Below are 55903 nucleotides of genomic sequence, written 5' to 3'. Positions count from 1 at the left end.
TCAAGGTAACAGACCGAACGGTCAGTAATGGCTTGATGCGAGGAGGCATCATGCGCACGACGGACGCCGAGATCGACCCGGATGCCGAGCGCGAGCTGCTCGAGCGGTTCGAGGCGACCGTCGGCCGCAGCGACCGGATCGAGCCGCGGGACTGGATGCCGGAGGGCTACCGGAAGACCCTGGTGCGCCAGGTCGCGCAGCATGCGCACTCCGAGATCATCGGGATGCAGCCCGAGGGCAACTGGATCGGCCGGGCCCCGTCGTTGCGCCGCAAGGCGATCCTGCTGGCCAAGGTCCAGGACGAGGCGGGCCACGGGCTCTACCTCTACTCGGCCACCGAGACCCTTGGCGTGTCGCGCCAGGAGCTGACCGAGATGCTCCTGGCCGGCAGGCAGAAGTACTCCTCGATCTTCAACTACCCGACGCTGTCCTACGCCGACGTCGGCACGATCGGCTGGCTGGTCGACGGCGCCGCGATCTGCAACCAGGTGCCGCTGTGCCGGACGTCGTACGGACCCTATGGCCGGGCGATGATCCGGATCTGCAAGGAGGAGTCGTTCCACCAGCGGCAGGGGTACGAGCTGCTGATGACGATGATGCGCGGCACCGACGAGCAGCGCGCGATGGTGCAGGAGTCGGTGAACCGGTTCTGGTGGCCGGCGCTGATGATGTTCGGCCCGCCCGACGCGGACTCGCCCAACACCGCCCGGTCCATGGCGTGGGGGATCAAGCGCAACACCAACGACGACCTGCGGCAGCGCTTCGTGGACATGACGGTGCCCCAGGCCGAGGCGCTGGGCGTGACGTTGCCCGACCCCGACCTGAGGTGGAACGAGGCGCGCGGTCACCACGACTTCGGCCAGCCCGACTGGGAGGAGTTCACGCAGGTGGTCAAGGGCAACGGCCCCTGCAACGCTGAGCGCCTGGCTCACCGCCGCCGGGCGCACGAGGACGGTGCCTGGGTCCGGGAGGCGGCCCTGGCGTTCGCGGAGAGGTCCGCCGTCCAGCAGGAGAAGGCGTCGTGAGCGGGCCCGAGGTCACCGGCGAGGGCGGCCACGGGGCCGCGCCGCCGCAAGAGGGGCCGACCCCCATGGACCGTGCGAGCAAGCGCGAGTGGCCGCTGTACGAGGTCTTCGTGCGCGGCAAGCGCGGCCTCAACCATGTCCACGTCGGGTCGCTGCACGCCGCCGACGACGACATGGCCGTCCGGCACGCCCGCGACGTCTACACCCGCCGCAACGAGGGCGTCAGCATCTGGGTGGTCAGGTCCACCGACATCACCGCCTCGAGCCCGGACGAGAAGGACCCGCTCTTCGCGCCGTCGGGCGACAAGGTCTACCGCCACCCGACGTTCTACGCCATCCCCGACGACGTCCCCCACATGTGAGCCGCTGATGTCGCCCCCCACCCCCGACCCGAGCACCGCCGCCGGCAACGTCTACGACGCCCTCCTCGAGCACCACGACGTCGTCGGCGACGACTCCCAGTGGGCCTTCGGCACCGACTTCGAGGACCCGCTGGCCGGCGTCGACACCACCGTGCCCGACGCCGTCGACGCCACGGACCTGGCGACCTACTGCCTGATGCTCGGCGACGACGCGCTCGTCATGTCCCAGCGCTTGTCGGAGTGGTGCAGCAACGCGCCCGACCTCGAGGAGGACATCGCGCTGGCCAACGTCGCCCTCGACCTCCTCGGCCAGGCGCGGCTCCTGCTGGCCCGTGCCGCGGCCGCCGACCCGACGGTCGTGCCGGCCCTGCCGGAGGGCTCACCGGTTCCCGCGGAGGACGCCCTGGCCTTCTTCCGCGACGCGGAGCAGTTCCGCAACGTGCGGCTCGCGGAGGTCCCGAACGGCGACTTCGCACACACCGTCGTGCGACTGCTGCTGTTCTCCACGATCCGGCTGGCCGTGTTCGCCCGCCTGGTCGAGAGCCGCGACCCGGTGCTGGCCGCGATCGCGGCCAAGGGGGTCAAGGAGCTGACCTACCACCGCGACTTCGCCGGGCGCTGGTTCCTCATCCTCGCCCGGGGTACCGAGGAGTCGCGGCACCGGCTGCTCGGCGGTCTGGATTGGCTGTGGCCTCTCTACGCCGAGCCGTTGTCGACGCACCCGACCGAGGCGAGAGCCGCGGCCGCCGGCGTCGGGGTGGACCCGGCCGAGGTGGCCGACGAGGTGGACGCGGTCCTCGAGCACCTTCTCGCCGTCAGCGGTGTCGACCGCCCCGGGACGGCGCCGCTGGCCGGGGTCCAGGGCCGCACCGGACGCAGTGGCCTGCACACCGAGGCGTTGTCCCGCATGCTGGCCGAGATGCAGGTGGTCGCGCGTGCTCACCCGATGGGGCGGTGGTGACCGTGACGGTCCAGACGGCCTCCGCGTATGCCATCGCCGCGTCGGTCACCGACCCGGAGATGCCGATGCTCACCCTCGAGGACCTGGGGGTGCTGCGCGGCGTACGGCAGTCCGGCAGTGGCGTCGTCGTCACGATCACGCCGACCTACTCCGGCTGCCCGGCGATGGCAGCCATGCGCGACGACCTGCTGCACAAGCTGCGCGACGCCGGGTACGACGCCCGGGTCGAGATCGCGCTCAGCCCGGCCTGGTCCAGCGAATGGATCACCGAACGCGGCCGCCAGGCGCTGCGCGACCACGGCCTGTCCGCCCCCGGCAAGGCGCCTCGACCCTCGGGCCCGATCGCCCTGACGCTCCTGCCCACCCGGCGCCGGCTCAGCTGCCCCCGCTGCGGCTCGCAGGCCGTCGAGCTGACGTCCGAGTTCGGGGCGACCGCGTGCAAGGCGCTCTACCGCTGCACCTCGTGCCTCGAGCCCTTCGAGCACGTGAAGGAGATCTGAGCCGTGGTCGTCGCCCACTCCCCGGCGCGCTCTGCCCGCTCGGCGCCCTTCCACGCGCTGACCGTCGCCGACGTCGAGCACCTGTGCGACGACGCCGTGGCCGTCACCTTCGACGTGCCGCCGGAGCTGGCCGACGCGTACGCGTTCGCCCCGGGGCAGTCGCTCACCCTGCGCCGCACCGTCGGCGGGCGCGAGGAGCGGCGGTCGTACTCCATCTGTGCGCCCGTGGGGGCACGTCCGCGGATCGGGGTCCGCGAGATCCCCGACGGGATCTTCTCCGGCTGGCTCGCGCGGCAGGTGCGACCGGGCGACCAGATCGAGGTTCAGGGGCCCACCGGCACGTTCACCGCGAATCCGCGGGCCGGCGGGCGGCATCTCTGCATCGCCGTCGGCTCGGGCATCACCCCGCTGCTGTCGATCACCAGCTCGCTGCTCGCCCACGGTGACGCCGAGGTTGCCCTGCTCTACGGCAACCGCACCAGCCGGTCAGTGATGTTCGCCGAGGAGCTCGGCGACCTGAAGAACACCTTCGGCGCCCGGCTGCAGGTCGTGCACGTGCTGTCCCGAGAGCCTCGCGACGTGGAGCTCTTCTCCGGTCGCCTGGACGCCGACCGCCTCCGGCGGATCCTCGACGTGCTGCTGCCGGTCGAGCTGTTCGACGACATCTGGCTGTGCGGCCCGTTCGCCATGATCAACGACGCGCGCGAGGTGCTCACCGAGCTCGGAGTCAGCCCCGGCCGTATCCACGTCGAGCTCTTCTACGCGGACGCCCCGCCGCCCGAGCTCAGGCGCGTGACGCCAGGCCCCGACGGCCCCACCACCGATGTCACGGTGATCCTCGACGGACGCTCGGCCACCGCGGCGATGCCTCAGGACCAGACCATCCTCGACGCCGCCCAGGCGTCGCGGCCCGACCTGCCCTTCGCCTGCAAGGGCGGCGTGTGCGGCACGTGTCGCGCCAGGGTGACCGACGGCGAGGTCGACATGCGACGCAACTACGCGCTCGAGCCGGCGGAAATCGACGCCGGGTTCGTGCTGACCTGCCAGTCCTATCCGGTCGGCGCCAGCGTCACTGTCGACTTCGACGCCTGACCGCCTCACCGGAACGCCGAAAGGACCCAGACCGATGACCGGCATCCTGCCCGCCCGTGTCGGAGTCTACGGCGGCGGCCGCATGGGCGCCGGCATCGCCCATGCCTTTCTCGTCTCGGGGGCGGATGTCACCGTCATCGAGGTCAGCCCGGGTGCGGCTGCGGCCGCTCGCGATCGCGTCGTGAAGAGCCTCACCGTCGCCCAGGATCGCGGCACGCTCGACCACAGCATCGAGGACTACGTCGCCCGGCTCGAGGTGAGCCACGATGCCCACGCTCTCTCCTCGGCAGAGCTGGTGATCGAGGCCGTCCCGGAGGACGCCGACCTCAAGGCCAGGATCCTCGACACGATCGAAGGGGCGGCCCGGGTTGCCGCCCTGGCGACGAACACCAGCTCCTTGTCGATCGACGGACTTGCCGCGCGGCTTCACCGACCGGAACGCTTCCTCGGCCTCCACTTCTTCAACCCGGTTCCGGCCAGCGACCTGGTCGAGATCGTCGTCGGCGCCAAGACCGACGCTGCCCTCGTGGCACGGGCACAGCGCTGGGTCACCGCGCTGGGCAAGACGGCCATCACCGTCACCGACTCGCCCGGATTCGCCTCCAGCCGCCTCGGTGTCGCCATCGCCCTCGAGGCCATGCGCATGCTGGAGGAGGGGGTCGCCTCCGCCGCCGATATCGACACCGCGATGACGCTGGGCTACCGCCACCCGGTCGGGCCCCTGCGCACCACCGACATCGTCGGCCTCGACGTACGACTCGCCGTCGCCTCGCACCTCGCCGAGCACGTCGGCGCGCGCTTCGAGCCGCCGCAGATCCTGCGCGACCTCGTCGCGGCCGGGAAGCTGGGGCGCAAGACGGGGGAGGGGTTCTACCAGTGGTGAGCGAGCGGGCGGCGCACTCCGGCGCCGCCGATTCCGGCGCCGCCCAGGCCATCGCCGTCCGCAGCGCCGAGGTCATGCTCGCCAACGACCGGGCGACCGCCGCCCTCGGCATGCAGCTGTGCGCCGTCGGCCCCGGCCACGCCGTCGTCGCCATGACGGTCCGCGAGGACATGGTCAACGGCTGGGGCAGCTGCCACGGCGCCCTGGTCGCCGCCGTCGCCGACACGGCGTTCGCCGTCGCCTGCAACTCCTTCGGCGAGGTCACCGTCGCCGCCGGCTTCGACATCACCTTCCTGGCACCGGTGCGGGCGGGAGACCAGCTGTTGGCCACCGCCATGCGGCGCAGCGGTGCGGGCCGATCCGGGATCTACGACGTCTCGATCAGCCGCACGGACGCCGACGGAGGCCACACGACCGTGGCCGAGTTCCGGGGACGGAGCCGGTCCCTCGGGCGCCCGGTCGAGACCGGTGCGCAAGCTTGAGCCGCCTGGAGGTGACTGCCCCTCGTCGACCGCCGGGCGGGCGTCACCGCGGCAGTCCTCTTCGGGTCAGGGCGCCGCGAGGCCGTCGAACACCACGGTGGTCACGGTCGCGGCGAGCTGATCGGTCGAGATCTGTCCATCGGGCCGGTACCACTCCGCGATCGAGTTCACCATGCCGAACAGCAGGCGGCTGATCAGCTCCGGGTCGACATCCCCGCGCAGCGCACCCTCGTTCACCGCTTCCTTGACCAGGCCGGCCAACGCGCGATCGATCGCTCGCCGTCGGCGAAGTGCGGCGACCTCTGTCTCGCTGTTCCCATGGACGCGCAGCAGCAGCGTCACCGCCGGCTGATGCGCAACCAGAACCTGCACGCTGCGGCGTACCACCTCGCGCAGCCTCTGCGACGACGACCCGGACGCCGAGCTCACGGAGTCCACCGCGCTGCTCAGCTCGTCGAGCGCCGTGTCCAGCGCCTCCGCAAGAAGCTGCTCCTTGCTGCTGACGTGGTGGTACACAGCCGACTTGGTGAGGCCCAAGGATTTCGCGATGTCATCGATGCTGGTCGCGTCGTAGCCCTTGCGGATGAAGAGGGCGACAGCCGCGTCCAGCACGGCATCGCGGTCATGGCCCGGCCGGCCGGGCCGGGAACGTGGAGTCGTCACGGTCACGGCCCCCAGCCTTTCATGTTCGGCTCCGCCGGCGCCGTTGCCATGGAGCCTAGGTCCGGTGGCCCTAGGCTCACCGCATGCAACGGGTCTTCCCTCTCCCTGCCGCGGCTGTCGACCGCGCCCGGTTGTGGCTCGACGACGTGAAGGTGGCGGCTCCGCGCCCCGCCTCCACCGTCCTGCTCGTGAGGGAGGGCGCCGCGGGCGTAGAGGTGTTCATGCTGCGTCGCCACCTCACCATGGCCTTCGCGCCGGGTGCACTCGTCTTCCCCGGCGGGGGCGTCGACGCGCGGGACGCGGACGCCGACCTGCTGTGGGAGGGCCCAAGCCCGCGGGCCTGGGCGGACGCGTTCGGGACGACGCCGAAGCACGCGCGCCGGCACGTCTGCGCTGCCGTGCGCGAGACCTTCGAGGAGAGCGGGGTGCTTCTCGCCGCCGTGCCGGGCTCCCCCGACGTCGTGCGGGTGGACGGGGAGGACTGGGAGCGTGACCGCCGACGTCTCGTCGCCCGGGAACTGACGTTCTCGGAACTTCTCGAGCGCCGGGGCCTGGCGATCCGGGCGGACCTGCTGCGCCCCTGGGCGCGCTGGGTCACCCCGGAGTACGAGCCCCGGCGTTACGACACCCACTTCTTCCTCGGCGTCGTGCCGGCGGCGCAGATGGCCCGCAACACCGGCGACGAGGCCTCGGAGTCCATCTGGTGCGTGCCCGCCGACGTCCTCGATCGAGCCGAACGCGGCGAAGTCACCCTGTTGCCGCCGACACGCATCTGCCTCGAGGAGCTCGCCGCCGCCAGCAGCCTCGCCGAGCTGCTCGGAGAACCTCGGCGGACGGGCATCGTTCGCCCCCGGCTCGAAGCGCGAGGGGGTGACCTGGTCCTCGTCGTCGACCTGCCGGAACGATCGTGAGGGGCGGGCGTGAGGCGAGGACATCGGTGGCGTGCGACGACATCGCCGTCGGGGGCTCCGCCGGGCGCCGTGGGACGACCGGGAGTGCACTGGTCTCGTGCCTGACGTCGTCAAGAACCCGTTCGTGATCGCACCGGGAACGGTGCAGCAGGGTCTCAAGCGCGTGCGCGCCTTCAGCTCTGGCGAGCTCGTGGTGGACTCCCGGGCACCGCTGCTGGTCTGGGAGCACCCGTACGTCCCCGAGTACTTCTTCCCGGCGGCGGACCTGAAGGTCGAGCTGCGACCGACCGGCACCGGTCCGGCGTCCGCGGCACTCGGTGTCAGCGAGCTCTTCGACGCCCTGCTCGCGGGGCGGGTCGTGCCTGGGGCAGCCCGCCGTCACCCCGAGGCCGGCGTCGTGGCCCTGCGCGACGCGTACGCCCTGACCTGGTCGGCCTTCGACACCTGGATGGAGGAGGACGAGATCGTCTTCACCCACCCCCGCAGCCCGTACGTGCGCGTGGACGCCCTCTCCAGCAGTCGGCACGTCATCGTGACGGTCGCGGGCGCCGTCATCGCCGACTCGCACCGCCCCGTCGTCCTGTACGAGACCGGGCTCGTCCCGCGCTACTACCTCCCGCAGGTCGACGTCCGCATGGATCGGCTGATCCCCACCGCCACCGTCACTCACTGCCCCTACAAGGGGACCGCGACGTACTGGGACCTGGCCGTCGAAGGGGCCACGATCCGTGATGCCGCGTGGTGCTATCGCACTCCCTTGCCCGAGTCGGTCAAGGTCGCGGGGCTGGTCGCGTTCTGGCCCGAGAAGAGCCCCGACCTGCACATCACCGTCGACGGCCAGGAACCGACCGCCTAGAGCGCCGGCTCGTCGACCTTAGCGCCGAGATCGCGTCTGACCGAGGGCCTGGCCGGGCTCACGCACGCCTGAGGTACCTGAGGTAGAACGCCCCGAACACCAGCACGATGCCGACGTTGACCATCAGCCGCGGCCAGAAGTGGTGCCTGAAGAACAGGAGGTCCACGCCGACCACGACGACGACCATCGCGAGCACGTACAGCACGATCACCGCAGACCTGCCCACGGCCTCATTCCTACGTCGCTTCGGTCGTCGCCGCGACACACGACGCCGGACCTCGGGACATCGGCGGCCGCGGGAATCAGAACACGCGGATGGCGATCTCCGCGGGCGCCTCGAGGAGCCTGGTGATCTCGTCGTCGAGCTTGACCAGGGTCAGGGAGGCGCCGGCCATCTCCAGGGAGGTGCAGTACTCCCCGACGTAGCTGCGCCGGACGTTGATGCCCTGGGCCGTGAGCTTCTCGTGGGCGATGCCGTAGAGCAGGTACAGCTCGCTGAGGGGGGTGCCGCCGAGCCCGTTGATCATCAGGGCGACGTCGTCGCCGGAGCTGTAGGGCAGGTCGGGGACCACGGCGCCGAGGAACTCGTCGACGATCGCGTCCGCCGACATGATCTTCGCCCGGCGCCGCCCCGGCTCGCCGTGGATGCCGACGCCGATCTCGATCTCGTCGTCGCCGAGCTCGAACAGCGGCGCCCCCTTCGCCGGCGGCGTGCAGGCGGTCAGGGCGATGCCGAGGGTGCGGGTGACGGAGTTGACCTTCTCCCCGATGCGGACGACCTCGTCGAGGTCCGCCCCCGCCTCGGCGGCGGCGCCCACGGCCTTCATGACGAAGAAGTTCCCCGCGACGCCGCGGCGGCCGACGGTGTAGGTGGAGTCCTGCACGGCGACGTCGTCGTCGATGAAGAGGGTGCGCGCGGTGATCCCGTCGGCCTCGGCGAGCTCCTGGGCCATCTCGAAGGCCATCTTGTCGCCGGTGTAGTTGTTGACCAGCAGCAGCACGCCCTTGTCGGAGGCGAGGAGCTTCGCCGTCTCGTAGACGTAGTCCGACGGCGGGGCGGCGAAGACGTCCCCGGGGCAGGCGCCGTCGAGCATGCCCTTGCCCACGCTCATGACGTGGGCGGGCTCGTGGCCCGACCCCGAGCCCTGGATGATGGAGACCTTGTCGTTGCGCGGGGCGTCGGCCCGCATGATGAGGTTGTACTCGGGCACGTAGCGCAGGGTGTCCGGGTTGGCGAGCTCGATGCCCCTGAGCATCTGGGGGACGTAGTCCTTGGGGTCGTTGACGAACTTCTTCACGGCGTCCTCCACATCGTTGTGAATGATCGGTGATGCTCGGTCCGGCCCGGCGCCGGCGTCGGTGCCAGCGTGGCAGGTTCAGGAGGCGGCGGAGGCAGAACCGTCCTGCCACCGGCTCGCGATCTCCTCCGCGAGCACGGCGATCGCGAGGGCGCCGGGGTCGGGGGAGCCGATGCTCCGCTCACCGGTGTAGGAGGCCCGCCCGCGCCTGGCCTGCATCGTGCTGGTGGCCTCGGCGCTCTCGCGCGCCCGGGCCGCCGCGGCGTCGAGGGCCGCCTGGGTCTGGGTGCCCTGCTCGAAGAGGTCGGCCAGGGTGTCGGTCATCGGCACGAGCGCGTCGAGGAGGGTCTTCTCGCCCAGGTCCGCGCCGCCGCGGGCCTTGATGCCGGCGATCGCGGCCCGGAGCATCTCGACGACGTCGGCCCCGTCCAATTCCTCCTTGCCCTTCGCGGCCGCACCGGCGCGCAGGAACGCCGTGCCCCAGATCGGCCCCGACGTCCCGCCCATGCGGCTGGAGATGGTCGTCGCGACCTTCTGCAGGAACACCCCGGCGTCGGTGCGGTCCAGGGTGTCCCACTGGTCGAGCACCTTCTCGAAGCCGCGGGCGAGGGAGTACCCGAAGTCGCCGTCGCCGACCACGGAGTCGAGATCGCCGAAGTACTTCTCGTTCGCGACGATCGTCTCGGCGATGGTCCGCACGACGAACTCCGTGCGCTGCAGGGCTGCGGTCATCGGGGCGCCTTCCTTGTCCGGTCCAGGATCGTGGTCAGGTCGCCGAGGTGGACCTCGTCGCCCACCCCGAGGCCGAGGGGGTCGGCGAGCACCCGGGCGGGCTCGGCGTCGTCGCCCAGGCTGGTGAGGACCAGCGCGGCGCCGTCGAAGTTCTCCTCGGCGGTGTAGCTGCTCACCGTCACCACGGTGGCCAGCCCCGCGGCGAGCGAGGCGCGCAGGCCGTTCTCGCTGTCCTCGACGACGACGGCGTCGGCGGGGTCGAGGCCGAGCTCGTGCAGGGCGTGCAGGTAGATGTCGGGGGCCGGCTTCTTGCGGGGCACGATGTCACCGGCGAAGACGGCGAAGTCCGCGGCGCGCGCGGCCCCGACGGCGTGCTCGAGCACGGCGCGCACGGAGACCTCCGCGGAGGTGGAGGCGACGGCCAGGCCCCAGCCGGCGTCGGCGGCCTCCTCGGTGATCCGGGCGATCCCCGGCCGTGGCGGCATGACGCCGGCGCCGATCCGGGCGGTGTAGTGCGCCGTCTTGCGCTTGTGCCAGTCGGCGATCATCGCCTGCTGGTCGGCGGGGTCGGTGGGCAGGTTCGCCGCCGCCACCAGCTCGGGGGTGAGCAGGCTCGCCATGCGCTCCTTGCCGCCGCCGATCTTGACGCGCTCGGCGTACTCCTCCTCCGACCACCGCACCGGCAGCCCCACCTCGGCGAAGGTCTCGTTGAAGGCCGGCAGGTGGCCGAAGCGCTCGGTGTCGGCCAGGACGCCGTCGCAGTCGAAGATCAGGGTCGGGGCCATCACGTCGCCTCCGCGCCGTCGGCGTGACCGGTCGAGCCGAACACGTCGAAGTACCGGGCGATCTCGGTCGTCACAGCCGCGGACATGTCCCTGAACATCGACGGCGGGTCCCACTTGTCGCGCTCCTCCGCCCGGCGCAGGTGCTCGAGGGCGGACTGCATGTACGCCCGCTTCAGCCCGGTGGAGATGTTGATCTTGGAGACCCCGGCGTCGATGAACGTGCGGAACTCGGCGTCGCTCAGGCCGGTGCCACCGTGCAGCACGATCGGGCGGTCGGTGAGCCGGCCCAGCTCGCGGACCCGGTCCGGCAGCAGCACCGGGGCCTTCGTGTACTGCCCGTGGGCCGTGCCGAGCTGGGGAGCGAGGAGGTCGGCGCCGGTGCGCTCGGCCACCTCGGCGAGCTGCTCCACCGAGTACGAGTGCACGGCGACGTCGGAGCCGACGTCGTCCTCGACGCCGACGATGTTCTCGATCTCCGACTCCACGTCGACGCCGGCCGCGTGCGCGAGGGTGACGACCTCGCGCGTCTCCTGCTCGGCCTGGGCGAGATCGCGGTCGGAGGCGTCGAAGAGCACCGAGGACCAGCCGGCCGCCACGACGTCCTCGATGACCTTGCGGTCGGGGCAGTGGTCCAGGTGCAGCGCGACCGGGACGGGGGCGGGGGAGGCGGCGGCCGCGAAGGTCTTGGTCATCAGGTCGACGCCGATCGACCGCACGGTCTTGACCGAGACCTGGATGATGACCGGCGAGGACTTCGCGACCGCGGCGTCGATCACCGCCCGCAGGCTCAGGTCGTCGAGGATGTTCACCGCGGGGACGGCGTAGCCGCCCTCCTGCCCCTTGCGGGCGAGCTCCAGCGTGGACGCGATCATGGTGATCCCTCCCTGGTGCCAGGCGCGCCGGGCAGGCAGGTGCGGCTCCGGGCGCCTGAGACGGACAGGTCCACCACGACTGTCCTCTCCATCGACGGACATCGCGAGCACTGCACGGATACGCGGGTAGGGCGACTCTAGGCAGGGACGGCGGGCCCGTCCAGAGCACGTCTCTCAGAGGTCGTGAGGACTGCGAGCCACCTAGCTCGCAGGCCGGTTCCTGCCTGGCGCCTCCGCGACCAGGAGGGACGAGCGGTCAGCGGCGGGGAACGCACGCACCGGTCCGACGACGGTCAGGCCGACCAGGTCGCCCGGCTCGGGTGGCTGCAGGCCGACCACACGGGCCCGCACGCCCTGACTCGACGTGGTGTCGGTCAGGTCCAGCTCCACCACGGCATCGTGCCCGAAGTAGGCGACGCTGCGGACGGTCGCATCGAGGGAGCCGGAGCCGGGGGACGTCAGCGCGATCTGCTCGGGGCGCAGCAGGACGTCCACGGCGCCGCGAGGGACGAACCCGCGGACCGGTAGCGTCCCAAGCTCACAGGTCACGCGGCCCTCGGCCGCCGTGCCCGGGACGATGACGGCGTCGCCGAGGAACCGGGCCACCTCGGTGTCGACGGGCTCGCCGTAGATCACCCGGGGGGCCGCCACCTGCCGGATCGCACCGGTGCCCAGGATCGCGACCTGGTCCGCGAAGGACAGCGCCTCGTCCTGGTCGTGGGTGACCAGAACGGCTGTGGCGCCGGTGGCGCGCAGGGCGCGGGCGGTGGCCTCGCGGGTCGCGGCGCGCAGGCCGGTGTCGAGCGAGGAGAAGGGCTCGTCGAGGAGCACGAGGCCCGGGCGCGGGGCGAGCGCCCGGGCCAGGGCGACGCGTTGCTGCTGGCCGCCGGAGAGCTGGTCCGGCCGGCGGTCGGCCAGCTCGGCCGGGAGGCCGACGAGGTCGAGCAGCTCGAGCACCCGATCGCGATGACGGCGCCGCGGCCAGGGAAGACCGAAGGCGACGTTTCCGGCCACCGACAGGTGGGGGAACAGCCCGCCCTCCTGCCGCACGTAGCCGATGCCCCGGCGTTCGGGCGGCACCCAAACGCCGGCACCGGCCACGGTGCGGCCCCCGATGACGGCCTCCCCCGAACCGGGCCGCAGGAAGCCGGCAATGACGCGCAGCAGCGTCGTCTTGCCGCTTCCCGACCCGCCCAGGACGGCCGTCGTGGTGCCTTCCGGCACCACCAGGTCGACCTCCTTGAGCACCGGCCGGCGACCGTAGCCGGCGGTGACGGCGCGCAGCTGCACGTCGGTCATCGTTCCTCCAGGATCTGGCGCCGCAGCAGCATCGTCAGGGGCGCGGACAGTGCGATCATCACGGCCGCATACGGTGCCGCAGCGGCGTAGTCGAGCTCGCCGGTCGCTCGCCAGAACGCCAGGGCGAGGGTGTCGGTCCCGGTGGGGGCCAGCAGCAACGTGGCGGTGAGCTCGGTGCTCACGGCGAGCGCCACGAGGACGAAGCCGGTCACCACCGACGGCCCCATGAGCGGAAGGACGACGCGAGCGAGGGTCGCCGGGCCGCGCAGCCCGAGCGACCGGGCGGCCTCGGACAGCTCCGGCGGCGCGGCGGCGAGCCCGGCGCGCAGGGACACCATGGCGCGGGGCAGGAACAGGATGGCGTAGGCGAGGACGGCCAACCAGACGGTCTGGTAGACCGGCCGGGCCCAGTCGACGGCGAGGGTGACCAGGGCCAGACCCACCACCACGCCCGGAAGGGCGCTGGCGAGGTAGGTGGCGCGTTCGAGCACCATGGTCAGCGCCGACCGGTGCCGGTTCAGCAGCCACGCCCCGGGCAGGGCCGCGGCGATCGCGGCCGCGCCGCCGAGGAGCGCGAGGCCCGCCGTGCTGACCGTGACCTGGAGCAGGTCGCCGCCAACCGCGTCGGTGTCGCCGATGGCGGCGACCAGCCAGCGTGCCACGGTGGCGACGGGCACGACGAGGGACAGGCCGACGACGGTGGCCAGCACCAGCACGGCTGGCGCCGTCCAGGCGCCCAGCGCGACCCGCGAGGCGGGGCGCTGGGCCCCGGACCCCACCCGCGCCACCCGCCGGCGCCCACGCGCGACCACCTCGAGCGTGAGTGCGAGCAGGCACAGCACCAGCAGCACCGAGGCGAGCAGGCTCCCGGCGCTGTCGCTGAACCCCACGGCGTACCGCTGCATGATGGCGGTGGTGAACGTCTGGAAGCGCATCATCTCCAGCACGCCGTACTCCGCCAGCAGGTGCAGCGCGACCAGCAGCGCCCCGCCGCTCAGCGCGGGGCGCAGGCGGGGGAGCACGGTGCGGGCGACGGCGGCAGCAGGGGAGAGGCCCAGGGAGCGGGCCACCTCCTCGTCCGCCGGGTCGAGCGTGCGCAGCAGGGCCGCCACGGGCAGGAACACGAAGGGGTAGTACGCGCACGTGGTGACCAGGGCCGCGCCGGCGAAGCCGGTGAGCCACGGCGCCACGGACACCCATGCGTAGGCGCTGACGAACGCCGGCACCGCCAGCGGCGCCAGCAGCAGGGCACGCCACAGCCCGGCCCCCGGCAGCGCCGTGCGCTCGACGAGCCAGGCGGCGAGGGTGCCCACGATGACGGTGGCGGGCACCGTGACGGCGACGAGCATGCCGGTATGCCCCAGCAGCTCGCCGATCCGGGGCCGGAGAAGGTAGTCGGCCGCCCCTTCGGCCCCCGCGGACAGTGCGTTGGTGAGGACCACCAGCACCGGCAGGACCGTCAGGGCAGCGACCAGGGCCGCCGCCACCGCGGCCCCGGGCGGCCTAGAGGATGCCCGCATCGGTCATCAGCGCGAGGACCTCGTCGGAGTTGAGGGTGAACGGGTCGACCGGGGGCGCCTCCAGGTCCTCCAGGCGGGGCAGCGCCGGGTCCGACTCGACGCCGGTGCCGACCGCGTACTCCATCGACCCGCTGTCGACGAGGAGCTGCTGGCCCTCGGGGCTGGTGATGAAGGCGAGGAACTGCTGAGCCTCGTCGGGCATGTCGGACGAGGCGAGCACCCCGCCGGCGGACAGGCTGACGAAGGCGCCGGGGTCCTGGCGGCCGAAGTAGTGCAGCGCGGTGTGGGCGCTGCCCTGCTTGTCCCCGGCCTGATCGCGGTACCAGTAGTAGTGGTACATGATCCCGACGGGTACTTCGCCCGCGCTGACGGCCTTCATCGTGGCGATGTTGTTCTGATAGACCTCGGCGTTGTCGGTCAGGGTCTCGAGCCAGGCGCGGGTCTCCGCCTCGCCCCGGTCGGCGAGCATGCCGGCCACGATGGCCTGGAAGTCGGCGCCGCCGGGCGCCGCCCCCCAGCGGCCGGCCCACTCGGGGCGGGCCAGGTCCATGAGGGAGGTGGGCAGCTCGTCCTCGCTGATCTGGTCGGTGTTGTAGACCAGCACGGTGGACCGGGCGGCGATCGCCGTCCACCGACCGGAGGAGGGAGCCATCCCCTCACGAACCTGCGACCGGGTCTCGTCGGCGACCGGTGCGAGCAGGCCGGCGCGCTCCACGACGGTCATCGCCGGGGAGTTCTCCGTCAGGAACACGTCCGCGGGGGAGGCGTCGCCCTCCTCGACGATCATGTGGCCCATCGAGGAGTCCTGGCCCTCGCGGACCTGCGTCTCGATGCCCGTCGCGTCGGTGAACGCCTCCGCCCACGCCTCGGTGACATTGCGGTGCTGGGAGGAGTAGATCTGCAGCGCCCCGGGCTCGGCCTCGAAGGACTCCTTGGCCTCGCCGCCGCCACAAGCGGACAGCGCCAGGGGCAGGGCCAGCAGAGCGGCGAGCAGGGGGCGGCGGTTCAGGGGCACGAGATGCTTCCGTTTCATCGGTCGGAGAGGGGCACGAGGTCCTGCAGGCGCCGGACGGGACGGTCGGCCAGGCGCCAGAACATGCAGCCGGCGGCGATCGCGACGGTGGTGGCGACGAGCGGCGCGGAGATGTGGGCGAGGATCTGGAACTGGATGAGGTAGACGTACAGGGAGGCGGCCGCGAGGACGCCGATTACGGGCACGCACCGGGCGGGCACGCGCACCTCGGGCATCAGCGTCAGGGCCGCGACGCCCGCCAGGACGGTGGCGTTGCGCACCGGGTCGTCGGGGAAGTACGTCGCCCCGCCGACCGCGGCCACGGCGAGGGTGAGCAGTCGGCGCCGGCGGGTGTCGGCGTGCGCCACCGCCGCGCCGACGGCGAAGAGCCAGAACGTGGTCGGCATGATTCCGCGAAGCACGCCTTCGCCGAGGTGGAGGACGACGAAGCGCGGCACGAGCGCCACGGCCGCCACCGCCGCCGCCACCCGCCAGGGGTCGCGCTGCCAGGCCCGGGAGAGGGCCGGCACCGACAGGACGGCGGTCAGCACGAGCGTGCTGGCGACGAGCGCGTCGACGAACCACAGCTCGTTGCGAAACCCGTAGGTGACGTCGCCGAGCATCCAGTTGGCGAGGGCGACGTTCGCCCACCCGTACCGCTCCTGCGTCACCATGCCGATCAGGGCCACCGCCATGGTGGGGACCGCCACCCCGATCAAGGTGCGGGCGGTCGCCCGCCAGCGTCCGCCCGGCGTGGGCGCCGAGAGGCCGAAGCGGGCGGCGTTGAAGCCGGCCACCGCCAGGAGGGTGTGCGCGCCGCCGAGGATGCGGAAGAGGTCGGCGTGCGAGCCACAGATGATCACCACGGCGATCGTGCGCAGCAGGACCGACGTCTCCACGGTGCGCCACCGGCGCCGGACGGGGTGCGCAGGCTCCGTCGTCGGGGAGCCGGCGCGGCGGGACCGTCCCAGCTCAACGAGCTCGCTGAGGGGGCGGTGGTGCCAGGCGCGGGGGAGCGGACCGATGAGACCTTCGAGCCGGACCGAGGCCTGCACGTGGCTGAGGGAGTCCCCGCCCTGCTGGACGAAGGTGCGGTCGAGGCCGACGGCGTCCACGCCGAGCACCTCGCCGACGACGCGGGCCACCTGCACGGCGAGCGTCGGGCTGGCCCCGACCGACTCGGCGGTGCGCAGCCTTGTCTCCTCGCACACCGCCGGGGAGCCGCCGCGCACGAGGGCCATGCACCCAAGGCGGTCAACCTTGCCGTTGTCCAGGCGGGGCAGCTCGACGACGGCGACGGCCACCGCCGCGGGGCCCAGGCCCGAGGCCTCGCCGGCGAGGCGCCGGGCCCGTCCGGCGGCCTCGACGACGCTGTAGCCGGCCTCGGGCTCGACCGCCACGGTCAGGCCGGTGTCGTCACCCCCCACGCAGGCGCGTAGCCCGGCCGACTCGAGGGCGGCCTCGACCGGGGCGAGGTCGACCCGCAGGCCCATGACCTTCACGAAGCCGGACCGGCGCCCGACCAGACGCAGCAGGCCGTCCGGGCCTACCCGGCCCAGATCACCGGTGCGCAGCTCGTTCAGCATCGGGCCGAGCGCCAGGTCGTCCGGGTGCTCGGCGTAGCCCATCATGACGCCGGGGCCGCGCACCACGACCTCCCCGGTGCCCTCGGCGGCCTCCGGCACGCTCGTGTCGAGGGCGAGGGAGGTGTCCGCCACGGGGCGCCCGACCGCGTCAGGGTGGTCGGCGACCAGTGCCGGGTCGAGCACGCAGATGCGCGCCGTGGCCTCCGTCTGGCCGTACATCACGGCGAGGTCCCAGCCCTGCTCGCGGCCCAGGGCCGCCGTGCGCACCACCCGGTCGGGCAGCAGGCGGCCCCCCGCCTGGGCCAGCAGGCGCAGCGAGGGGTGGGCCCGTTCGAGCACGCCGGTGCTCTCCATGAGCTCGACCATGTGCGGCACGACCGCCAGCGTCGTCACCCGCAGGTCGTCCACCGCGCGCCACAGGTCCTCGTCCAGGACGGAGCCGTCGTGCAGCAGCACCGAGGCGCCGACCGTCAGGTGGGAGTGGAGGACGGAGAGCCCGAAGCAGTAGTGCAGAGGCAGGCTCGTGATGGCCCGGTCGGCCGCGGTGAGCCGTAACGCCTCGGCGATCGCGGCGGCGTTGCTGGTGAGGTTCCGGTGCGAGAGTCGGACGAGCTTCGGCGAGCCCGTGCTGCCCGAGGTGCTCAGGAGCAGCGCCAGGTCGGGGTGGAGGAGGTGGCCCGGGTCCGGCGAGACGACCTCGAACGGGCTGCCGGGGCGACCGGTCAGCACGATGTCCGGCCGGTAGCGGTCGACGATGCCGGCCGCGCGGGCGCCGTCGGCCGTGACGAGCGCGACGTGGCCGGCCGCGAGCGTGGCCAGGTACGCCGTCACGACGGCGAGGTCCGGGCGCAGCGGCAGGTGCACGAGCCGGCGGCCCTCGGCAGGGTCCGGCAGCTGGGCGGCGAGGTCCGCGATGCGCTCCCTCAGCTCGCCGTGGCTGAGGACGTCCCCGGACGCGGTGAGCAGCGCGGGGCGTCCCAGCGTCGCCGCACCCGGGAGGCCGGGCAGCGCGCTGCCGGGGCGCGGGAGACCGGTGGTCGTCAGCGTCGGCACGAGCGGTGAGGTTAGCCTTACCTAGTTACGTGACACAAGTGTGAGGTAAATCGGTGGCTGGTGAGGTCTGGTGGTCGTCCCTCGTTGCGGCCGACCGTGACGTGGTCACCCTGCTCGACGGCACGGAACGGGCACGCGTGGAGTCGCTCGAGCGTCCGGCTGATCGCGGCCGGTCCATGGTCGGCGCGGCACTGCTGCGCGTCGCGGTCGCCGCCCACCTCGGGGTCGGGCCGGACGAGGTGGTGGTGGACCGCACCTGCACCGACTGCGGCCAGCCCCATGGGGTGCCGCGCATCATCGGCCCCGGCGGGCCGGGGCCCTGGGTCTCCGTCTCGCACTCGGGAGTTCTGGTCGTCGTCGCTCTGAGCCCGCACGGTCCGGTGGGCGTCGACGTCCAGCGGGAGTCTGACCTGCCCGACCCCCGCGGTGCCCAGGACTGGGTGCGCCGGGAAGCCGAGCTCAAGGCGCAGAATGCGGCCCGGCTCGGCCGGTATCCCGCCACGCTGCCGGCTGCGGTCGAGGCGGGTGCCGCGACGCGCGAGCTGCTGCCTCCGCTGGACGGCTACGCGGCCGCACTGACCACCCTGGGCGAGCCGGTCACGCAGCACGTGGTCCGGCACTGGCCTCGGGCCCGGGGCTCAGTGGTCCGGCACTCGCCTCGGGCCCGAGGCTCGGCGAGCCCCTCAACGTGAGGCGGCAAGCACGACAGGGCGCAGGTGCACCATCAGCGGGAATGCGCCCGTCCCTGGTCCGGTAGCCTCGGGTTCGAGGCGATGGATCCCGCCTGGGTGTGTGCCCGAACCGCCGCTGTGGCTGATGGTTCCTGTCTCGTCGATCCCTGGCGGGCGGGATGCTGCCCGCCCTGAGGAGGTGCGGTCGTGGTCAAGCCCGTCCCGCAACCCGCGGTGTCGCGGATGGTCGACATCGCCGGGCACCCGGCCGTGGTGGGGGTCGTTCCCGGCCAGCCCGATCTGGTGGCGCTGACCGCGCTGTCGTGGGCGCGGGCGGTAGGCGCCCCGGCGCTCTACTTCGGCTACGCCGACACCTCCCGGTACGTGGTCGAGGAGTACCGGGACGGCAGCGTGCGCCACGCGCCGATCGACCCGGACACCGCCGACGACCGGTGGCAGGAGATCCACGCCCGGTTGCACGACCAGCTCCACGCCGTGCTGGGCGGGGTGGGGGTGCCCTGGCACCTGGTGTACCTCGCCGGGCGCCCGGACCGGGCGCTGACCCACCTCGCCCGGGCGGTCGACGCGGCGGTGCTGATCGTCGGGACGCGCGCGCCGGGCGGCGCCGCCCGCATGCGCGAGTTCTTCGAGGGATCGGTCGCGGTGCACCTCGCCCATCACCAGCACCGTCCGGTGCTGACGGTTCCGCTGAGCGTGGTGGACTGGAAGGACATGAGGGCGCCGTGGGAACGGTGAGCCGCGTGACCACGGGTCGGCAGCGGCGCTCGACCTCCGTGGTCCGCCTGGCCGGGCTGGTGGCCCTCGGGGGGATGGTCGGCGTGACGGCCCGTGCCCATATCGAGGCGACGTTCCCCGCCCCGCCCGGTGGCTGGCCGTGGGCGACGTTCGCGATCAACCTGGTCGGGTCGCTGGTCCTCGGCGTCCTGCTCGAGTCGCTGCTGCGCAGCGGGGACGACACCGGCTGGCGGCGCGGCGTCCGGCTCGGCTGCGGCACGGGCATCATCGGCGGGTTCACCACCTACAGCACCTTCATCCTCGAGGTCGAGGAGCTGCTCCGCGGTGGTCACACGGTGGTGGCCGTGGCGTATCCGCTGGTGAGCGTGGTGCTCGGCCTGGTCGCGGCCGGGTGCGGCATCGCCGTCGCGGCGGCGGTGAGCAGGCGCCGGCGCGCCGGGCGGGAGGCCCCATGATCGCGCTGCTGACCGCCCTGACCGGCGGGCTCGGTGCCGCCGCCCGGTTCCTGCTCGACACGGTCATCGCCCGGCACAACCGGCTGTCGGTTCCCATCGGGACGGTGCTGGTCAACGTCACCGCGTGCTTCCTGCTCGGCGTGCTGACCGGGCTGGTCCTCGGCGACTCCGACCTGGGTGAGGTCAAGGCGGTGCTGGGGGTGGGCTTCCTCGGGGGGTACTCCACGTTCAGCACCGCGAGCGTCGAAGGTGCCCGCCTCGTGCTGCAGCGACGCTACGGGCAGGCGATCGCACACTCCGGAGGCATGCTCGTGCTCAGCCTCGCGGCCGCCACCCTCGGCGTCGTCCTGGCCCTGCCCTGAGGGAGTCGACTCCTGCGGATGCCGGGAGCCTGGCACCGGGGGCCGGTGACACCGCCGCGGAGAGGGACGTTCGGCCCTGGCGACGGGTCCGCCGTCGGCGCACGATCGTGAGCAGGACGGCGGGGAGGCTGTCATGGCGCACGTGGTCATCCTGGGCGGCGGCACCGCGGGAACGATGGTGGCGAACAAGCTGCGCCGGAAATTGGGTGACGGCGCGCGCATCACGGTCGTCGACCGCGACGACGCGCACCTGTACCAGCCTGGGCTGCTCCTGCTGCCGTTCGGCGTCTACGACCCCCACGACCTCCTGCGGCCGCGGGACCGGTTCCTGCACCGGGGCGTCGACCTCGTGCTGGCCGAGGTCGCGCAGGTGCTGCCGAAGGAGAAGGAAGTCCTGCTCGGCGACGGTCGCACCCTGCGCTACGACGTGCTGGTCGTGGCCACCGGCGTCGCACCCCGGCCGGACCAGACCCCCGGGATGAGCGACGGCCAGTGGCGCCGGAGCGTCTTCGACTTCTACAGCCTCGAGGGCGCCGTCGCGCTGCGCGACGCGCTCGCGGACTGGCCAGGCGGCCGCCTCGTCGTCCACGTCACCGAGATGCCCGTCAAGTGCCCGGTGGCGCCGCTGGAGTTCGCCTTCCTCGCCGACGCCTTCTTCGAGGAGCGGCGTATGCGCGAGCGGGTCGAGATCGTCTACGTCACCCCGCTGGAGGGCCCCTTCACCAAGCCCGTCGCCTCGGCGCACCTGGGCGCGATGTTCGCCGACCGGCACATCGGGCTCGAGCCGGACTTCTACGTGGAACGGGTCGACCCCGAGACCCGGACCCTCGTCTCGATGGACGAGCGCGAGGTGCCCTTCGACCTCCTCGTGACGGTGCCGGTGAACATGGGCGCGGACTACGTCGCCCGCTCGGGCCTGGGCGACGAGCTGAACTACGTCCCGGTCGACCGGGGCACGCTGCAGTCGACGGCGTCCCCAGACGTCTTCGCGATCGGCGACGCCAACGACATCCCCGCCTCCAAGGCGGGGTCGGTCGCGCACTTCGAGTCGGACGGCGTCGTCGAGAACATCGTCGACCACCTGCACGGACGACCCCTCACGCACCGGTTCGACGGGCACGCCAACTGCTTCATCGAGACCGGCCACGGCAAGGGCCTGCTCATCGACTTCAACTACGACACCGAGCCCCTGCCCGGTGTCTACCCCTACCCGCGGGTGGGCCCGCTGAGCCTGCTCAAGGAGACCCGCGCCAACCACCTCGGCAAGCTCGCGTTCCTGCACCTGTACTGGAACGTGCTCCTCCCGGGCCGGCCGATGCCCGTGCCGTCCCGGATGTCCATGGCCGGCAAGGAGACCGCCGGCACGAAGGAGTAGACCATGCCCGTCATCGAGATCCAGGGCAAGCCCGTCCACGTCGACGACGAGGGCTTCCTCACCGCCTACGACGAGTGGGACGAGGAGCTCGCCCGCGTCCTGGCCCAGCAGATCGGCATCGACCTGACCGACCGGCACTGGGACGTCATCCGCTTCCTCCGCGACGACTACCGCACCCGCGGCGAGACCGCCACCACGCGGCGGGTCAACGCCGTCGGCGGCATCCCCGTCAAGGAGCAGTTCGCGCTCTTCCCCAAGAAGCCCGGCAAGAAGATGTCCTACATCGCCGGGCTGCCCAAGCCGCACGGCTGCGTGTGAGAGGCACCGCCATGGCCACCACCGACCTGCCCGCCCCCGCCCTCGTCCCCGACTTCGACGACGAGGAGGGCGTCGGCCGCAAGCTCGCCATCATCTGCTCCAAGGGCAACCTCGACATGGCCTACCCCGGGCTCATCCTCGCCAACGCCGCGCTGGGGGAGGGCGTGGAGACCCACCTGTTCTTCACGTTCTGGGGCTTCGACATGATCATGACGTCCCGGGCGGACGACCTGACCTTCTCGCCGGTGGCCAACACGGCCATGCACCTGCCACTCAAGGGGGTGCGGATGCCGCAGGCCCTGGCGCCCGCTCCCGGGGTCAGCGCCATGGCGACGAAGATGATGAAGCGGCAGATGGAGGAGCTGGGCATCCCGCCGGTGCCCGAGTTCCTCGACCAGATCGTCGCCGCGGGCGGCCACCTGTGGGCCTGCCGCCTCACGGCGGAGATGCAGAAGCTCGACACCTCCGACTTCCGCGACGACGTCGAGGGCGTCATCAGTGCCGCGGACTTCATCGAGAAGACCGCCGGGGCGCAGCTGCTGTTCATCTGAGCGGCGCCGGCCGCCCGGCGTCGCCGGGTGCGCCGGTCAGGCCAGGGACAGGAAGAGCTTCTGCAGCTTCTCGACGTCGAGGTCGTCCTCGCCGGTGCGGTCCTGGCCGGCGGGGGCGCTGAGGCACTGCTTCATGCCGGTGGCGATGACGGCGAAGCCGGCGCGGTCGATGGCCTTGGAGACGGCGGAGAGCTGGGTGACGACGTCCTCGCAGTCGCGGCCCTCCTCGATCATGCGGACCACCCCGGCCAGCTGGCCCTGGGCGCGCTTGAGCCGGTTGACGACCTTGCTCATCTCGACCGGGTCGAGCTCCATGGCGGTGCCTCCTTCTGTGGGAACTTCCTTCAACGTACCCCGGCGGGTATGTGTCGTGCCGTTACGCCTGGTCGACGGCGGTCAGCGCGGCGCGCAGCCGGCCGGCGGCCTCGTCGGCCACGGTGCGGAGCTGGTCGTTGCCGGTCAGCTCCACCATGGTCCGGGGGTCGAGCACCTGGACCACGGTGCGCTGCGCGCCGTCGGCGCGGACCACGACGTTGCAGGGCAGGAGCAGCCCGATCGACTCCTCGGCCTGCAGGGCGCGATGGGCCAGGGGCGGGTTGCACGCGCCGAGGATGACCTGCGCGGGGAGGTCGACGTCGAGCTTGGCCTTCAGCGTCGCGGCGAGGTCGATCTCGGTCAGGACGCCGAAGCCCTGCTCCGCCAGGGCCTGACGGACGGCCGCCAGCGCCTGGTCGAAGGGACGGTCGAGCGTGGTGGTGATGCCGTAGTGCATCAGTGCTCCTGCTGGGTCGGCCGGGGCCTCGCAAGGCCCTGGGGGATCGGTGGTGGTGGGTGCCGAGGTCAGGCGCTGTGCTGCTGCGCGGCGAGCTGGGCGCGGACGTCGTCCATGTCGAGCTCGCGCACGGCGGCGATGACCTGCTCGACCGCGGCCGCGGGCAGCGCGCCGGGCTGGGAGAAGACGCCGATGCCGTCGCGGAAGACCATCAGGGTCGGGATGGAGGTGATGCCCGCCTGGGCGGAGAGCAGCTGCTCGGCCTCGGTGTCGACCTTGGCGAAGGTGATGTCGGGGTGCTGCTCGGACGCCTTCTCGAAGACGGGGGCGAACATGCGGCAGGGGCCGCACCAGGATGCCCACCAGTCGACGAGGACGATGCCGTCGCGGCGGATCGTGTCGGCGAAGGTGGCGGCGGTGAGGTTGACGGTGGCCATGACAGCTCCAGCTCTGCGTGAGGATGATGCGGGGCTAAGTACCCCCTGGGGTATGTAACGCCGTCAGGCCCGGGGCATTCCCCGGCCCGGGACGCCCGGCGAGGCGTCACGGCGAGTCAGACGGTGCAGGTGGTGCTGCCCGCCAGGCGCTGGGACAGCCCGAACCCGGCCGTGACGGCGGCGAGGGCGGCCATGGAGACCTGGTGGGGACCCGCCTGGACCAACCACCCGGCTGCCAGGACGGTCGCGGCCGCCATGGCCGCGCACGGGGAGCAGCCGAGGTCGGGGCGCAGGCCGGTACCCTGCCGCGGCACGTAGGTCGCCAGGGTCGCGGCGGCCAGGACCGCCACGAGGCCGACGAGCGCGATCCACAGAGGGGGCGCCCCCGGGCCCCGGCCCTCCCCGGCCAGGAGGGGGCATCAGCACGGGCGTGAGCACCGCCGTCGCAACGGTGCGTCGCCGCGACCACCGGCCGCTTGCCCGGGCGCCCGCCAGGCGGCGCAGGAGTGACGGGGACCGGCGCCTCGCCCGGGCGTCGAGCCGGTCGGGGTCGGGTCGTGTCGCTGCCGGGTCCGCCGGCACGTCGGCGGGCTCCGTCAGCGTGCCCGCGAGCTCGTCGAGCGCGTCGACGCCGCCGTCGCGATACGCCTGCCAGCCGGGCGACGACGCGGCCGGCTGCGCGCACCGCGCGACCCACCGCTCCCGCACGCCACCGATGACGGGGGCCGCCTGCCCGGCGGGCGTCGAACCGGTCAGCTCCCGTTGCACGTCGGTCAGGGCCGCCACCGCACCCTCGTGGTACTTCACCGCCGGTCGCGACGTCCCCGTGCGCGAGAGGGGGCACAGGGAGGCGTCCCTGGCCGCCGCGGACAGTCGAGCGAGCGCGTGGCGTCGTGCGGTCTCCACCCGCCGCCCGGCGTCCGTCGCGGTCAGCGGCAGGTGCATCGCTGCGACGGCTCGACGTCGGCCATGACGGCGTCGACGTGCATGCCGCAGCCGGTCCAGGTGATCTTGCCGCAGCGGTCGCATCGGATCGGGCTGCACATGGGATGACTCCTCGATTGTCGTGGGGGAGGTGGGGCGGCTGCCGGTCACCGCCGGACCGCGCCGCCGGCCCGCTGCCAGGCGCCCATGCCCCCGGAGATGCTCGCCGCCTCGATGCCGAGGCCCCGCAGCCGCTTGGCGGCCGTGCGCGACCGCATGCCGCTGGCGCACACCACCAGGACCTGTCGGTCCTTCGGCAGGCGGCGCGGTGCCTTGTCGATGTCGCCGAGGGGGACGTGGATGGCCTGCGGGGCGTGCCCGGTCTTCCACTCGTGACGTTCGCGCACGTCGAGCAGGGCGGCGCCGTCGCGGACGAGGTCGACGGCGCGTGCGGCGTCGACGCTGGAGCCGAGCCGGCCGTCATCGGCGGCGGCCCCGAAGAGGCCGCGCAGGCGACCGAGGAGTGACGAGGAGGTCGTGGTCATGGGGACCACTCCTTTCGGCGGTGGTCTGGGTCCGGTGACGAGGCATCTCGGCCGGTCGCCGGGTCTGTCGAGGCGTGACTCTATACCCCCGTGGGTATCGACCCCTATTCCTTGGCGGGTGCCGAGGTCGCGCGGGTGCGCCGGGCCTGGCTTCCGCGTTCCCGGGGAGTGGGCCCCGAACCGCATCGTGGTAGCCGTCCGAGGCGGAGCATGGCGGCATGTGCGGACGCGCCCTCTCGCTCGGGACGGGGAATGCGGGCGGGGCGGGGCCTGTTGTACCGTCGAAATACCCCCCTGGGTATCGTCCCGACCTGGAAGGAAGACACATGACCGAGGTCTCCATCGACCAGTTCGCCGCCGCGAAGGCCGGCGGCGCGTTCGTCATCGACGTGCGCGAGCCGTTCGAGTACGTGGGCGGCCACGTTCCCGGCGCCGAGCTCGTCCCGCTCGGGGAGGTGGCGTCGCGCACCGCCGCCCTGCCGTCCAACCAGCCCCTCTACGTCATCTGCGCCAGCGGCAACCGCAGCCTGCGCGCCACCGAGTACCTGCGCGCCGCCGGCTTCGACGCCTACTCCGTCAGCGGCGGCACCAGCGGCTGGATCGGTGCGGGCAAGCCCGTCGTCACCGGCCCGGACGCCGACGCCTGATCCCCCTCACCGGAAGGACCAACCCGAGTGACCACCACCATCCTCTCCATCGAGACGCCGTCCCTCGGCGACCGCAGCTACCTCGTGCACGACGGCGAGGTCGCCTTCGTCGTCGACCCGCAGCGCGACATCGACCGGGTGCTCGACGCGGCCGACCGGGCCGGCGTGCGCATCACGCACGTCTTCGAGACGCACATCCACAACGACTACGTCACCGGCGGGTTCGCCCTCGCCCGGCAGACCGGCGCGGCGTACTTCGTCAACGCCGAGGACGAGGTGTCCTTCGAGCGCACCCCGATCCACGACGGGGACGTCGTCGAGGTCGGCCCGACGATGCGGGTGCGGGCGATGCACACGCCCGGTCACACCTTCACCCACCTGTCGTACGTGCTCGAGGGGGAGGAGCCGGCGGTGTTCTCCGGCGGCTCGCTGCTCTTCGGCTCGACCGGACGGCCGGACCTGCTCGGCGAGGAGCACACCCACGCCCTCGTCCGGCACCAGTACAGCTCGGCCCGCCGGCTGGCCACCGAGCTGAGCGCGGACACGAAGGTGATGCCGACCCACGGCTTCGGCTCGTTCTGCTCGGCCACCTCCGCCGGCGAGAGCACCACCGCCTCGACCATCGGCCAGGAGCGGCTGGTCAACCCCGTGCTGAGCCAGGACGAGGCCGACTACGTCGCCGACGTCCTGGCCGGGCTGGACGCCTACCCCGCCTACTACGTGCACATGGGTCCGGCCAACGCGGCCGGCCCGACCGCCTCGGACCTGTCCGAGCCGGAGCGGGCGGACAAGGACCAGCTGCGACGCCGCCTGGAGGCGGGGGAGTGGCTCGTGGACCTGCGCACCCGCACCGCCTTCGCGGCCGGGCACGTGCCGGGCACGTTCAACTTCGGCCTGGACGGGCAGTTCGCCACCTACCTGGGCTGGCTCATCCCCTGGGGCACCCCGGTCACCCTGCTCGGGGAGTCGGCCGAGCAGGTCGCCGAGGCCCAGCGCGAGCTGTCCCGCATCGGGATCGACCGCCCGGCCGCGGCGGCCACCGGCCGCCCGGAGGAGTGGACCGACGCCCCACTCGCCCAGCTGCCGTCCGCGACGTTCGCCGACCTCGCCCAGGTGCTCCACCACCGGACCGTGACCGTCCTCGACGTGCGGCGGGTGAGCGAGTGGCGCGAGGCGCACATCGACGGCGCCGTCCACCTGCCCATCCACGACATCGTCAAGCGGATGGACGAGGTGCCCGCGGGGGAGGTGTGGGTGCACTGCGCCAGCGGGTACCGCGCCTCCATCTCCGCCTCGCTGATCGCGGCCACCGGCCGCCGCGTCGTCGTCATCGACGACAGCTTCGACCGCTGCGTGGCGGCCGCCGGGCTGCCGGTCGTGTCCGAGGCCGACCCGGTCTCCGCCTGAGGGGAGGACCCGTCGTCGTGCTCGCCCTGACCCTGCCGATCGGCCTCGTCGTCGGCCTCACCCTCGGCGCGCTGGGCGGCGGAGGCTCCATCCTCACCGTCCCCGCCCTCGTCTACCTCCTCGGGCTGGACGCGAGGTCCGCGACGACCGGCTCCCTCGTCATCGTCGGCGTCACGACGCTCATCGGGATGCTCCCGCACCTGCGCGCGGGCCGCGTCCGCCTCGGCCAGGGCGTCGTCTTCGGCTTCCTCGGCGTCGGCGGCGCGGTCGTCGGGTCCCTGCTGTCGACCGCGGTGCCCCCGGACGTCCTGCTCGTCGCCTTCGCGGGCCTCATGCTCGTCGTCGCCGCGGTGATGACGCACCGGCGCCGCGCGGCCGCCCGGGACGAGGCCGCCGGCCGGGTCGTCGTCGAGGCCCGGACCACCCCGATGCTCTCCCTGCGCCCCTTCCGCTGCGACTGCCGCGCGGTCGGCCTGCTGCTGGTCACGGCCGCCGCCGTCGGGGTGCTCACCGGGTTCTTCGGCGTCGGCGGCGGCTTCGCCGTCGTCCCGGCGCTGGTGCTCGCCCTACGCATGCTCATGCCCGTGGCGGTGGGCACCTCCCTGGTGGTCATCACCATCAACAGCGCCAGCTCGCTGGTCTCCCGCCTCGGCCAGGACATCACCCTCGACTGGGGCGTGATCGGGGCGTTCACCGCCGCCGCGGTGGTCGGGTCGCTGCTCGGGGCGCGCATCACCGCCCGGGTCAGGCCCGACCGGCTCAACCTGGCCTTCACGGTGCTGCTCGTCCTGGTCGCGCTCTACACCGCCGCCCGATCCATCCCCCAGCTCTTCTGACCGGCCACGATCCGAAGGACCGCCCAGATGCCCCTGACCACCTTCGCCCCGAGAACCTCCTCGCGGCCCGTCGCCCGGTGGGGCGGCGCCGAGCGGCGCTCCCTCGCCGGCATGGCCGGCGTCGTCCTCCTGCTCAACGTCCTCGGCTGGGGCGTGCTGCTCCTGGCCGTCGCCCCGCAGCGGCTCGCCGTCGGCAGCGCGGGCGTCTTCGGCGTGGGCCTCGGGGTGAGCGCGTTCCTCCTCGGGGCCCGGCACGCCTTCGACGCGGACCACATCGCGGTGATCGACAACACCACCCGCAAGCTCGTCGGGGAGCACCGTCCCGCGCTGAGCGTGGGGTTCTGGTTCTCCCTGGGGCACTCCAGCGTCGTGTTCGGGCTCTCGCTCCTCCTTGCCCTGGGGCTGCGCGCGGTCGCCGGCCCGGTCGCCGACGGCGGATCGGCCCTCCAGCAGACCCTCGCCCTGGTGGGGTCCGTCGTCGCCGGCACGTTCCTCATCCTCATCGGCCTGCTCAACCTCGGCTCCGTCCGGGCGATCCTCCGGGTCTTCCGGGAGATGCGCGGCGGCGCCCTCGACGAGCGCGAGCTCGAGCGGGTGCTGCACGGCCGCGGCCTCATGGCGCGCCTGCTCGGCCGGTTCACCCGCCGGGTGACCAAGCCGTGGCACGTGTACCCGGTGGGGCTGCTCATGGGGCTCGGGTTCGACACCGCCACGCAGGTGGCGCTGCTCGTCCTCGCCGGCGGCACCGCGGCGCTGACGCTGCCCTGGTACGCGATCCTCGTCCTGCCGGTGCTCTTCGCCGCCGGCATGAGCCTGTTCGACGCCGCCGACGGCGTCCTCATGGCCCGCGCCTACGGCTGGGCCTTCCTCGCCCCGGAGCGCAAGGTCTACTACAACCTCACCGTCACCGTGCTCTCCGTCGTGGCCGCGCTCGGCGTCGGCACGGTGGTGGTGCTCCAGCTCGTGGCCGAGCACACCCCGGCCGCCGCCGTCCTGGGCCGGGCCGGGGGCCTCGACCTGGCCGGCGTCGGCTACGCCCTGGTCGCGCTCCTGGTCGGGGTCTGGCTGCTGAGCCTGGCCGTGTGGCGCCTCGGCGGGCTCGAGGAGCGCTGGCGGCCGGCGGAGGGCCGTCCGTAGCCCGGACGCGCCGCGGCGAAGAGGCCTCAGAGGGCGACCGTGCCGCCGACCACGGTGGTGGTGGCCCCGCCGACCCAGATCTCGCCGTCGGCGGCGCACACGTGCACCCGCCCGGCCCGGCCCAGCGCGGTGCCCTGCGCCGCGACGTACCGCTCCGGCGCGACGCCGGTGTCCATCAGCCACCTGGCCACACCGGCGTTGAGGCTGCCCGTCGCCGGGTCCTCCTGACCGGCGCCCTTCAGGGCGCGCACCTCGAAGGCGGGGGCGGCGGGGTCGGCCGGGTCGGGGTCGAGGGGACCGACCACGCCGAGCTTCAGCCCGTCCATCAGGGCCGGGTCCGGGCGGATCGCGAGGACCTGCTCGGCGGAGGCGAGCCGGAGGCCGAGCCAGTCGGGCCCGTTGACCAGCCAGGAGGCGTCGAGGACGTCGCCGCGGTCGATCCGCAGCGCGGCGGCGGCGCGGTCCAGGGCGCCGTCGTCGGGGCGCTCGTAGCGGGTCAGGGGCGGGCCGGCGAAGGCCCAGCGACCGCCGTCCTCGCGCACCGTCACCAGGCCCGCGCCGCACTCCTGGACGATCCGGTCGGCGGCGCGGGGGCGTCCTCCCGCCTCGAGCCAGGCATGCGCCGAGCCCAGGGTGGGGTGCCCGGCGAACGGGTACTCGCCGGTGGGGGTGAAGATACGGACCCGGTAGTCCGCCTCCGGTGTGGTGGGCTCGAGGAGGAACGTCGTCTCCGAGAGGTTGGTCCAGGAGGCGAAGCGCCGCATCTCCGCGTCGGTCAGGCCGGAGCCGTCGACGACGACGGCGACGGGGTTGCCGAGCACCGGATCCGTGGAGAAGACGTTGACCTGGGCGAACGGGCGGGTGCGCACGCCGTCACGGTAGCGACCCGCGCGGCCCGGCCCGTGCTGGGCGCGCCCGCCGCGGCCACGGGGCGCCGGCGCCGGCGGGGGCATTCACCCGTCCGAGACGATGCGCGCCACTGTGCCGGGGGTTGTCGTGGAGACCCCGGCACAGCGGAGGAGAGCCGCATGGCATCGACAGCGAGTTCCAGCAACCAGCCGTCGCGCACGGGGCACGCCGAGGCCGGCACGGCGCCGGCCCGCGCCCCGCTCGTCCTGGCCACGCTGATCGTCGTCGCGGCGGTCGCGAACCTGAACCTGTCGGTGGCGAACGTCGCCCTGCCCACCATCGGCAAGGCCTTCGACTCCTCCCAGACGGCCCTCAACCTCATCGCCGTGGGCTTCTCGCTAGGACTCGCCGCGTCCGTGCTCTACCTCGGCGCGGTCGGCGACCGCTACGGCCGCAAGATGATGGTGGTCGTCGGCCTCGTGCTGTCCATCCCGGCGAGCCTGCTGGCGGCGTACGCGCCCAGCGACGGCGTCCTGGCCGTGGCCCGGATCCTCGGCGGGGTGGCGGCCGGCATGGTCTACCCGACGACCCTGGCGCTCATCGCCGCGCTCTGGTCGGGCCCGCCCCGGACCCGCGCCATCGCGCTGTGGTCGGCGCTCGGCGGGGCGATCGCGTCCCTCGGCGCGATGGCCGCGGGGTTCCTCCTGGAGCGGTTCTGGTGGGGGTCGGTGTTCCTCATCACCTTGCCGCTGGCGATCCTCGCGCTGGTCCTGGCGTGGTTCCTCGTGCCCGCGCACGCCCACGAGTCCACCGACCCGGTGGACAACCTCGGCGGGATCCTGTCGGTGGTGCTCGTCGCGAGCCTGGTCCTGGCGATCGACTTCGCCCCCGTTCCGGACCGGGGCGCGCTCGTCCTGGGCCTGGCCGTGGTGGCCCTGGCCGCGGCCGTGGCGTTCCTCCTGCGCCAGCGGCGCGCCCCCAACCCGCTCTACGACCTCGCGGTCGCCGGGCGCCGGATCTTCTGGGTGGCGGCGTGCGCGGGCATCATCGTCTTCGGCTCGCTCATGGGCTCGATGTTCATCAGCCAGCAGTACCTGCAGAACGTGCTCGGCTACACCACCCTGCAGGCCGGGACCGCGTTCCTGCCCGCCGTCGTCCTCATGGTCGTGGTCGCGCCACGCTCGGCGCGACTGGTCGAGACCCGCGGGGCGCGCACGACGCTCCTGACCGGCTACGTCTTCCTCATGGCGGCCTTCCTCTGGATGTTCTTCGTCTGGGGCGAGGGCAGCAGCTACGGGACCGTCGCCGTCGCCTATGCGTTCATCGGCATCGGGGTGGGCTTCGCCGGCACGCCCGCCTCGCACTCGCTCACCGGCGCGGTCCCGGTCAGCCGGGCCGGGATGGCGTCCGGGACCGCCGACCTCCAGCGTGACCTCGGCGGCGCGATCATGCAGTCGATCTTCGGGGCGCTGCTCACGGCCGGCTACGCCAGCGCCTTCGCGGCCACCCTCGCCAGCAGCGGGGAGGCCGTCTCGGCCTCGGTGCAGTCCGCGCTGACCAAGTCCTTCGCCAGCGCCCAGCAGCTCGCCGAGCAGTACCCGGCGTACGCGTCCCAGATCACCGCGGCGGCCAAGCAGTCCTTCCTCCAGGGCGACGACTGGGCCTACGCCGCCGGTGCGGGCGCGATCCTCCTCGGCGCGGTGCTCGTCTACTTCATGTTCCCCCGCCGCCAGCGGGAGCGGGAGCTGCTGGCGGCCTACCAGGCGCAGGACAGCCGGACGGGCGTGGCCGGCGCGCCGGAGTCGTCGTCCGAGGCCGCCTCGGCGGACTGACGGGCGGCCCGCCGCCCTGCCGCTCAGGAGCCGAGCGCCTCGTCGGCGGTGAAGAAGTCGAGCAGCACCGGCGCGAGCACCTCGGGGTCGACGCGGTGCGTCTGGCCCTCGAGCGTGCGGCGCTGCCCGAGCGGCAGCGCGTCGGCGACCGCCTGGGCGGCCCGGTGCATCCACGCCGGGCTCGCCCCGCCGTCGAGGACCAGCGTGCGCACGTGGACGTTGCCGAACAGCCGCGGCGGGAAGGTGTCCCCGCGGGTGCTCTCCGCCATGATCGTCGCGTCGTAGGGCAGGGTGTGCGCGAGGGCCTCCTGGGCGTCCCACAGCGGCGAGCGGCGCAGGTGGTCGAGCTCCTCGACCGGCATCGCCGCAGCCTCGGTGAGGAAGAGGGCGACGGCGTCACCACGGCGGCCGGCCCGCAGCAGCTCGGTCAGGCGGTCGAGGTAGTCGGCCGGCACGGGCGGACGGGACTCGTCGACGATGTACGGCGGCTCGTACAGCGCCAGGTGCGTGATCGCGACGCCCTCCGCGGCCGCCTCGAGCGCGAGGGCGGCGCCCGAGGAGTATCCCAGCACCCGGGCGCTCCCGCCGACCGCCTCCACCACCGCCGCGAGGTCCTCCACCTCGCGAGCCACCGCGTAGGGGTCGGTGTCCCCGCTGTCCCCGCGGCCGCGCCGGTCGTAGCTGACGGCGGCGACGGGGCCGGCCAGCCGCTGCGCCAGCGGCGCGGCGGCCTCGCGGCTGCTCAGCGCCCCGCCGACCAGGACCACCGCCGGCCCCTCGCCGCTGCGCTCGTACGCGATGACCGTGCCGTCCCTGGAGACCACGGTGTCCACGGTGCCGCCTCCCTGCGCTCGCCCGGCTACCTCTAGGGTGCGGACGCGCCCGCGGCGCGGTCAACACCTTCTCCGGCGGGGCCCGGACCGGCCCGGACGCCGGCGGTCTAGGGTCGAGACCTCACAACCTCACCTCCCGGGACGTCTACCCAGCGTGAAGCCCTTCGAGCGCGTCGTCGACGAGCACGGCCCCACCGTGCTGCGCGTGTGCCGCGCGCTGCTCGGGCCCACCGACGCCGACGACGCCTGGTCGGAGACGTTCCTCGCCGCGCTGCGCGCCTACCCCGAGCTGCCCGCGGACGCCAACGTCGAGGCCTGGCTCGTGACCATCGCGCGGCGCAAGGCGCTCGACCAGCTCCGCGCCCGCCGCCGCCGCGCCCTGCCGGTGGCCGAGCTGCCGGAGACCGCCACCGACGGGCACCAGCCCGCCGACGAGGACCTGTGGCGCGCCCTGCGCGCGCTGACCACCCGCCAGCGCGAGGCCATCGCCTACCACCACCTCGTCGGACTGCCCTACGCCGACGTCGCCGCCCTCGTGGGCGGGTCGGCGGCCGCCGCCCGCCGCGCCGCCGCGGACGGCATGCGGACCCTGCGCACCCTGCTCGAGGAGCGGCCATGACCACCGACCCGCTGCGCCCGCTGGACACCGTCACCGGCGCCGACCTGGAACGGCTCCACGCGCGGCTCGTCGCCGCGGCCGCCACCGCCGGCGTCCTCGACGTCGCCTACCGCACGCTCGACACCCCCGTCGGCCCGCTCCTGCTCGCGGCCACCGACCGGGGCCTGGTGCGGGTGGCGTTCGCCAGCGAGGACCACGACGCCGTGCTGGCCCGCCTCGCCGAGCGCATCAGCCCCCGTGTCCTCCACGCCCCCGCCCGGCTCGACGACGCCGCCCGGCAGCTCGAGGAGTACTTCGCCGGGCGGCGCCGCAGCTTCGACCTCCCGATCGACCTGCGCCTGGCCGCCGGGTTCCGCCGCGAGGTCCTCGACGAGCTGCCCCGCATCCCCTTCGGGCGCACCGCCAGCTACGCCGAGGTCGCCGCGGCCACCGGCCGGCCCAGGGCCGTGCGGGCGGTCGGCACCGCCTGCGCCACCAACCCGCTGCCGCTGGTGCTGCCCTGCCACCGGGTGCTCCGCTCGGACGGCGCCCTCGGCGGGTACCTGGGCGGCCCGGCGGTCAAGCGCTGGCTGCTGCAGCTGGAGGGCGCCGCGTGAGCATGTCGGAGGGTGCTGGCAGGGTTGGCGCATGACCTCGACCCCACCCGACGCCCTCGTGGCCGCACCCGACGGCGTCGTCGTCGGGCCGGACGGCCTCGCCCGGCCCGCCTGGGCGGCCACCGACCCGCTCCTGCGCGCCTACTACGACACCGAGTGGGGCCTGCCGGTGCGCGACGAGCAGGGCGTGTTCGAGCGGATCTGCCTGGAGGGGTTCCAGGCGGGGCTGTCCTGGGCGACCGTGCTGCGCAAGCGCCCCGCCCTGCGTGAGGTCTTCCGCGGCTTCGACCCCGACGAGGTCGCCCGCTTCGACGACGACGACGTCGCCCGCCTGCTCGGCGACGCCCGGATCATCCGCAACCGGGCCAAGGTCCGGGCCACCATCACCAACGCCCGCGCCACGATCGCGCTGCGCGCCGACGGCGGGCTGGCCGCGCTCGTGTGGTCCTTCCAGCCGGCCACCACGCCCGCGCCGCGCACCCCGGCCGAGATCGCCGCCACGAGCGAGGAGTCGGTGGCGCTGTCGCGGGAGCTGCGCCGGCGGGGCTTCGCCTTCGTCGGGCCGACCACCATGTTCGCCCTGATGGAGGCGATCGGGATGGTCGACACCCACCTCGTCGGCTCGCACCGGCGCGGCAGCTCGGGGCTGTGGGCCGCCGACGGCACGCGCCGGTGACCGGCACGCCGGCCACCGGCGGCACGGCCGCCGCTGCGCCGGCTCCCGCCCCGGTGCTCCGGCTCGCCCTGCGCCCGCCCTTCGCCGTCGCCCCCGTGCTCGCGGCGCTGGCCGCCCACGCCGTGCCCGGCGTGGAGCTGGCGGACCCGGCAGCGGCGCGGCACACCCGCAGCGTGCCGGCGCCGCACGGGCCCGCCGTCGTCGCGGTCCACCTGACCGCGGAGCACGTCGACGCCACCGTCCACGCCCACCCCGCCGACGAGGCCGCGGTGGTCGCCCTGGTGCGCCGCTGGCTGGACCTGGACGCCGACCCGGCCGCGGTCGCCGCCGTCCTCGGGGCCGACCCGCTGCTCGGCCCGCTCGTCGCCGCCCGGCCCGGGCTGCGGGTGCTGGGGCACGTGGACGGCTTCGAGGCCGCGGCCGTGACGGTCCTGGGGCAGCAGGTCTCGCTCGCCGCCGCCCGGACCTTCGCCGGCCGGCTCGTCGCCGCCTACGGCGGACCTGCGCCGCTGGGCCTGCGCGCCTTCCCGCGCCCGGCGGTGATCGCCGCGGCCGCCCCCGAGGAGCTGCGGGCGGCGGTGGGGATCACCGGCGCCCGCGCCCGGACCCTGATCGCCCTGGCCGTGGCTTGTGCCGACGGCCTCGACCTGCGGCCCGGACAGGACCCGGCGGAGGTGCGCCGGCGCCTCCTCGCCCTCCCGGGCATCGGCCCGTGGACCGCGGACTACCTCGCCCTGCGGGCGCTGGGGGACCGGGACGCCTTGCCCGCCACGGACCTCGTGCTGCGGCGGGCGCTGGGGAACCCGCCCGCGGCGGACGTCGTCGGGCAGGCCGAGCGCTGGCGGCCGCTGCGGGCCTACGCGGTCACGCACCTGTGGACGGCCCAGGCCTACCTCTGACCGTGCCGTGCCGGGTCCTCCGGCAGGGCGCAGGGCGGCGTGGCTCAGGCTGCGGCGCCCACCCCGCGCAGCTGGACGTCGACCAGGGTGCTCACGTAGTCCTGGATCCCGGCCCGCAGCTCCTCGGCGGTCTTCGGGGAGGGGAACAGCACGTGGACGAGCACCGCGCCCTCGATCGCGTCCAGCAGGTGGTCCACCGGGGTCTGCGAGGGCAGCTCACCGCGCTGGCAGGCCTGCTCGATCCGGTCGCGCAGGGCAAGCAGCCCTCGGCTGATGCGACGCTGGCGGATGTCGTCGAACTCGTCCGGGTTGGCCTGGGCGGCGGAGTACAGGTGGGTCAGGGCGCGCCCGTGCTCGCCCATGTACAGCTCGGCGCGGGCGACGGCGTGGGCGATGAGGTAGTCGCGGATGGCGACGTCGTCGGTCTCCTCGGGCACGACCAGGTGTTCCTCGAGGTCGTGCAAAGCGTCCATGAGCAGGTCGCGCTTGTCCTTCCAGCGCAGGTAGATCGAGGACTTGCCGATGCCGGCGTGGGTGGCGACGCCGTCGAGGCTCAGGCCGGACCAGCCCTTCTGTCCGAACAGCTCGAGCACGGCACGGTACGCGCGGGCCTCGGTGTCCGCGTGCCGCGGGCGCCCCGGCCCCCGCCGGACGGGAGGCTGCTCAGGCGCGGGCGTCTGCTGCTGCGACATCAGTCAGGTCCCTTTCCTCGACGGGTTGCCTGGAGGCTACCTGCGGGACACCGGGCCGGGGGCGACATCACGGCGACATTCGACGATGAATGTTCGGGGCGGGGGCGCGGAGCGGGCGACGGGGCGGGGTGGAGCGTCGACGGGGTGGCAGGCGAACAGGGCAGGCCACCGGCCTGCCCTGTTCGTCGGGATCGGTCAGTGCGCGGCGGGGGAGACCACGAGCAGCCATTGCTCGGGCCGCAGCTCGGCCGGCGCGTCCGCCGTCGTGCCCCGCTCCGCCCGGGCCAGCTCCCGGCACAGGGAGATCGCGGCGGTGAGCAGCTCACGCAGGCGGTCGTCCGCGTCGCCGACGCACGCCGTCGCGATGCCCGGCACCGCGAAGTCGAGGATGACCGGTCCGGGGTGGTAGCGCACCGGGCCGATGACGCCGTGGGCGATGAAGTCGCGCGCCCACCGTGCCGCCAGCGGCACGTCGGCCAGGGCCCGCTCGGTCTCCGGCCGCAGGGTGCCCGGCTCCCGACCGTCGCCGTCGGCGAGCATGCGGTCCACGCTGAGGATGCCCACGGCCAGCGCCCGCTGGGTCTCCTCGGCCACCACCGGCAGCGCCGTGATCGCGGTGAGCAGGGCGATCTCGTGGTTCCAGCGCGGGTCCTTGCTCGTCAGGCCGATCACCGAGGGGATGAGCGGGGCGAGCTTCGGGCGCGACCGGTCGGACGTGCAGTCGTTGACCAGCCGCGCCAGATGCGCCAGAAGCGGATGCGTGCACGCCGGGCGGTCGCTCCACCGCTCGCCGGCGAGGAAGGACGCCAGCTCCATGAAGCACGCGCCGCGTCGTGGGTTCCGGTGCTTCCCTCGGGAGAGCATCGGGAGCATGTCTGGCTGATCGGTCCTCATCATCACGATCTCACCGGCCTCGGCACTGGGGTGATGCGCTCCTGACCCCGTCAAGTCTGCGCCTGGCGCCCGGGCCGTGCAACGGGTGACGCCGAGTTGAAGGGGGGAAATCGGGCGTCACCCGGGGTGTTGCCTTGACTCCGGTGAGGTCGGGGCCTGCCTTCGGGCCAGGCCGGCCGCGAGTTCGACGCCGTGCCGACCCGCCGGGCCGCTCGGGCCGCCCGGCGGGTCGGCGGAGCCGTCAGCAGTGCGCGGCGGCGACGGCGAGGCCCAGGGCCCGCTCGAAGTTCTCCTCGCGCTCCTGGGCGCTCATGTCCCGGGAGTGGTCGAGCAGGTGGTCGGAGATCGTCAGGACGGCCAGCGCCTCGCGGTCGTACTGGGCGGCGATGGCGTACAGGGCCGAGGCCTCCATCTCCACCGCCAGCGTGCCGTAGTCCGCGAGGGCCTGGATCTGCTCGGCCGGGTTGCCGTAGAAGTGGTCGCGCGAGACCACCGGCGCGACGTGGACGTTCGTGGCGTCCCCGGCGGCCGCGACCGCCGCGGCCACCAGCGGGTAGGAGGCGACCGCAGAGAAGTGGATCCCGGGGATCCGGCTGGTGTTCATCGCCGAGTCGGTGTGCGCGCCGAGGGCGACGACGACGTCGCCCACCTTGACCTTGTGCGCCAGGCCGCCGGCGGTGCCCACCCGGATGATGCGCCGGACGTCGTACTGACCGAAGAGCTCGTTGGCGTAGATGCCGATGGACGGCATGCCCATGCCGGAGGCCATGACGGACAGCGGCTTGCCGTCCACGGTGCCGGTGTAGGCGCCGATCCCGCGCACGTCCGAGACCTTCCGCGCGTCGGGCATGAGCAGGTTCGCGATGCGCTCGGCGCGTCGCGGGTCCCCGGGCATGAGGACGGCGGGGGCGAAGTCGCCCTTCTCGGCGGCGATGTGCGGGGTGGCCATGGGGCTCCTTCGGTCGGGTGCGCCGGCGGCCCGCAGGACCGCGCGGAGGGGGTGCCGCACGCGCGGCGCCGACCATCGTCCCACGTCGGGGCGGGTGCGCCGGGGCACGCCACCGCGGGCCCCACGGCGGGCAGCCCACGACCGCGGGCGCGCCACGGCCCGGCGGAGCCGGGGCTCCGCCGGGCCGTCGATGGCGCCGGGCGCCGGGGTCGCTACTGCGTGACCGGGGCGCGCTCCTCGCTCGCCGGGGCCGGTGCCGGCTCCGCCGCGCGGGCCTCCTCGGCCGCCATGGCCTCGCACAGGGCGATGGCGTCGGTGAGGAGCTCGTAGAGGATCCGGTCCGCGTCGGCGCCGCGGGAGTGGGCGATCGCCGGGACGGCGTACTCGAGGATCGCCGGCCCCGGGTGACGGGTGACGTGGTCGGGACCCATCTGGCGGGCGAACTCCTGCGCCCACCCGGCCGCGGCCGGGTCGTGCCCGAGCGCGTGCTCGCTGCCGGGGCGCAGCGACCCCACGGCCCGGCCCTCGTTGAGGGCGAGGAGCCGCTCGCAGGCGAGGATGCCGACGGCCACGGTGGGCCGGCGCAGCGCCGAGGCGTACGGCAGCGCCCGGGTGGCCACGAGCAGGGCGATCTCGTGGTCCCAGCGCCGGTCGTTGCTCTTGAGCCCGATCACCGAGGGCACCAGCGGGGCGAGCCGCTGCCGCGCGGCGTCGCTGGTGAAGTCGTTGACCAGCCGCGCGAGGTGCGCGAGCAACGGATGCGTGCACGCCGGGTGGTCGCTCCACCGCTCCCCGGCCAGCACAGATGCCATCTCCATGAAGCACGCGCCACGGCGCGGGCTGCGGTGCTTGCCCCGGCCGAGAACGGGAAGGAAGTCAGTCTGGTCGCTTCGCATGTCGACCTCACTCGCAGGGTGGTCCATCAGGGGTACAGGAAGTGTGTTCCGCGCCACAGCAACATGCAACGGGGGCGCACCCGTCCGATGTTCGCGGGCCGGGCGGGTCCTGGGTGGGGCCGACGGCGACCGTTCGACAGCCGGTGCTCAGCGGCCTCCGACCGGCCGGTAGCCGGGCTGCGGTCAGCGCCCGCCGGCCCGGGCCCCCCACAGCCGCTGCGTGGCCAGCTCCGCGCCCTGGCCCAGGGCCTCGAGCTTCGCCGCGGCGATCTGCGGGTGGATGCGCCCGCCGAGGCCGCAGTCGGTCGAGGCGATGACGTTCTCCCGGCCCACCAGCCGCGCGAACCGCTCGATGCGGTCGGCGACGAGCTCGGGGTGCTCGACGACGTTGGTCGCGTGGGAGACCACCCCGGGCAGCAGGAGCTTGCCCTCGGGCAGCGTTACGTCCTCCCAGACGCGCCACTCGTGCTCGTGGCGCACGTTGGCGGCCTCGAACGAGTAGGCCCCGGCGTTGATCTTGAGCATCGTGCCGACGATGTCGCGCAGCGGCAGGTCCGTGGTGTGCGGCCCGTGCCAGCTGCCCCAGCACAGGTGGAAGCGGATCCGGTCCTCCGGCAGCCCCCGCAGGGCGTGGTTGAGCGCCTCCACCCGCACCTCGGTGAAGCGCGCGTAGTCCTCGACGCTGGGCTCTGGCTCGATCTGGTCGAAGTTCTCGGCGACGGAGGGGTCGTCGATCTGCAGCACGAGGCCGGCGTCGATGATCGCGCGATACTCCTCGCGCAGCACGTCCGCCCACGCGTAGAGGAACTCCTCGTCGGTGGCGTAGTAGCGGTTGGCGATGCGGGAGGCCGAGCCGGGGGACAGCGCGGTGAGGAAGCCCTCCTCCGCCCCGGTCGCGGCCAGGGCACGGCGCAGGTTGGCGACGTCGGAGGCCACCGCGTCCTGGCCGGTGTAGGTCAGGGGCCCGGTCGCCGTCGGGAACGGCTTGGGCTCGGTGCCGCCGGTGAAGATCCCGGACGCGGGGTCGGCGTAGGCCTCGGCGAAGCGCTGGCGGTCGCGGCGGTGGGCGAAGCCGGTCAGCCGCACCTGGCCCGGGGTGGAGAGGCGACGCTCGGTCAGCCAGGAGAGGTCGCCGTCCAGCTCGAGGCCGCCGGTGCGCTGGAAGGAGTAGGACCACCAGGCGCCGTAGTCGATGGCGGAGGTCATGGACTTGCCGTACTCGCCGTCGCCGACCACGGTGATCCCCGCGTCGAGCTGGCGGCGCACGAGATCGGTGACGGCGGCGGCCAGCAGCTCCGGGAAGTCCGCCCGCGCGGCCCCGGCCTCGCGCGCGGCGTTGGCGGCGATGAGCTCGGGGGTGCGCGGGAGCGACCCGGCGTGGGTGGTCTGGATGCGGTCGGTGCTGCGCAGCATGGGGCTCCTCCTCGTGACGATCCGCCGCCAGCGTCGCACCCCGCACGGACATCGCGCCCCCGCGTGTCCCGGGTCGGGACGGGCCTCGGGCCGGGCGACCACGGGACGGTCCGCGTGCACCCGCGGCGCGTCGAGGGGCTACCATCCCGCCGCCTTTGCGCGGCCCCGGCGCGGCCCCGATTGCGGACGGACGTCACCGCCATCACAGTGTGCCGGTGACCACAACAACGACCCAGGCGCCCGAGCGGGAGCAGTGGTCGGGCCAGCTCGGGTTCCTCCTCTCGGCGATCGGCTCGGCCGTCGGCCTCGGCAACATCTGGCGCTTCCCCGGCGTGGCGTACGAGAACGGCGGCGGGGCGTTCCTCATCCCGTACCTCGTCGCCCTGCTCACCGCCGGCATCCCGATCCTGGTGCTCGACTACTCCCTCGGGCACCGCTTCCGCGGCTCCGCGCCCGCGGCCTTCCGCCGGCTGGGCCGCCGGTTCGAGGCCCTCGGCTGGTTCCAGGTGGCCATCGCCTTCGTCATCGCCACCTACTACACGGTCATCCTCGTGTGGGCGATCCGCTACGTCGGCTTCTCGGTGACCGAGGCGTGGGGGAGCGACCCGGCGGGATTCTTCGTCGGGGACTTCCTCCAGGACGCCGGGCCCACGCTGAGCACCGACGTCGTCGGCGGGATCTTCTGGCCCATGGTCGCCGTCTGGGCCGTCACGCTCGTCGTGCTCGCCCTCGGGGTCCAGCGGGGCCTGGAGCGCGCGAACAAGATCATGCTCCCGCTGCTCGTCGTGCTGTTCACCCTGCTGGTCGTGCGGGCCCTGTTCCTGCCCGGCGCGGTGGACGGGCTGAACGCCTTCTTCACCCCCAGCTGGAGCGCCCTGGCCGACCCCGGCGTGTGGATCGCGGCCTACAGCCAGATCTTCTTCTCGCTGTCCATCGGCTTCGGCATCATGCTCACCTACTCGAGCTACCTGCGCCGGCGCGCCAACCTCGTGCCGACGTCGTACGTCGCCGCCTTCGCCAACTCCTCCTTCGAGCTGCTCGCCGGCATCGGCGTCTTCGCCACCCTGGGGTTCATGGCCCACCAGCAGGGCATCGCCGTGGGCGAGCTGGAGGGGATCAGCGGGGTCATCCTCAGCTTCGTCACCTTCCCGCAGGTCATCTCGATGATGCCCGCGGGCCCGGTGTTCGGGATCCTCTTCTTCGTCTCCCTCACGCTGGCCGGGTTCACCTCGCTCATCTCGATCCTCCAGGTCGTCTCCGCCGCCTTCCAGGAGAAGTTCGACCTGAGCCGCGCGCGGGCGGTGGGCGTCGTCGGCGGGCTCTGCGCCCTGATCTCCCTGGCCCTGTACTCGACGACGTCCGGCCTGGCCATGCTCGACACCGCCGACAAGTACGCCAACGAGGTCGGCGTCATCGGCTCGGCCATCACCATGTGCCTCGTGGTGACCTACGCCGCCCGCCGGCTGCCGGAGCTGCAGGCCCACCTCAACTGGGTCTCCACCGCCCGGGTGGGCCGGTGGTGGCGGGTGCTCGTCGGCGTCGTCGTCCCCCTCGCGCTGACGGTGATGCTCGTCAGCAGTCTCGCCGAGCTCCTCACGAAGCCCTACAGCGGCTACCCGTGGGCGTTCGTCAACGCGGTGGGCTGGGGCGTGGCCGGCGGCGCGCTCCTCGCGGCGCTCGCCCTCGCCGCGTTGCGGTGGCGCCGCCCGGTGGACGACTTCACGCCCGAGCCGCTGCCGGCGGAGGCTGTCCGATGAGCGCGGCCGCCCTCGTCATGCTGGTCGTCGCGCTGGTCGTGGTCTGGGGCGGGCTGGGGACCGCCGTCGTCTTCCTCCTGCGGCACCCGCTGCCCGACGACGACGTCGTCCACCTCCTCGACGAGGAGCCGGGCGGCGCCCCGGCGCGGTGAGATGGGCCACAACCGGACGGTAGGCGACCGTCCGCGCGCGGCCGCCGCGGCTCGCGCGCGGACGAACGACGGCGGCGAGGAGTTCCCGCGCCCTGTCGCCGCTCCCATCGCATGCGCGCCCGAGCGGGCGTTCCGTAACCTTAGGTGGTGCATCTACGGGGAAACGCCAGCTTCCGGTACCGCGACAGCGCCATCGTGGCGCTCGCCCACATCGAGGCGCCGGTGGTCGTGACGTCCGCCGAGTTCGAGGAGCGGCTGGCCCCCACCCGGCAGAAGCTGCGCCTGCCGGACCACCTCCTGGAGCGCGTCTCCGGCGTGCGCGAGCGCCGCTGGTGGCGGCCGGGCACGGCCTTCGAGGACATGGCCGCCGAGGCGGGCAGCAAGGCGCTGGCCGAGGCCGGGGTGGACCCGGGCGAGGTGGGGCTGCTCATCAACACCTCGGTCTCGCGCAGCACCCTCGAGCCGTCCGTGGCGGTGCGCGTCCACGACCGGATGGGGCTGCCGTCCTCGGCGCTGAACTTCGACATCACCAACGCCTGCGTCGGGTTCGTCAACGGCCTGCAGATGGCCGCGGCCATGATCGACGCGGGGCAGGTCGACTACGCCGTCATCGTCAACAGCGAGGACGTGCGGCCCACCCAGGAGGACACCCTCGCCCGGCTCCTGGCCGACGGCGTGACCCGGCGGGACTACGCCGACCAGTTCGCGTCCCTCACCCTCGGTGACGGCGCCGCGGCCGCCGTGGTCGGCCGTGCCTCGCGCCGCCCCGACGGCCACCGCATCGTCGGCGCGGTCTCCCGGGCCGGCACCGAGCACCACGAGCTGTGCGTGGGCAGCTTCGGGAAGATGACCACCGACACCAAGAACCTGCTGCGCCACGGGCTCCAGCTCGTCACCGACGCCTGGCACGAGGCCGAGGCCGACGGGTGGAACTTCTCGGGCATGGACCGCTACGTCACCCACCAGATCTCCACCCCCTACACCAACGCCATCGTCGAGGCCGTCGACCTGGACCCGGCCGCGGTGCCGATCACCTTCGACCGCTGGGGCAACGTGGGCCCGGCGTCCATCGCCATGACGCTGTCGGAGCAGGCCGAGTCCCTCAGCGCCGGGGACCGGGTGATGTGCCTGGGCGTGGGGTCCGGGCTCAACACCGCGATCCTGGAGCTCGCCTGGTGACCGCACCGGCGGGACGGCCGGCGCCCGAGGCCTGGCCCGGCGTCTACCCCGCGTGGTCCCGGCAGGCGATGGCGGGTGGGTACCGCTGGCACTACCTCGACAACCTCGACTCCCTCGGCGGCGCCGAGCCGCGCGGGACGCTGCTGTGCGTGCACGGCAACCCCACGTGGTCCTACCTGTGGCGCTCGGTGCTCGCGGCCGGGGCGGCGGCAGGCTGGCGCGTGGTCGCCGTCGACCAGCTCGAGATGGGCTACTCCGAGCGCACGGGCCTCACCCACCGCCTCGCGGACCGGGTGCGGGAGCTGGGCGAGCTGACCGACGTCCTCGGGCTGTCCGGGCCGGCGTGGGACGGGCGGCCCGTGGTGACCGTCGGTCACGACTGGGGCGGGGTGGTGTCCCTGGGCTGGGCGGTGGACCACCCGCGCGAGCTGGCGGCGGTGGCGCTCACCAACACCGCGGTGCACCAGGCCGCCCGCACCAAGGTGCCCTACCTGCTGCGCCTGGCCCGCAGCCGCCGGGTGCACGGCCCGGGCACGCAGGCCACGCCCGCCTTCCTGGAGGTCACCCTCGCGCTGGCGCACCCGGCCCTGGCGCCGGAGGTCAAGGCCGCCTACCGGGCGCCCTACCGCAGCGCCGCCGCGCGGGCGGGCATCGCGGCGTTCGTCGAGGACATCCCCGTCGACGCCACCCATCCCAGCCACGCCGAGCTCGAGCGCATCGCCGCGGGCGTGCGCGGGCTGGACGTGCCCACGCTGATCATGTGGGGCCCGCGCGACCCGGTGTTCTACGAGCGCTACCTCCGCGACCTGCTCGAGCGGCTCCCGCACGCCGACGTCCACCGCTTCGAGGGGGCCGGGCACCTCGTGGTCGAGGACGCCGACGTCGCCGGCACGCTCGTGCGCTGGCTCGACCGGCGGGGGGTGGGCCGCCCCGCGGCCCCGGCCGAGCGTGCGGAGCGGATGGCGGGTGCACCCGACGTGCCCGCGGCCGGGACGGAGCCGGGCGCCCGACCCGCCCTGGCCGTCGCGGAGTACCGCCCCCTGTATGCCGCGCTGGAGGAGCAGGCCGACTCCCCGGCCGCCGCCGTCGTCGCCCTGTCCGCCGCCGGCCGCTCCGAGCTGAGCTGGTCCGAGCTGGCCGCCCGGGTCCGTCACCTCGCCCTCGGTCTGGCCGACGCCGGGGTGCGCCCCGGCCAGCGGGTCAGCCTGCTCGTCCCGCCCGGCGTGGACCTCACCACGGCGCTGTTCGCGTGCCTGCGGCTGGGCGCCGTCGTCGTCCTCGCCGACGCCGGGCTCGGCCTCAAGGGGTTGACGCGGGCGGTGCGCGGGGCGGCACCGGACCACATCATCGGCATCGAGAAGGCGCTCGTCGCCGGCCGCCTGCTGGGCTGGCCGGGCCGGAAGTTCGTCGCCGTCCCCAGCGGTCACGACGTCGGCTACACCCCGCCGCGCACCGCCCACACCCGCCGGCGCACCTTCCGGATCTTCGGCAGCGTGCGCGAGCTGCTCGCCCGCGGCGCGGTCCTCGACGGCGCCGGCGGCCACCTGCCGCCCGAGCCCGACCCGGACGCCGACGCGGCCATCCTCTTCACCTCCGGCTCCACGGGCCCGGCCAAGGGCGTCGTCTACACCCACCGGCGCCTGGCCGGGATGCGCGACGTCGTCGCCGCCACCTACGGCCTGTCGCCCGAGCGGAGCTTCGTCGCCGGCTTCGCGCCGTTCGCGCTGCTGGGCACGGCCACCGGCGCCACGAGCGCCACCCCGGACATGGACGTCGCCAGCCCGGGCACCCTCACCGCGGCGGCCCTGGGCGACGCGGCCGCGGCGATCGACGCCTACGCCGTCTTCGCCTCCCCGTCGGCACTGGCCAACGTCGTGCGCACGGCCGACGGGCTCTCGCCCGCGCAGCGCGAGGCGCTCGGTGGGGTGCGTTTGTTCCTCTCCGCCGGCGCCCCGATCTCCTCCGCGCGCCTGGCCCAGGCGCGCACCGTCATGCCGAACGCCGAGCCGCACACCCCGTACGGGATGACCGAGGTGCTGCCGCTGACCGACGTCTCCCTGGAGCAGGTGGAGGCCGCCGAGTCCGACGCCCGGGCGGGCGCCGTGACCGGGGCCGGCGGCGGGAGCTGCGTGGGCACCCCGGTGGCCGGCGCCCACATCCGCGTCGTGCCCCTGGACGACATGGGGGAGGCGACCGGCCGGCCCACCGACGAGCCTGGGATCACCGGCGAGGTGCTCGTCACCGCGCCGCACCTCAAGGACCGCTACGACCGGCTCTGGGCCACCCAGGACGCCTCGGCCACCTGGCCCGGCTGGCACCGCACCGGCGACGTCGGCCACCTCGACGCGGCCGGGCGGCTGTGGATCGAGGGCCGTCTCTCCCACGTCATCGTCACCCCCGACGGCGTCGTCACCCCCGTCCAGCTCGAGAACGACGTGCTCAACCTGCCGGCCGTGCGGCGCGCGGCGGTGGTCGGCGTCGGCCCGGTGGGCGCCCAGCAGGTGGTGGTCGTCGTCGAGACCGATCCGGACGTCGACCCCGGCGCTCGGCACCGCCCGGCGCTGGCGCCCGAGGGCCTCGCCCGGGCCGTGCGAGCGGTGGCGGCCGTGCCCGTCGCAGCCGTGCTGCGCGTGCCCGAGGTGCCCACCGACGTGCGGCACAACTCCAAGGTCGAGCGTGCGCGGATCGCCGCCTGGGCGGCGCGGTTCCTGGCCGGGCTGCGGGCGGGCCGGCCGTGAGGGTGCTGGTGACCGGCGCGAGCGGCATGCTCGGCCGGGAGGTGGCGACGGCGCTGCTCGCCCGCGGCGACGTGGTCACCACGCTTCAGCGGCGCCCCTCCGGCATCGCGGGCGCGCGGGACGTGCGCGGGTCCGTCGACGACGCCGACGCGGTCGCCGCGGCGGCCGGCGGCCAGGACGCCGTCGTGCACCTGGCCGCGAAGGTGTCCTTCGCCGGGCCGCTCGCCGAGTTCGAGCGGACCAACGTCGACGGCACGCGGCTGCTGCTCGAGGCCGCCCGGGCCGGCGGCGCCGAGCGGTTCGTGTTCGTCTCCTCGCCGTCGGTCGCCCACACCGGCGCCTCCATCGTGGGCGAGGGCGCCGGGCCCGCCCAGCCCAAACGCGCCCGCGGCCACTACGCGCGCACCAAGGCGGCCGCCGAGCTGCTCGCCCTGGCGGCGGACGCGCCCGGATTCGCCGTCGTGGCCGTGCGCCCGCACATCGTGTGGGGGCCGGGGGACACCCAGCTGGTCCAGCGGGTGGTGGACCGGGCACGCGCCGGCCGGCTGCCGCGGCTGGACGCCGGCGCGGCGCTCATCGACACCACGTACGTCGACAACGCCGTCAGCGCGATCGTCGCCGCGCTGGACCGGGCGGAGGCGGCGCACGGGGAGGCGTTCGTCGTCACCAACGGCGAGCCGCGGCCGGTGTTCGAGCTCATCGCGGCCATGTGCCGGGCCGGCGGCGTCCCGGCGCCGCGCTGGGCGGTGCCCGGCGCGGTGGCCCGCGCGGCCGGGGGACTCATCGAGAAGGCGTGGGCGGTGCGCCCCGGTCGAGACGAGCCGCCGATGACCCGGTTCCTCGCCGAGCAGCTCTCCACCGCGCACTGGTTCGACCTGCGCCGCACCCTCGAGGCCCTGGGCTGGCGGCCCGGCGTGAGCCTGGACGAGGGCTTCGCGCGCCTGGCGGAGTACTACCGGCGCCAGCCGCAAGCGGCGCGAAACGTCAAGTAGCGCGCGAGACGTCAAAGAGTGCGCCAGCGGTCAAGTAGTGCGCGAGACGTCAAAGAGTGCGCGAGCGGTCAATGAGTGCGCGAAACGTCAATGAGTGCGCGAGACGTCAAAGAGTGGGCCAGAGGTCGAGTAGTGCGCCGGAGGTCAAGGAGCGCCGTGGCGCCGACGCGAGCGGGGTCCGCTGCTCCCGGCGGACCAGGACGGGCGCGACACCATTGCCGTCAGGTGTTGAACGTGGCCGCTCAAGCACTTCGTGACTCCTCGCGCACTTTGTGACGTCTCGCGCACTTCTTGACGTCTCGTGCACTTCTTGACGCCTCACCACCCTGGGGGTCAGAACTCCTCGTGGGTGTCGGGGTCGCCGCCGAGGCGGCCGCCGGCCATGGCGCTGATGCGCTCCATCTCCGGCTGGCGCAGGTTGAACCGGAAGATGTCGAAGTTCTCCTTCTGGCGCTGCGGGTCGGCAGACTTCGGGATGGGCACCGTGCCCAGCTGGTGGAGCCACCGCAGGATCACCTGCGCCGGGCTGACGCCGTGGAAGCCGGCCGCCTCCACCACCGCGGGGGCGTCGAGGAGGCGGCCCTTGCCCAGCGGTCGCCAGGACTGGGTGACGATGCCGCGCTCGGCGTCGACCCGCCGCATCTCGTCCTGCGGGAAGCCGGGGTGCAGCTCGATCTGGTTGACCGACGGCGCCACCCCGGTCTCGCCGATGATGCGGTCGAGGTGCTCGGCGGTGAAGTTGGAGACGCCGATCGAGCGCACGAGCCCGTCCTCGCGCAGCTTGATCATCGCCTTCCAGGTCTCCACGTACTTGTCCTGCCGGGGCAGCGGCCAGTGGATGAGGTAGAGGTTGACGTACTCCACGCCGAGGTCCCGGCGGGTGGTCTCGAACGCCCGCAGCGTCTCCTCGTACCCCTGGTCGCGCCCGCGCAGCTTGCTCGTGACGATGAGCTCCTCGCGCAGCACCCCGGACTCGGCGATGCCGCGACCCACGCCGGCCTCGTTGCCGTAGGAGGCTGCGGTGTCGATGAGCCGGTAGCCCGTCCGGATGCCCTCGGCGACGGCGGTGGCCGCCTCGTCGTCGGACATGGCCCACGTCCCCAGGCCGATGGCGGGCAGGGCGTAACCGTCGTTGAGCGTGAACCGCGGCACAGTCATGGCCCACATTGTGCCCGCCGGGACCGCCGGCTCGCCGGTCCCGACGCGCGGACGCCGACGAACGGGACCCCGGCGGGCATAATCGCTCGAGCAGCACGCCGACCGGCGTGCCCGCACCGCCCGGTGCGGCCGCCGAGCAGGAGACCGAGACGTGACGGACCCGCGACTGATCGCCTTCGACCTGGACGACACCCTGGCGCCGTCGAAGTCCCCGATGCCCGCGCGCATGGGCACCGCCCTCGCCGCGCTGCTCGACTCGCTGCCGGTGTGCATCATCTCCGGCGGCCACTTCGGCCAGTTCCGCGACCAGGTGCTCGCCCACCTGCCGGCGACGGCGGAGCAGCTGTCCCGCCTGCACCTCATGCCCACCTGCGGCACCCGCTACCTGCGCTTCGAGGCGGGGGAGTGGCACCAGGTCTACGCGCACGACCTCACCGAGGACGAGCGGTTCCGGGCCGTGACCGCCGTCGAGGAGGAGGCCCGGCGCCTGGGGCTGTGGGAGGAGCGGACCTGGGGCGACATCCTCGAGGACCGCGGCTCGCAGATCACGTTCTCCGCGCTGGGCCAGCAGGCCCCGCTGGAGGCCAAGAAGGCGTGGGACCCCACCGGTGAGCGGAAGGGGGCCCTGCGCGACGCCGTCGCCGCCCGGCTGCCCGACCTCGAGGTGCGCTCGGGCGGGTCGACGTCGGTGGACATCACCCGCAAGGGCGTGGACAAGGCCTATGGCATGGAGCGGCTGAGCGAGCAGACCGGCATCGACGTGCTGGACATGCTCTTCGTCGGCGACCGGCTCGACGAGGGCGGCAACGACTACCCGGTCGTGCGGCTGGGCATGCCCACCCACGCCGTCGCCGACTGGGAGGAGACCGCCGAGCTGGTCGAGTCGATCGTCGCGGGGCTCGCGGTCACCCGGGCCTGACGTCGACGCCGGGGCCTCGCGGCTCCCGGACACGTTCCGCCGGGCCGGTCAGGTGGCCCGGCCCCGGTCAGACGCCCGCAACCGCCTCGCGCAGCCACGCCAGCCGCGGCACGCCCTCGACCCGGTGACGCACCCGCCCCGCGCCGTCGAGCACGAGCACGGTGGGCGTGCTGCGGATCTGCAGGGCCGCGGCCAGCCGCTCGTGACCGGCGACGTCGACCTCGACGTGGCGCACCCCCTCGGCCGTCTCGGCCACCCGCCTGGCCACCACCCGCGCGCCCGCGCACGGGGCGCAGAACGCGCTCGAGACCTGCAGCAGCGTGGCCCGCTCGCCGAGGCGGTCGGCGGGCAGGCCGAGGCCGGCCGCGGTCAGCGGGGCGTCGTCGGGCGGGGGCACGGACATGGTCCGATTGTCGCGCGCCGCGGCCCGACCGGCCCTGTGGGGTCGGTCATGGGGGCGCGCCGGGTGGGCGGCACCACGTCGCCCCCACAAGGCCTCCGAGCAGGGGCGTCGTTACCCTGAACGGGTACCCAGGACCCGAGCGGCGAGGAGCGTGCACACGTGAGCGAGCGGGCGGGGGACCGGTGGACGGACACCCGCACCTCGATCCGCACGCTCGCCTGGCCGACGGCGGCGCGCGCCAGCGCCGCGATCGGCGTCCCGCTCACCACGCTGACGCTGCTGGGCCACCATGAGGTCGGCCTCATGGCGAGCACCGGCGCCTTCACCGTGCTCTACGGCGCGGGGCGGCCGATGCGCTACCGCTGGCGGATGCTCGTCGTCGTCGCGCTGGGCTTCGTCCTGTGCTCCGCCCTCGGCGCGCTGACCGCGGGCATCGGCTGGGCGGCGATCCTGCTGCTCACCGTGATCGGCGCGGCGGCCACGTACGCGACCCTGGCGCTGCGCTCGGGCCCGCCCGGGGCGTTCTTCTTCGTCATGGTCGCCGGCGTCGCCGGGTTCGTGCCCGCACAGGGCACGGTGCCGCCGGCCCTCATGATCGCCGCCACCGCGATCGGCGCGGGCTGCGCCGTCCCGATCGCCATGGCCGACCTGCTGCTCAACCGGGCGGCCCCGCAGGCCAAGGCCCTGCGGCAGGCGCAGGGCGCCGTCGAGCGCTTCCTCGCGACGGACCGGTACGCCGACCGGGCGAAGCAGCACTCGGCCCAGGCCGCCGCGGCGCTGCACCACGCCTGGGGGGTGCTGTGGGACGCCGGCGACACCACCTCCCGGCGGCCGGGGGCGCTGGCCCGGGTCGCGGAGCTGTCCGCCCTGCACCAGGCGTACGCCTCGCACATGCTGCCCGGCAGCTCGCCGGACCCGGACCTGGCCGCCGACCGCACCGAGACCCCGCTCGGCCTGCCCACCACCTGGCGGATGCTCCGGCGCGCGCTCCACGCCCCGACCGTGCCGCTGGACGCCGCCGGACGCGTGGCGCTGGGCATCGTCGTCTCCGGGCTCATCGCGCTGACCCTCGGCACCGACCACATGTACTGGGCGATGATGGTCTCCGCCCTGGTGCTCTACCAGGGCCTCGACCGGCGCCGCTCGCTCATCCGCGCCCGCAACCGGTTCATCGGCACGGTGGTGGGCCTGGGGATCTTCGCCGTGATCACCGCCGCCGGCCCGAGCCAGTGGGTGACCGTCGCCATCCTCGTGGTGCTGCAGGGCGCGATCGAGCTCGCCGTGCCGCGCAACTACGCGGTGGCCGTCTCGATGATCACCCCGCTCGCGCTGACCATCGCCACGGGCGGCGCCTTCGAGGGGGTGTTCCCGGTCGTCACCGAGCGCCTGCTCGACACCGTCGTCGGGCTCGCGGTGGCGGTCGTGGTGCTGCTGCTCGTGGCCCGCGGCAGCGCGATGCCGATGGTCCGCAGCTACGTCGCGCGGGTGCTCGCCTCGTGCGGGAACGCCCTGGACCACATCGGCGCGGGCACCGTCACCGGCCGGGCGGGGGCCGTCGCGCAGCTCGAGCTCGCCCTGGACATGCAGGACCTGGCCCTGGTCGCCGGCCGCGCGCTCACCGACGACCCCGAGGGCATGGCCACCTGGGTGGAGTCGCGCGAGGCGACGGCGTGGCTGGGGCTGACGGTGCTCGCGCGCTGCGCCCGCGCCAGCGGCCCGGCCGACGGCGTGGGCGGGGCGACGTGGGCGTGCTGGGCCCTCGGTTCCTCGGCCGCGCGCGGCGTGCCGCCCGACCCCATCGCGCTGGGCAACCTGCGCGCGGTCATCCGCTGACGCGATCGCGCGCTGACCGGGCCGGCGTCGACGCCTGACGACGCGGCGTCGTCCTCGCCGGTCGGCATTTTCCGCGTCGCCCGTCCGCGACGGGTGGGGGGCGCCTCCGTGAGTCGGACCACCTCGCCCGGGAATGAGGTGCGTCCTGCGCGCTCGGGCACGTACGGTGTCAGGGCCCAGTCCCGTCCGGAAGGAGCCCCGTGCGCCGTCGCGCCCTGCTCGTGCCCGTCGCCGCGCTCGTCCTGGCCGGGTGCACCGCGGCCGACGGCGGGACCACCACCGAGACGACGACGTCGCCACCGCCGCCCGCCGCGAGCGAGCTCGTCGGCCCGGGCGAGACGGCGGTGCTGGGCACCGACGACCCGGCGGAGCTGGCCCGCCAGAGCGTCGAGACCTTCTTCGCCGCCGCACCCGTGGTCGTGCTGACGACCGGGGACGCCGTCCTGCCCGCCGCCTCGGCCGCGGTCGCGCTCGGTGTCCCGGTGCTCCTCGACGGTGACGACGCGACCGTCGGCGCCGACCTCGAGCGCCTGCATCCCGAGGCGGTGCTCACCATGGGGACGGCGGACGTCCCCGACGGCGCCGACGTCGCCGCCGTGGCCGCGCCGGCCGACCCGGCCGCGCTGGGCGAGCTGCTCGGCGTGGCCCTGGCGGCCGGCGAGCCCGTGGCGGAGGCGGGCGAGGTGGCGGCGGTGGCCGGCCTCGACCCGGACGCGCCGACGTACCTGACGAGGGCCGGGGAGGGCGCCCCCGGGCCGGCGGGCGAGGCGGCAGTGCCCGCTGAGCCCGCGCCGTCGCAGGACGCCCCGGCTCCGGCCGAGGGTGCGCCGTCGCAGGACGCCGCGCCCACCCTGCCCCCCACCACCCGGCCCACGCCGGCGGCCGAGGGCGTCGTCGTCATGAGCACCGGCGACCCCGCCCAGGCCGCGGCCGTCGCCAACGCCCGCAGCGCCGGCGCCCGGGTGCAGCTGGTGCCCAACGGCGACCCGCGTGCGACGAGCGAGACCGTCCAGGCGACCGCCGCCAACGCGCCGGACGTCGTCGTCGGGCTCGGCACCGCCTTCGGCGACGCGGGCACCCTCGCCTGGCGCGCCGCCACCGCGGCGACCGGCGCCGAGCTGCCGGGCGGCGGTCAGCTCGCCCTGCCCGGCAAGACTTACGTCGCCCTCTACGGGCACCCGGGCAGCCGCGCCCTGGGGGTCCTGGGCGAGCAGGACGCGCCGGCCACGGTCGAGCGCGCCCAGGCCCACGCCGAGGCGTACCGTCCGCTGACCGACACCACCGTCGTGCCCGCGCTGGAGATCATCGCCACGGTCGCCTCCGGCGGCCCGGGCGACGACGGGAACTACTCGTCCGAGGCGAGCGTGGAGCAGCTGCGCCCGCTCGTGGAGCTGGCGCACGAGCACGGGCAGTACGTGGTGCTCGACCTGCAGCCCGGACGCACCGACTTCCTCACCCAGGCCAAGCGGTACGAGGAGCTGCTGAAGATGCCCAACGTCGGGCTCGCGCTCGATCCCGAGTGGCGGCTGCGCCCGGACCAGGTGCACCTGCGGCAGATCGGCCAGGTCGACGTCGCCGAGGTCAACCAGGTGGTCGGCTGGCTCGCCGACCTCACCCGCGCGAACCGCCTGCCGCAGAAGATCCTCGTGCTCCACCAGTTCCAGGTCCGGATGATCCCGGGCGTCGACGGCGTGGACCAGTCTCGCTCGGAGCTCGCCGTCCTCATCCACGCCGACGGCCAGGGGTCCCAGCCGGCGAAGGCCGGCACGTGGCGCACCCTGCACGCGAACGCACCGAGCATCCGCTGGTGGGGGTGGAAGAACTTCTACGACGAGGACAGCCCGATGCTCACCCCGGAGCAGACGATGCAGGTCCAGCCGACGCCGAACTTCATCAGCTACCAGTAGCGCGCCGGCCCGCACCACCCGGGGGCCGCGCAGCCGAGGGGCCGGGCACCGTGACGGTGCCCGGCCCCTCTCGTGGCTCGGCCGCCCAGCGCGGGTCCGGCCTCGGCGTCAGCCGCGCATCGCCGCCGCGGTGTGCGCGGGGTCGACCTCCTCGCCCGGCCGGACCGGGCCCGGCGCGGTGCCGTCGCCGAAGGGCCGGCCCCCGAGCGCCTCGCGCCCGTGCGGGGTCAGCCAGCCGGACAGGTCCGGTCCGGCCGGCACGATCTGCGTGGGGTTGATGTCGGTGTGGACGACGTAGTAATGCTCCTTGATCTGCTGGAAGTCCACGGTGTCGCCGAAGCCGGGCGTCTGGAACAGGTCGCGGGCGTAGCCCCACAGCGCCGGCATCTCGGTGAGCTTGTTCCGGTTGCACTTGAAGTGCCCGTGGTAGACGGCGTCGAAGCGGACCAGGGTGGTGAACAGCCGCACGTCCGCCTCGGTGATGGTGTCGCCCACCAGGTAGCGCTGCCCGCTGAGCCGCTCCTCGAGCCAGTCCAGCGCCGCCCACAGCCGGACGTAGGCCTTGTCGTAGGCCTCCTGCGACCCGGCGAACCCGCAGCGGTAGACGCCGTTGTTGACCTCGGTGAAGACCCGCTGGTTGACGGCGTCGATCTCCTCGCGCAGGGCCTCGGGGTAGAGGTCGGGCGCGCCCTCGCGGTGGTACGCCGTCCACTCGGTGGAGAAGTCGAGCGTGATCTGGGCGAAGTCGTTCGTCACCACCGCGCCGGCGGGGACGTCGACGACGGCGGGGACGGTGATCCCGCGGGGGTAGTCGGGGAAGCGCGCGAAGTAGGCCTCCTGCAGCCAGTGGATCCCCAGGACCGGGTCCTTGCCGCCCTCGTCGAGGTCGAAGGTCCACGACCGCGCGTCGTGCGTCGGCCCGGGCAGCCCGACCGAGATCGCGTCCTCGAGGCCCAGGAGGCGCCTCACGATGAGGGTGCGGTTCGCCCAGGGGCAGGCCCGGGCGGCGACGAGGCGGTACCGGCCCGGTTCGACGGGGTAGCCGTCCCGGCCGTCGGCGGTGATGCGGGTGGTGATGTAGCGGGTGTCGCGGGAGTACTCCTTGCCCGGCGTCGTGTAGCGCCCGCCCTCCTGGTGCTCGGGGTGCTCGGCCTCGGTGGTGGTCTCGGTGCTCATGGTCTCCTCCCCGAAATCGTCAAAGTTTCAATAAGTCTAGTCGGTGGGGCTCAGAAGCGCTCCACCACCCGCCCGTCGGCGTAGACCTCCCGCCCCCCGATGAACACCCGCTCCGTCCGGGCGTACAGGTCCAGCGGGTCGCCCGACCAGACCACGACGTCACCGTCCAGCCCCGGGGCCAGGGCGCCGACGCGGTCGTCCAGGCCGAGCATCCGCGCGGGGTTGACCGTCAGCGCCGCGAGGGCGACGTCGCGGTCCAGCCCCGCCTTCACCGCGATGGAGGCCTGGTGCACGAGGAACTGGATCGGGACGACAGGGTGGTCGGTGGTGATCGCGACCTGCACGCCCGCTGCGGCCAGGTCGACGATCTTCTCCAGGCCGCGGTCGCGCAGCTCCACCTTGGACCGGTTGGAGATCATCGGGCCGAAGATCACCGGGATGTTCTTCTCGGCCAGCAGGTCGGCGAGCTTGGCCCCGTCGGTGCCGTGGTTGACCACGAGGCGGTAGCCGAACTCCTCGGCGAGACGGATGGCGGTCGCGATGTCGTCGTGGCGGTGAGTGTGCTGGTCCCAGACGAGCTCGCCGGCGAGCACGCGGGCGAGCACCTCGTGGGTGAGGTCCCGCTCGATAGGCCTGCCCTCGCGGGCGGCGTGCTCGCGGGCCTCGGCGTAGTTGCGGGCCTTGACGAACGCCTCGCGGATGACGCGGGCCACGCCCAGGCGGGTCGAGGGCAGCTCCTTGCGGTCGTGGTAGACCCGCTTGGGGTTCTCGCCCAGCGCCGACTTCACGGACACCGCGGCCTTGATGACCTGCTCGTCGACGGTGCGCCCGCCCCAGGTCTTGATGGCGACGGTCTGCCCGCCGATCGGGTTGCCCGAGCCCGGCTTGACCACGACGCTGGTCACCCCGCCCTCGAGGGCGTCGCGGAAGCCCAGGTCCTCGATGTTGATGGCGTCGAGGGCCCGCACCGCCGCCATGACCGGCCCGGACATCTCGTTGGAGTCGTCGCCGGCCCATCCTTCGCCCTCCTCGGCGACGCCGACGTGGGCGTGCGCGTCGACGAACCCGGGCAGCACCCAGCGACCGGCCGCGTCGACGACGGGCACCCCGGACGGCACGGCGACGTCGCGGCCCACCTGCCGGATCACGCCGTCGACGACCACCACCGTGCCGCCGTCGATCGGCGGGCCCGCCATGGGCAGGACGCGGCCGCCGACGACGGCGACGCTGCCGCCGCGCCGGCGGCCCGGGGAGCGGGGGGTCTCGGGGTGCGTCATGACGTCATCATGGCCGAGTCTCCGCCGTCCGCATGCGCTGGCCCCGTCCCGACCTGACTTGGCTCACGAATCGGGGCTGACCGGTGGGGCGCCGCGCTGACCTGCAGGTTTGTCCGTTCGGTGCTGGGAAATGTGGCACTAAATCGGGGCCTAAGGTGGTCGGGTGTCGCCGCACATCC

59 protein-coding genes and 1 riboswitch are annotated in these 55903 nt (G+C 73.9%); of the genes, 33 read left to right on the top strand and 26 right to left on the bottom strand.

Annotated features, from left to right (window positions below):
- The first annotated feature begins 50 nt into the window (after positions 1-50).
- From paaA to paaI, 7 genes are all read left to right on the top strand, one after another.
- On the top strand, positions 51-1025 hold the full coding sequence (gene paaA, locus GD970_RS03625) for a 1,2-phenylacetyl-CoA epoxidase subunit PaaA (protein WP_152200887.1): 975 nt from the start codon (positions 51-53) through the stop codon (positions 1023-1025).
- Positions 1026-1090: 65 nt separating this feature from the next.
- Complete coding sequence (gene paaB / locus GD970_RS03620) at positions 1091-1387, top strand: 1,2-phenylacetyl-CoA epoxidase subunit PaaB (RefSeq protein ID WP_170297220.1); 297 nt, start codon at positions 1091-1093, stop codon at positions 1385-1387.
- A gap of 7 nt (positions 1388-1394) precedes the next feature.
- Entirely contained in the window at positions 1395-2348 is a 954-nt protein-coding gene (gene paaC / locus GD970_RS03615) for a 1,2-phenylacetyl-CoA epoxidase subunit PaaC (protein WP_152200882.1), read from the top strand.
- Positions 2342-2848 (top strand): 1,2-phenylacetyl-CoA epoxidase subunit PaaD, encoded by a 507-nt coding sequence (gene paaD / locus GD970_RS03610; RefSeq protein WP_211489737.1) that lies wholly within the window; start codon positions 2342-2344, stop codon positions 2846-2848. Before paaC ends, paaD begins: the two co-directional genes overlap by 7 nt.
- A gap of 3 nt (positions 2849-2851) precedes the next feature.
- On the top strand, positions 2852-3940 hold the full coding sequence (gene paaE / locus GD970_RS03605; protein ID WP_152200877.1) for a 1,2-phenylacetyl-CoA epoxidase subunit PaaE: 1089 nt from the start codon (positions 2852-2854) through the stop codon (positions 3938-3940).
- Positions 3941-3974: 34 nt separating this feature from the next.
- Positions 3975-4823 (top strand): 3-hydroxyacyl-CoA dehydrogenase family protein, encoded by an 849-nt coding sequence (locus GD970_RS03600; protein ID WP_152200874.1) that lies wholly within the window; start codon positions 3975-3977, stop codon positions 4821-4823.
- Entirely contained in the window at positions 4820-5305 is a 486-nt protein-coding gene (gene paaI, locus GD970_RS03595; RefSeq protein ID WP_226925134.1) for a hydroxyphenylacetyl-CoA thioesterase PaaI, read from the top strand. The genes GD970_RS03600 and paaI overlap by 4 nt, the downstream gene beginning before the upstream one ends.
- Before the next feature lie 66 nt (positions 5306-5371).
- Here the strand turns inward: paaI and GD970_RS03590 are convergent, their stop codons facing one another.
- On the bottom strand, positions 5372-5968 hold the full coding sequence (locus GD970_RS03590; RefSeq protein ID WP_152201063.1) for a TetR/AcrR family transcriptional regulator: 597 nt from the start codon (positions 5966-5968) through the stop codon (positions 5372-5374).
- Between the two features lie 83 nt (positions 5969-6051).
- Here GD970_RS03590 and GD970_RS03585 point away from each other — a divergent pair, with 83 nt between their 5' ends.
- Together GD970_RS03585 and GD970_RS03580 are read left to right on the top strand one after the other, a co-directional pair.
- On the top strand, positions 6052-6879 hold the full coding sequence (locus GD970_RS03585; protein ID WP_152200872.1) for an NUDIX hydrolase: 828 nt from the start codon (positions 6052-6054) through the stop codon (positions 6877-6879).
- 97 nt (positions 6880-6976) lie between these two features.
- Positions 6977-7735 (top strand): DUF427 domain-containing protein, encoded by a 759-nt coding sequence (locus tag GD970_RS03580; protein WP_211489735.1) that lies wholly within the window; start codon positions 6977-6979, stop codon positions 7733-7735.
- Between the two features lie 58 nt (positions 7736-7793).
- Here the strand turns inward: GD970_RS03580 and GD970_RS21470 are convergent, their stop codons facing one another.
- The 9 genes from GD970_RS21470 to GD970_RS03540 all read right to left on the bottom strand — a co-directional run bounded on the left by GD970_RS21470 (position 7794) and on the right by GD970_RS03540 (position 17892).
- Positions 7794-7961: a hypothetical protein gene (locus tag GD970_RS21470; protein WP_170297219.1), complete on the bottom strand. Its 168-nt coding sequence runs from the start codon at positions 7959-7961 to the stop codon at positions 7794-7796.
- A 76-nt stretch (positions 7962-8037) separates the two neighbouring features.
- Positions 8038-9033, bottom strand: coding sequence for a dihydroxyacetone kinase subunit DhaK (gene dhaK / locus GD970_RS03575; protein ID WP_152200869.1), 996 nt, complete (start codon positions 9031-9033; stop codon positions 8038-8040).
- 78 nt (positions 9034-9111) lie between these two features.
- Positions 9112-9765 (bottom strand): dihydroxyacetone kinase subunit DhaL, encoded by a 654-nt coding sequence (dhaL, locus tag GD970_RS03570; RefSeq protein ID WP_152200866.1) that lies wholly within the window; start codon positions 9763-9765, stop codon positions 9112-9114.
- Positions 9762-10550: an HAD-IA family hydrolase gene (locus tag GD970_RS03565; protein WP_152200864.1), complete on the bottom strand. Its 789-nt coding sequence runs from the start codon at positions 10548-10550 to the stop codon at positions 9762-9764. Before GD970_RS03565 ends, dhaL begins: the two co-directional genes overlap by 4 nt.
- Positions 10550-11422 (bottom strand): class II fructose-bisphosphate aldolase, encoded by an 873-nt coding sequence (locus GD970_RS03560; protein WP_152200862.1) that lies wholly within the window; start codon positions 11420-11422, stop codon positions 10550-10552. The genes GD970_RS03565 and GD970_RS03560 overlap by 1 nt, the downstream gene beginning before the upstream one ends.
- A gap of 201 nt (positions 11423-11623) precedes the next feature.
- Positions 11624-12721, bottom strand: coding sequence for an ABC transporter ATP-binding protein (locus tag GD970_RS03555; RefSeq protein WP_152200860.1), 1098 nt, complete (start codon positions 12719-12721; stop codon positions 11624-11626).
- Entirely contained in the window at positions 12718-14241 is a 1524-nt protein-coding gene (locus tag GD970_RS03550) for an ABC transporter permease (RefSeq protein ID WP_152200858.1), read from the bottom strand. Before GD970_RS03550 ends, GD970_RS03555 begins: the two co-directional genes overlap by 4 nt.
- Complete coding sequence (locus GD970_RS03545; protein WP_152200856.1) at positions 14225-15274, bottom strand: iron ABC transporter substrate-binding protein; 1050 nt, start codon at positions 15272-15274, stop codon at positions 14225-14227. The genes GD970_RS03550 and GD970_RS03545 overlap by 17 nt, the downstream gene beginning before the upstream one ends.
- Positions 15271-17892 (bottom strand): non-ribosomal peptide synthetase, encoded by a 2622-nt coding sequence (locus tag GD970_RS03540; protein WP_152200854.1) that lies wholly within the window; start codon positions 17890-17892, stop codon positions 15271-15273. Before GD970_RS03540 ends, GD970_RS03545 begins: the two co-directional genes overlap by 4 nt.
- 53 nt (positions 17893-17945) lie before the next feature.
- On the opposite strand from GD970_RS03540, the gene GD970_RS03535 reads away from it, so the two are divergent.
- The 7 genes from GD970_RS03535 to GD970_RS03505 all read left to right on the top strand — a co-directional run bounded on the left by GD970_RS03535 (position 17946) and on the right by GD970_RS03505 (position 22380).
- Positions 17946-18584 carry a 4'-phosphopantetheinyl transferase family protein gene (locus tag GD970_RS03535; RefSeq protein WP_152200852.1) on the top strand — a complete coding sequence of 213 codons (639 nt, stop codon included), beginning with the start codon at positions 17946-17948 and terminating at the stop codon, positions 18582-18584.
- 68 nt (positions 18585-18652) lie between these two features.
- A riboswitch (Fluoride riboswitch) is annotated at positions 18653-18725 on the top strand.
- A gap of 45 nt (positions 18726-18770) precedes the next feature.
- Positions 18771-19319 carry a universal stress protein gene (locus tag GD970_RS03530; RefSeq protein WP_226925132.1) on the top strand — a complete coding sequence of 183 codons (549 nt, stop codon included), beginning with the start codon at positions 18771-18773 and terminating at the stop codon, positions 19317-19319.
- 5 nt (positions 19320-19324) lie between these two features.
- Positions 19325-19774 carry a fluoride efflux transporter FluC gene (locus GD970_RS03525; RefSeq protein WP_226925131.1) on the top strand — a complete coding sequence of 150 codons (450 nt, stop codon included), beginning with the start codon at positions 19325-19327 and terminating at the stop codon, positions 19772-19774.
- Positions 19771-20136 (top strand): fluoride efflux transporter FluC, encoded by a 366-nt coding sequence (locus GD970_RS03520; protein ID WP_152200848.1) that lies wholly within the window; start codon positions 19771-19773, stop codon positions 20134-20136. Before GD970_RS03525 ends, GD970_RS03520 begins: the two co-directional genes overlap by 4 nt.
- 133 nt (positions 20137-20269) lie before the next feature.
- The gene (gene sqr, locus GD970_RS03515) at positions 20270-21511 is read left to right on the top strand and encodes a type III sulfide quinone reductase, selenoprotein subtype (protein WP_152200846.1); all 1242 of its coding nucleotides are present in this window, start codon (positions 20270-20272) and stop codon (positions 21509-21511) included.
- A 3-nt stretch (positions 21512-21514) separates the two neighbouring features.
- Positions 21515-21829, top strand: a complete 315-nt coding sequence (locus GD970_RS03510; protein ID WP_152200843.1) for a TusE/DsrC/DsvC family sulfur relay protein — start codon at positions 21515-21517, stop codon at positions 21827-21829.
- An 11-nt stretch (positions 21830-21840) separates the two neighbouring features.
- On the top strand, positions 21841-22380 hold the full coding sequence (locus GD970_RS03505; RefSeq protein WP_152200840.1) for a DsrE/DsrF/DrsH-like family protein: 540 nt from the start codon (positions 21841-21843) through the stop codon (positions 22378-22380).
- A gap of 36 nt (positions 22381-22416) precedes the next feature.
- Here the strand turns inward: GD970_RS03505 and GD970_RS03500 are convergent, their stop codons facing one another.
- The 5 genes from GD970_RS03500 to GD970_RS03480 all read right to left on the bottom strand — a co-directional run bounded on the left by GD970_RS03500 (position 22417) and on the right by GD970_RS03480 (position 25058).
- On the bottom strand, positions 22417-22695 hold the full coding sequence (locus GD970_RS03500) for a metal-sensitive transcriptional regulator (protein WP_152200838.1): 279 nt from the start codon (positions 22693-22695) through the stop codon (positions 22417-22419).
- Positions 22696-22756: 61 nt separating this feature from the next.
- The gene (locus GD970_RS03495) at positions 22757-23152 is read right to left on the bottom strand and encodes a DUF302 domain-containing protein (RefSeq protein WP_152200836.1); all 396 of its coding nucleotides are present in this window, start codon (positions 23150-23152) and stop codon (positions 22757-22759) included.
- Positions 23153-23220: 68 nt separating this feature from the next.
- A complete protein-coding gene (trxA, locus tag GD970_RS03490) occupies positions 23221-23589 on the bottom strand; it encodes a thioredoxin (RefSeq protein ID WP_152200834.1) in 369 nt (122 codons plus the stop codon).
- A gap of 116 nt (positions 23590-23705) precedes the next feature.
- Positions 23706-23939, bottom strand: coding sequence for a hypothetical protein (locus GD970_RS03485; protein ID WP_152200832.1), 234 nt, complete (start codon positions 23937-23939; stop codon positions 23706-23708).
- 741 nt (positions 23940-24680) lie between these two features.
- Complete coding sequence (locus tag GD970_RS03480; RefSeq protein WP_152200829.1) at positions 24681-25058, bottom strand: rhodanese-like domain-containing protein; 378 nt, start codon at positions 25056-25058, stop codon at positions 24681-24683.
- A gap of 326 nt (positions 25059-25384) precedes the next feature.
- Here GD970_RS03480 and GD970_RS03475 point away from each other — a divergent pair, with 326 nt between their 5' ends.
- From GD970_RS03475 to GD970_RS03460, 4 genes are read left to right on the top strand one after another with little or no spacing between them, the layout of a single operon-like run.
- Positions 25385-25705, top strand: coding sequence for a rhodanese-like domain-containing protein (locus tag GD970_RS03475; protein WP_152200827.1), 321 nt, complete (start codon positions 25385-25387; stop codon positions 25703-25705).
- 27 nt (positions 25706-25732) lie between these two features.
- Positions 25733-27112, top strand: coding sequence for an MBL fold metallo-hydrolase (locus GD970_RS03470; RefSeq protein WP_152200824.1), 1380 nt, complete (start codon positions 25733-25735; stop codon positions 27110-27112).
- Between the two features lie 17 nt (positions 27113-27129).
- On the top strand, positions 27130-27948 hold the full coding sequence (locus GD970_RS03465) for a sulfite exporter TauE/SafE family protein (protein WP_152200822.1): 819 nt from the start codon (positions 27130-27132) through the stop codon (positions 27946-27948).
- 27 nt (positions 27949-27975) lie between these two features.
- Positions 27976-29085 carry a HoxN/HupN/NixA family nickel/cobalt transporter gene (locus GD970_RS03460; protein ID WP_226925130.1) on the top strand — a complete coding sequence of 370 codons (1110 nt, stop codon included), beginning with the start codon at positions 27976-27978 and terminating at the stop codon, positions 29083-29085.
- A 26-nt stretch (positions 29086-29111) separates the two neighbouring features.
- On the opposite strand, the gene GD970_RS03455 is transcribed toward GD970_RS03460, so the two are convergent.
- Entirely contained in the window at positions 29112-29954 is an 843-nt protein-coding gene (locus GD970_RS03455; protein ID WP_226925129.1) for a PhzF family phenazine biosynthesis protein, read from the bottom strand.
- A 159-nt stretch (positions 29955-30113) separates the two neighbouring features.
- Here GD970_RS03455 and GD970_RS03450 point away from each other — a divergent pair, with 159 nt between their 5' ends.
- Positions 30114-31766: an MFS transporter gene (locus GD970_RS03450; RefSeq protein WP_152200817.1), complete on the top strand. Its 1653-nt coding sequence runs from the start codon at positions 30114-30116 to the stop codon at positions 31764-31766.
- Between the two features lie 23 nt (positions 31767-31789).
- Here GD970_RS03450 and GD970_RS03445 read toward each other — a convergent pair whose 3' ends face one another.
- A complete protein-coding gene (locus GD970_RS03445; protein ID WP_152200815.1) occupies positions 31790-32599 on the bottom strand; it encodes an alpha/beta fold hydrolase in 810 nt (269 codons plus the stop codon).
- 154 nt (positions 32600-32753) lie between these two features.
- Between GD970_RS03445 and GD970_RS03440 the strand changes: the two genes are divergently transcribed.
- Genes GD970_RS03440 through GD970_RS03425 form a run of 4 tightly spaced genes read left to right on the top strand, consistent with a single transcriptional unit; the run spans position 32754 to position 35389 of the window.
- Positions 32754-33218: an RNA polymerase sigma factor gene (locus GD970_RS03440; protein ID WP_152200812.1), complete on the top strand. Its 465-nt coding sequence runs from the start codon at positions 32754-32756 to the stop codon at positions 33216-33218.
- Positions 33215-33814 (top strand): methylated-DNA--[protein]-cysteine S-methyltransferase, encoded by a 600-nt coding sequence (locus tag GD970_RS03435; protein ID WP_152200810.1) that lies wholly within the window; start codon positions 33215-33217, stop codon positions 33812-33814. Before GD970_RS03440 ends, GD970_RS03435 begins: the two co-directional genes overlap by 4 nt.
- 31 nt (positions 33815-33845) lie before the next feature.
- Positions 33846-34490, top strand: coding sequence for a DNA-3-methyladenine glycosylase I (locus GD970_RS03430; RefSeq protein ID WP_152200807.1), 645 nt, complete (start codon positions 33846-33848; stop codon positions 34488-34490).
- 53 nt (positions 34491-34543) lie between these two features.
- A complete protein-coding gene (locus tag GD970_RS03425; protein ID WP_152201054.1) occupies positions 34544-35389 on the top strand; it encodes a DNA-3-methyladenine glycosylase family protein in 846 nt (281 codons plus the stop codon).
- Positions 35390-35433: 44 nt separating this feature from the next.
- Here the strand turns inward: GD970_RS03425 and GD970_RS03420 are convergent, their stop codons facing one another.
- The 5 genes from GD970_RS03420 to GD970_RS03400 form a co-directional block, all read right to left on the bottom strand.
- Positions 35434-35982 carry a TetR/AcrR family transcriptional regulator gene (locus tag GD970_RS03420; RefSeq protein WP_170297254.1) on the bottom strand — a complete coding sequence of 183 codons (549 nt, stop codon included), beginning with the start codon at positions 35980-35982 and terminating at the stop codon, positions 35434-35436.
- 294 nt (positions 35983-36276) lie between these two features.
- Positions 36277-36897: a hypothetical protein gene (locus GD970_RS03415; protein ID WP_226925127.1), complete on the bottom strand. Its 621-nt coding sequence runs from the start codon at positions 36895-36897 to the stop codon at positions 36277-36279.
- A gap of 319 nt (positions 36898-37216) precedes the next feature.
- Positions 37217-37924 carry a purine-nucleoside phosphorylase gene (deoD, locus tag GD970_RS03410; RefSeq protein WP_152200802.1) on the bottom strand — a complete coding sequence of 236 codons (708 nt, stop codon included), beginning with the start codon at positions 37922-37924 and terminating at the stop codon, positions 37217-37219.
- Positions 37925-38136: 212 nt separating this feature from the next.
- Positions 38137-38820, bottom strand: coding sequence for a hypothetical protein (locus GD970_RS03405; protein WP_152200800.1), 684 nt, complete (start codon positions 38818-38820; stop codon positions 38137-38139).
- A gap of 183 nt (positions 38821-39003) precedes the next feature.
- Complete coding sequence (locus tag GD970_RS03400) at positions 39004-40233, bottom strand: cobalamin-independent methionine synthase II family protein (protein WP_152200798.1); 1230 nt, start codon at positions 40231-40233, stop codon at positions 39004-39006.
- A 215-nt stretch (positions 40234-40448) separates the two neighbouring features.
- Between GD970_RS03400 and GD970_RS03395 the strand changes: the two genes are divergently transcribed.
- The 5 genes from GD970_RS03395 to GD970_RS03375 all read left to right on the top strand — a co-directional run bounded on the left by GD970_RS03395 (position 40449) and on the right by GD970_RS03375 (position 47051).
- Positions 40449-41990 (top strand): sodium-dependent transporter, encoded by a 1542-nt coding sequence (locus tag GD970_RS03395; RefSeq protein ID WP_152200796.1) that lies wholly within the window; start codon positions 40449-40451, stop codon positions 41988-41990.
- Positions 41987-42142, top strand: a complete 156-nt coding sequence (locus GD970_RS03390; RefSeq protein WP_152200793.1) for a methionine/alanine import family NSS transporter small subunit — start codon at positions 41987-41989, stop codon at positions 42140-42142. Before GD970_RS03395 ends, GD970_RS03390 begins: the two co-directional genes overlap by 4 nt.
- A gap of 147 nt (positions 42143-42289) precedes the next feature.
- The gene (locus GD970_RS03385; RefSeq protein WP_152200791.1) at positions 42290-43321 is read left to right on the top strand and encodes a 3-oxoacyl-ACP synthase III; all 1032 of its coding nucleotides are present in this window, start codon (positions 42290-42292) and stop codon (positions 43319-43321) included.
- Positions 43318-46059 carry an alpha/beta fold hydrolase gene (locus tag GD970_RS03380; protein ID WP_226925126.1) on the top strand — a complete coding sequence of 914 codons (2742 nt, stop codon included), beginning with the start codon at positions 43318-43320 and terminating at the stop codon, positions 46057-46059. The genes GD970_RS03385 and GD970_RS03380 overlap by 4 nt, the downstream gene beginning before the upstream one ends.
- Entirely contained in the window at positions 46056-47051 is a 996-nt protein-coding gene (locus GD970_RS03375) for an NAD-dependent epimerase/dehydratase family protein (protein ID WP_152200786.1), read from the top strand. Before GD970_RS03380 ends, GD970_RS03375 begins: the two co-directional genes overlap by 4 nt.
- A gap of 333 nt (positions 47052-47384) precedes the next feature.
- On the opposite strand, the gene GD970_RS03370 is transcribed toward GD970_RS03375, so the two are convergent.
- Positions 47385-48209 (bottom strand): aldo/keto reductase, encoded by an 825-nt coding sequence (locus GD970_RS03370; RefSeq protein ID WP_152200784.1) that lies wholly within the window; start codon positions 48207-48209, stop codon positions 47385-47387.
- A 151-nt stretch (positions 48210-48360) separates the two neighbouring features.
- On the opposite strand from GD970_RS03370, the gene GD970_RS03365 reads away from it, so the two are divergent.
- The gene (locus GD970_RS03365; protein WP_152200781.1) at positions 48361-49128 is read left to right on the top strand and encodes an HAD-IIB family hydrolase; all 768 of its coding nucleotides are present in this window, start codon (positions 48361-48363) and stop codon (positions 49126-49128) included.
- A 67-nt stretch (positions 49129-49195) separates the two neighbouring features.
- Here the strand turns inward: GD970_RS03365 and GD970_RS03360 are convergent, their stop codons facing one another.
- On the bottom strand, positions 49196-49531 hold the full coding sequence (locus GD970_RS03360; protein ID WP_152200779.1) for a thioredoxin family protein: 336 nt from the start codon (positions 49529-49531) through the stop codon (positions 49196-49198).
- A 159-nt stretch (positions 49532-49690) separates the two neighbouring features.
- Between GD970_RS03360 and GD970_RS03355 the strand changes: the two genes are divergently transcribed.
- Positions 49691-51364 carry an FUSC family protein gene (locus GD970_RS03355; RefSeq protein ID WP_152200777.1) on the top strand — a complete coding sequence of 558 codons (1674 nt, stop codon included), beginning with the start codon at positions 49691-49693 and terminating at the stop codon, positions 51362-51364.
- 200 nt (positions 51365-51564) lie between these two features.
- A complete protein-coding gene (locus GD970_RS03350) occupies positions 51565-53271 on the top strand; it encodes a hypothetical protein (RefSeq protein ID WP_152200775.1) in 1707 nt (568 codons plus the stop codon).
- A 108-nt stretch (positions 53272-53379) separates the two neighbouring features.
- Here the strand turns inward: GD970_RS03350 and GD970_RS03345 are convergent, their stop codons facing one another.
- A complete protein-coding gene (locus tag GD970_RS03345) occupies positions 53380-54447 on the bottom strand; it encodes a glutathione S-transferase family protein (protein WP_152200772.1) in 1068 nt (355 codons plus the stop codon).
- Between the two features lie 50 nt (positions 54448-54497).
- Complete coding sequence (locus GD970_RS03340) at positions 54498-55724, bottom strand: amidohydrolase (RefSeq protein ID WP_152200770.1); 1227 nt, start codon at positions 55722-55724, stop codon at positions 54498-54500.
- Positions 55725-55903: the final 179 nt, after the last annotated feature.

Source organism: Georgenia thermotolerans (assembly GCF_009193185.1).
In the GTDB taxonomy this organism is placed as follows: domain Bacteria; phylum Actinomycetota; class Actinomycetes; order Actinomycetales; family Actinomycetaceae; genus Georgenia; species Georgenia thermotolerans.
The sequence above is the reverse complement of the archived record's forward strand: the minus strand, read 5'-3'. Positions and strand labels throughout refer to the sequence as shown.

Coding starts and splice junctions, on each gene's coding strand:
- paaA (WP_152200887.1), top strand. CDS start 51: ATGCGCACGACGGACGCCGAGATCGACCCGGATGCCGAGCGCGAGCTG.
- paaB (WP_170297220.1), top strand. CDS start 1,091: ATGGACCGTGCGAGCAAGCGCGAGTGGCCGCTGTACGAGGTCTTCGTG.
- paaC (WP_152200882.1), top strand. CDS start 1,395: ATGTCGCCCCCCACCCCCGACCCGAGCACCGCCGCCGGCAACGTCTAC.
- GD970_RS03600 (WP_152200874.1), top strand. CDS start 3,975: ATGACCGGCATCCTGCCCGCCCGTGTCGGAGTCTACGGCGGCGGCCGC.
- GD970_RS03585 (WP_152200872.1), top strand. CDS start 6,052: ATGCAACGGGTCTTCCCTCTCCCTGCCGCGGCTGTCGACCGCGCCCGG.
- dhaL (WP_152200866.1), bottom strand. CDS start 9,765: ATGACCGCAGCCCTGCAGCGCACGGAGTTCGTCGTGCGGACCATCGCC.
- GD970_RS03565 (WP_152200864.1), bottom strand. CDS start 10,550: ATGGCCCCGACCCTGATCTTCGACTGCGACGGCGTCCTGGCCGACACC.
- GD970_RS03560 (WP_152200862.1), bottom strand. CDS start 11,422: ATGATCGCGTCCACGCTGGAGCTCGCCCGCAAGGGGCAGGAGGGCGGC.
- GD970_RS03555 (WP_152200860.1), bottom strand. CDS start 12,721: ATGACCGACGTGCAGCTGCGCGCCGTCACCGCCGGCTACGGTCGCCGG.
- GD970_RS03550 (WP_152200858.1), bottom strand. CDS start 14,241: ATGCGGGCATCCTCTAGGCCGCCCGGGGCCGCGGTGGCGGCGGCCCTG.
- GD970_RS03545 (WP_152200856.1), bottom strand. CDS start 15,274: ATGAAACGGAAGCATCTCGTGCCCCTGAACCGCCGCCCCCTGCTCGCC.
- GD970_RS03520 (WP_152200848.1), top strand. CDS start 19,771: ATGATCGCGCTGCTGACCGCCCTGACCGGCGGGCTCGGTGCCGCCGCC.
- sqr (WP_152200846.1), top strand. CDS start 20,270: ATGGCGCACGTGGTCATCCTGGGCGGCGGCACCGCGGGAACGATGGTG.
- GD970_RS03510 (WP_152200843.1), top strand. CDS start 21,515: ATGCCCGTCATCGAGATCCAGGGCAAGCCCGTCCACGTCGACGACGAG.
- GD970_RS03505 (WP_152200840.1), top strand. CDS start 21,841: ATGGCCACCACCGACCTGCCCGCCCCCGCCCTCGTCCCCGACTTCGAC.
- GD970_RS03500 (WP_152200838.1), bottom strand. CDS start 22,695: ATGGAGCTCGACCCGGTCGAGATGAGCAAGGTCGTCAACCGGCTCAAG.
- GD970_RS03495 (WP_152200836.1), bottom strand. CDS start 23,152: ATGCACTACGGCATCACCACCACGCTCGACCGTCCCTTCGACCAGGCG.
- trxA (WP_152200834.1), bottom strand. CDS start 23,589: ATGGCCACCGTCAACCTCACCGCCGCCACCTTCGCCGACACGATCCGC.
- GD970_RS03480 (WP_152200829.1), bottom strand. CDS start 25,058: ATGACCACGACCTCCTCGTCACTCCTCGGTCGCCTGCGCGGCCTCTTC.
- GD970_RS03475 (WP_152200827.1), top strand. CDS start 25,385: ATGACCGAGGTCTCCATCGACCAGTTCGCCGCCGCGAAGGCCGGCGGC.
- GD970_RS03460 (WP_226925130.1), top strand. CDS start 27,976: ATGCCCCTGACCACCTTCGCCCCGAGAACCTCCTCGCGGCCCGTCGCC.
- GD970_RS03450 (WP_152200817.1), top strand. CDS start 30,114: ATGGCATCGACAGCGAGTTCCAGCAACCAGCCGTCGCGCACGGGGCAC.
- GD970_RS03435 (WP_152200810.1), top strand. CDS start 33,215: ATGACCACCGACCCGCTGCGCCCGCTGGACACCGTCACCGGCGCCGAC.
- GD970_RS03430 (WP_152200807.1), top strand. CDS start 33,846: ATGACCTCGACCCCACCCGACGCCCTCGTGGCCGCACCCGACGGCGTC.
- GD970_RS03415 (WP_226925127.1), bottom strand. CDS start 36,897: ATGGAGCTGGCGTCCTTCCTCGCCGGCGAGCGGTGGAGCGACCGCCCG.
- deoD (WP_152200802.1), bottom strand. CDS start 37,924: ATGGCCACCCCGCACATCGCCGCCGAGAAGGGCGACTTCGCCCCCGCC.
- GD970_RS03405 (WP_152200800.1), bottom strand. CDS start 38,820: ATGCGAAGCGACCAGACTGACTTCCTTCCCGTTCTCGGCCGGGGCAAG.
- GD970_RS03400 (WP_152200798.1), bottom strand. CDS start 40,233: ATGCTGCGCAGCACCGACCGCATCCAGACCACCCACGCCGGGTCGCTC.
- GD970_RS03390 (WP_152200793.1), top strand. CDS start 41,987: ATGAGCGCGGCCGCCCTCGTCATGCTGGTCGTCGCGCTGGTCGTGGTC.
- GD970_RS03370 (WP_152200784.1), bottom strand. CDS start 48,209: ATGACTGTGCCGCGGTTCACGCTCAACGACGGTTACGCCCTGCCCGCC.
- GD970_RS03360 (WP_152200779.1), bottom strand. CDS start 49,531: ATGTCCGTGCCCCCGCCCGACGACGCCCCGCTGACCGCGGCCGGCCTC.
- GD970_RS03345 (WP_152200772.1), bottom strand. CDS start 54,447: ATGAGCACCGAGACCACCACCGAGGCCGAGCACCCCGAGCACCAGGAG.
- GD970_RS03340 (WP_152200770.1), bottom strand. CDS start 55,724: ATGACGCACCCCGAGACCCCCCGCTCCCCGGGCCGCCGGCGCGGCGGC.